The 57671-nt window shown below is 41.4% G+C and carries 51 protein-coding genes and 1 other annotated feature (1 of these 52 running past the window's edge); of the genes, 34 read left to right on the top strand and 17 right to left on the bottom strand.

Annotation, left to right across the window (positions count from 1 at the left end):
• Window positions 1-95: 95 nt before the first annotated feature.
• The 3 genes from JX304_RS01580 to JX304_RS01590 all read right to left on the bottom strand — a co-directional run bounded on the left by JX304_RS01580 (window position 96) and on the right by JX304_RS01590 (window position 2232).
• A complete protein-coding gene (locus JX304_RS01580; RefSeq protein ID WP_205010960.1) occupies window positions 96-719 on the bottom strand; it encodes a histidine phosphatase family protein in 624 nt (207 codons plus the stop codon).
• 22 nt (window positions 720-741) lie between these two features.
• The gene (locus JX304_RS01585) at window positions 742-1215 is read right to left on the bottom strand and encodes an aminoacyl-tRNA deacylase (protein WP_205010961.1); all 474 of its coding nucleotides are present in this window, start codon (window positions 1213-1215) and stop codon (window positions 742-744) included.
• 141 nt (window positions 1216-1356) lie between these two features.
• Window positions 1357-2232, bottom strand: a complete 876-nt coding sequence (locus JX304_RS01590) for a GH25 family lysozyme (protein WP_205010962.1) — start codon at window positions 2230-2232, stop codon at window positions 1357-1359.
• A 248-nt stretch (window positions 2233-2480) separates the two neighbouring features.
• Between JX304_RS01590 and ftsW the strand changes: the two genes are divergently transcribed.
• The 4 genes from ftsW (at window position 2481) to tpiA (ending at window position 8985) form a co-directional block, all read left to right on the top strand.
• Window positions 2481-3722 carry a cell division peptidoglycan polymerase FtsW gene (gene ftsW, locus JX304_RS01595; RefSeq protein WP_023918658.1) on the top strand — a complete coding sequence of 414 codons (1242 nt, stop codon included), beginning with the start codon at window positions 2481-2483 and terminating at the stop codon, window positions 3720-3722.
• Window positions 3723-3760: 38 nt separating this feature from the next.
• Window positions 3761-6586, top strand: a complete 2826-nt coding sequence (gene ppc, locus JX304_RS01600) for a phosphoenolpyruvate carboxylase (protein ID WP_205010963.1) — start codon at window positions 3761-3763, stop codon at window positions 6584-6586.
• Window positions 6587-6863: 277 nt separating this feature from the next.
• Window positions 6864-8060 carry an elongation factor Tu gene (gene tuf / locus JX304_RS01605; RefSeq protein ID WP_205010964.1) on the top strand — a complete coding sequence of 399 codons (1197 nt, stop codon included), beginning with the start codon at window positions 6864-6866 and terminating at the stop codon, window positions 8058-8060.
• A 166-nt stretch (window positions 8061-8226) separates the two neighbouring features.
• A complete protein-coding gene (tpiA, locus tag JX304_RS01610) occupies window positions 8227-8985 on the top strand; it encodes a triose-phosphate isomerase (protein WP_205010965.1) in 759 nt (252 codons plus the stop codon).
• A gap of 244 nt (window positions 8986-9229) precedes the next feature.
• On the opposite strand, the gene JX304_RS01615 is transcribed toward tpiA, so the two are convergent.
• From JX304_RS01615 to JX304_RS01630, 4 genes are read right to left on the bottom strand one after another with little or no spacing between them, the layout of a single operon-like run.
• The gene (locus JX304_RS01615; RefSeq protein ID WP_205010966.1) at window positions 9230-10465 is read right to left on the bottom strand and encodes an aminoacyltransferase; all 1236 of its coding nucleotides are present in this window, start codon (window positions 10463-10465) and stop codon (window positions 9230-9232) included.
• A 5-nt stretch (window positions 10466-10470) separates the two neighbouring features.
• On the bottom strand, window positions 10471-11682 hold the full coding sequence (locus JX304_RS01620; RefSeq protein WP_205010967.1) for an aminoacyltransferase: 1212 nt from the start codon (window positions 11680-11682) through the stop codon (window positions 10471-10473).
• 3 nt (window positions 11683-11685) lie between these two features.
• A complete protein-coding gene (yidA, locus tag JX304_RS01625) occupies window positions 11686-12492 on the bottom strand; it encodes a sugar-phosphatase (RefSeq protein WP_205010968.1) in 807 nt (268 codons plus the stop codon).
• A complete protein-coding gene (locus tag JX304_RS01630) occupies window positions 12482-13792 on the bottom strand; it encodes an HD domain-containing protein (protein WP_205010969.1) in 1311 nt (436 codons plus the stop codon). The genes yidA and JX304_RS01630 overlap by 11 nt, the downstream gene beginning before the upstream one ends.
• A gap of 115 nt (window positions 13793-13907) precedes the next feature.
• On the opposite strand from JX304_RS01630, the gene JX304_RS01635 reads away from it, so the two are divergent.
• From JX304_RS01635 to JX304_RS01645, 3 genes are all read left to right on the top strand, one after another.
• Entirely contained in the window at window positions 13908-14291 is a 384-nt protein-coding gene (locus JX304_RS01635; RefSeq protein ID WP_205010970.1) for a DUF1934 domain-containing protein, read from the top strand.
• Between the two features lie 212 nt (window positions 14292-14503).
• Entirely contained in the window at window positions 14504-17188 is a 2685-nt protein-coding gene (locus tag JX304_RS01640) for a cation-translocating P-type ATPase (protein ID WP_205010971.1), read from the top strand.
• A 120-nt stretch (window positions 17189-17308) separates the two neighbouring features.
• The gene (locus JX304_RS01645) at window positions 17309-17977 is read left to right on the top strand and encodes an MIP/aquaporin family protein (RefSeq protein ID WP_205010972.1); all 669 of its coding nucleotides are present in this window, start codon (window positions 17309-17311) and stop codon (window positions 17975-17977) included.
• A gap of 34 nt (window positions 17978-18011) precedes the next feature.
• Here JX304_RS01645 and JX304_RS01650 read toward each other — a convergent pair whose 3' ends face one another.
• Window positions 18012-18869 carry a metallophosphoesterase gene (locus JX304_RS01650; RefSeq protein WP_205010973.1) on the bottom strand — a complete coding sequence of 286 codons (858 nt, stop codon included), beginning with the start codon at window positions 18867-18869 and terminating at the stop codon, window positions 18012-18014.
• Window positions 18870-19043: 174 nt separating this feature from the next.
• Between JX304_RS01650 and prfB the strand changes: the two genes are divergently transcribed.
• The 3 genes from prfB (at window position 19044) to ftsX (ending at window position 21795) form a co-directional block, all read left to right on the top strand.
• Window positions 19044-20139 (top strand): peptide chain release factor 2 gene (prfB, locus tag JX304_RS01655; RefSeq protein ID WP_205010974.1). Its coding sequence is split into 2 segments (ribosomal slippage): window positions 19044-19115 and window positions 19117-20139, totalling 1095 coding nucleotides; the frame shifts between segments, so codons are not numbered across the junction.
• A 44-nt stretch (window positions 20140-20183) separates the two neighbouring features.
• Window positions 20184-20876 (top strand): cell division ATP-binding protein FtsE, encoded by a 693-nt coding sequence (ftsE, locus tag JX304_RS01660; protein ID WP_205010975.1) that lies wholly within the window; start codon window positions 20184-20186, stop codon window positions 20874-20876.
• The gene (gene ftsX, locus JX304_RS01665) at window positions 20869-21795 is read left to right on the top strand and encodes a permease-like cell division protein FtsX (RefSeq protein WP_205010976.1); all 927 of its coding nucleotides are present in this window, start codon (window positions 20869-20871) and stop codon (window positions 21793-21795) included. The genes ftsE and ftsX overlap by 8 nt, the downstream gene beginning before the upstream one ends.
• Before the next feature lie 70 nt (window positions 21796-21865).
• Here ftsX and JX304_RS01670 read toward each other — a convergent pair whose 3' ends face one another.
• A complete protein-coding gene (locus tag JX304_RS01670; protein ID WP_205010977.1) occupies window positions 21866-22507 on the bottom strand; it encodes an MBL fold metallo-hydrolase in 642 nt (213 codons plus the stop codon).
• 118 nt (window positions 22508-22625) lie between these two features.
• On the opposite strand from JX304_RS01670, the gene JX304_RS01675 reads away from it, so the two are divergent.
• From JX304_RS01675 to JX304_RS01715, 9 genes are all read left to right on the top strand, one after another.
• Entirely contained in the window at window positions 22626-25079 is a 2454-nt protein-coding gene (locus JX304_RS01675) for a bifunctional DnaQ family exonuclease/ATP-dependent helicase (protein WP_205010978.1), read from the top strand.
• Window positions 25080-25083: 4 nt separating this feature from the next.
• Entirely contained in the window at window positions 25084-26064 is a 981-nt protein-coding gene (locus JX304_RS01680; protein WP_205010979.1) for a YeiH family protein, read from the top strand.
• A 33-nt stretch (window positions 26065-26097) separates the two neighbouring features.
• Window positions 26098-27327 carry an FtsW/RodA/SpoVE family cell cycle protein gene (locus JX304_RS01685; RefSeq protein WP_205010980.1) on the top strand — a complete coding sequence of 410 codons (1230 nt, stop codon included), beginning with the start codon at window positions 26098-26100 and terminating at the stop codon, window positions 27325-27327.
• Window positions 27328-27346: 19 nt separating this feature from the next.
• Entirely contained in the window at window positions 27347-27898 is a 552-nt protein-coding gene (locus JX304_RS01690; RefSeq protein ID WP_205010981.1) for a DJ-1 family glyoxalase III, read from the top strand.
• 165 nt (window positions 27899-28063) lie between these two features.
• Entirely contained in the window at window positions 28064-28627 is a 564-nt protein-coding gene (locus tag JX304_RS01695) for an HAD-IA family hydrolase (RefSeq protein ID WP_205010982.1), read from the top strand.
• Between the two features lie 12 nt (window positions 28628-28639).
• Entirely contained in the window at window positions 28640-30589 is a 1950-nt protein-coding gene (gyrB, locus tag JX304_RS01700) for a DNA topoisomerase (ATP-hydrolyzing) subunit B (protein WP_205010983.1), read from the top strand.
• Window positions 30590-30675: 86 nt separating this feature from the next.
• Window positions 30676-32400, top strand: a complete 1725-nt coding sequence (ezrA, locus tag JX304_RS01705; protein WP_205010984.1) for a septation ring formation regulator EzrA — start codon at window positions 30676-30678, stop codon at window positions 32398-32400.
• Window positions 32401-32510: 110 nt separating this feature from the next.
• Window positions 32511-33179: a phosphoserine phosphatase SerB gene (gene serB / locus JX304_RS01710; protein WP_205010985.1), complete on the top strand. Its 669-nt coding sequence runs from the start codon at window positions 32511-32513 to the stop codon at window positions 33177-33179.
• Entirely contained in the window at window positions 33164-34270 is a 1107-nt protein-coding gene (locus JX304_RS01715; protein WP_205010986.1) for a glycerate kinase, read from the top strand. Before serB ends, JX304_RS01715 begins: the two co-directional genes overlap by 16 nt.
• A gap of 43 nt (window positions 34271-34313) precedes the next feature.
• Here the strand turns inward: JX304_RS01715 and JX304_RS01720 are convergent, their stop codons facing one another.
• The gene (locus JX304_RS01720) at window positions 34314-34766 is read right to left on the bottom strand and encodes a DUF1694 domain-containing protein (RefSeq protein ID WP_205010987.1); all 453 of its coding nucleotides are present in this window, start codon (window positions 34764-34766) and stop codon (window positions 34314-34316) included.
• Window positions 34767-34976: 210 nt separating this feature from the next.
• Between JX304_RS01720 and eno the strand changes: the two genes are divergently transcribed.
• The gene (gene eno, locus JX304_RS01725; RefSeq protein WP_205010988.1) at window positions 34977-36281 is read left to right on the top strand and encodes a surface-displayed alpha-enolase; all 1305 of its coding nucleotides are present in this window, start codon (window positions 34977-34979) and stop codon (window positions 36279-36281) included.
• Window positions 36282-36701: 420 nt separating this feature from the next.
• On the opposite strand, the gene gap is transcribed toward eno, so the two are convergent.
• From gap to JX304_RS01745, 4 genes are all read right to left on the bottom strand, one after another.
• A complete protein-coding gene (gap, locus tag JX304_RS01730) occupies window positions 36702-37718 on the bottom strand; it encodes a type I glyceraldehyde-3-phosphate dehydrogenase (RefSeq protein WP_205010989.1) in 1017 nt (338 codons plus the stop codon).
• Between the two features lie 62 nt (window positions 37719-37780).
• On the bottom strand, window positions 37781-38299 hold the full coding sequence (gene lacB / locus JX304_RS01735) for a galactose-6-phosphate isomerase subunit LacB (RefSeq protein ID WP_205010990.1): 519 nt from the start codon (window positions 38297-38299) through the stop codon (window positions 37781-37783).
• An 11-nt stretch (window positions 38300-38310) separates the two neighbouring features.
• On the bottom strand, window positions 38311-38739 hold the full coding sequence (gene lacA / locus JX304_RS01740) for a galactose-6-phosphate isomerase subunit LacA (protein ID WP_205010991.1): 429 nt from the start codon (window positions 38737-38739) through the stop codon (window positions 38311-38313).
• 155 nt (window positions 38740-38894) lie between these two features.
• The gene (locus JX304_RS01745) at window positions 38895-39371 is read right to left on the bottom strand and encodes an RrF2 family transcriptional regulator (RefSeq protein ID WP_205010992.1); all 477 of its coding nucleotides are present in this window, start codon (window positions 39369-39371) and stop codon (window positions 38895-38897) included.
• Window positions 39372-39556: 185 nt separating this feature from the next.
• On the opposite strand from JX304_RS01745, the gene JX304_RS01750 reads away from it, so the two are divergent.
• Window positions 39557-40459, top strand: a complete 903-nt coding sequence (locus tag JX304_RS01750; protein ID WP_205010993.1) for a DMT family transporter — start codon at window positions 39557-39559, stop codon at window positions 40457-40459.
• A gap of 105 nt (window positions 40460-40564) precedes the next feature.
• Here JX304_RS01750 and JX304_RS01755 read toward each other — a convergent pair whose 3' ends face one another.
• Window positions 40565-40750 (bottom strand): hypothetical protein, encoded by a 186-nt coding sequence (locus JX304_RS01755; RefSeq protein ID WP_205010994.1) that lies wholly within the window; start codon window positions 40748-40750, stop codon window positions 40565-40567.
• A gap of 95 nt (window positions 40751-40845) precedes the next feature.
• Entirely contained in the window at window positions 40846-41856 is a 1011-nt protein-coding gene (locus JX304_RS01760) for a lactonase family protein (RefSeq protein ID WP_205010995.1), read from the bottom strand.
• A gap of 174 nt (window positions 41857-42030) precedes the next feature.
• On the opposite strand from JX304_RS01760, the gene JX304_RS01765 reads away from it, so the two are divergent.
• The 3 genes from JX304_RS01765 to budA all read left to right on the top strand — a co-directional run bounded on the left by JX304_RS01765 (window position 42031) and on the right by budA (window position 45212).
• Window positions 42031-43206 (top strand): AI-2E family transporter, encoded by a 1176-nt coding sequence (locus JX304_RS01765; protein ID WP_205010996.1) that lies wholly within the window; start codon window positions 42031-42033, stop codon window positions 43204-43206.
• Window positions 43196-44425: a tetratricopeptide repeat protein gene (locus JX304_RS01770; RefSeq protein WP_205010997.1), complete on the top strand. Its 1230-nt coding sequence runs from the start codon at window positions 43196-43198 to the stop codon at window positions 44423-44425. The genes JX304_RS01765 and JX304_RS01770 overlap by 11 nt, the downstream gene beginning before the upstream one ends.
• Before the next feature lie 70 nt (window positions 44426-44495).
• A complete protein-coding gene (budA, locus tag JX304_RS01775) occupies window positions 44496-45212 on the top strand; it encodes an acetolactate decarboxylase (protein WP_205010998.1) in 717 nt (238 codons plus the stop codon).
• A 617-nt stretch (window positions 45213-45829) separates the two neighbouring features.
• On the opposite strand, the gene JX304_RS01780 is transcribed toward budA, so the two are convergent.
• The gene (locus JX304_RS01780) at window positions 45830-47491 is read right to left on the bottom strand and encodes an Rqc2 family fibronectin-binding protein (protein ID WP_205010999.1); all 1662 of its coding nucleotides are present in this window, start codon (window positions 47489-47491) and stop codon (window positions 45830-45832) included.
• Between the two features lie 158 nt (window positions 47492-47649).
• Window positions 47650-47883 (top strand) — a binding site (T-box leader).
• A 126-nt stretch (window positions 47884-48009) separates the two neighbouring features.
• Here JX304_RS01780 and trpX point away from each other — a divergent pair.
• From trpX to JX304_RS01830, 10 genes are all read left to right on the top strand, one after another.
• Window positions 48010-49011 (top strand): tryptophan ABC transporter substrate-binding protein, encoded by a 1002-nt coding sequence (gene trpX, locus JX304_RS01785; RefSeq protein ID WP_205011000.1) that lies wholly within the window; start codon window positions 48010-48012, stop codon window positions 49009-49011.
• A gap of 78 nt (window positions 49012-49089) precedes the next feature.
• Window positions 49090-49494, top strand: coding sequence for a chromosome partitioning protein ParB (locus JX304_RS01790; protein ID WP_205011001.1), 405 nt, complete (start codon window positions 49090-49092; stop codon window positions 49492-49494).
• 315 nt (window positions 49495-49809) lie between these two features.
• A complete protein-coding gene (gene pheS / locus JX304_RS01795) occupies window positions 49810-50856 on the top strand; it encodes a phenylalanine--tRNA ligase subunit alpha (protein WP_187540527.1) in 1047 nt (348 codons plus the stop codon).
• A 2-nt stretch (window positions 50857-50858) separates the two neighbouring features.
• Complete coding sequence (locus tag JX304_RS01800) at window positions 50859-51389, top strand: GNAT family N-acetyltransferase (RefSeq protein WP_205011002.1); 531 nt, start codon at window positions 50859-50861, stop codon at window positions 51387-51389.
• 67 nt (window positions 51390-51456) lie between these two features.
• Complete coding sequence (pheT, locus tag JX304_RS01805) at window positions 51457-53862, top strand: phenylalanine--tRNA ligase subunit beta (RefSeq protein WP_205011003.1); 2406 nt, start codon at window positions 51457-51459, stop codon at window positions 53860-53862.
• A gap of 637 nt (window positions 53863-54499) precedes the next feature.
• Window positions 54500-54808 carry a hypothetical protein gene (locus JX304_RS01810; RefSeq protein ID WP_205011015.1) on the top strand — a complete coding sequence of 103 codons (309 nt, stop codon included), beginning with the start codon at window positions 54500-54502 and terminating at the stop codon, window positions 54806-54808.
• A gap of 12 nt (window positions 54809-54820) precedes the next feature.
• Complete coding sequence (locus tag JX304_RS01815; RefSeq protein ID WP_003002675.1) at window positions 54821-55030, top strand: helix-turn-helix transcriptional regulator; 210 nt, start codon at window positions 54821-54823, stop codon at window positions 55028-55030.
• A 2-nt stretch (window positions 55031-55032) separates the two neighbouring features.
• Complete coding sequence (locus JX304_RS01820) at window positions 55033-55806, top strand: DUF3169 family protein (protein WP_205011004.1); 774 nt, start codon at window positions 55033-55035, stop codon at window positions 55804-55806.
• A gap of 11 nt (window positions 55807-55817) precedes the next feature.
• Window positions 55818-56711, top strand: coding sequence for an ABC transporter ATP-binding protein (locus JX304_RS01825; RefSeq protein ID WP_205011005.1), 894 nt, complete (start codon window positions 55818-55820; stop codon window positions 56709-56711).
• A protein-coding gene (locus JX304_RS01830; RefSeq protein WP_205011006.1) for an ABC transporter permease crosses the window boundary here: on the top strand, window positions 56708-57671 show its 5' portion. It continues 251 nt past the right edge of the window; the window shows 964 of its 1215 coding nt (coding positions 1-964); the start codon lies at window positions 56708-56710; the stop codon falls past the right edge of the window. Before JX304_RS01825 ends, JX304_RS01830 begins: the two co-directional genes overlap by 4 nt.

A 57671-nucleotide genomic window follows, 5' to 3' on the forward strand; every position in this document is an offset into this window, starting at 1 on the left:
AAAGGACTTAGTCCTGTGCAATACAGAACTAAATCCTTCACTTAAATTATTTGTCTAACTTTTTGGGGTCAGTACATCTTGCGATCAGTGTTTTTTTAGTCCTCTATATAAGAGGTATCATTCCATTTTTCTAAGTGATAGTGCTCAAAATCATCTGTTGTCAAAATCGTTACGCTGGCATTGTCTAGTCCACCATTTTTGCGGAGTTCTCCTGTTTCATAACCGAGCAAGGTTCGAATAGAAGCTGTCAAATTAGCTCCGTGTCCAACAATGAGAACGGTATCGAGATCTTTTCCTTTCAGACTTTTTACAAAATCACAGGTACGTTTGGTTGTTTCATAAACAGATTCTGCATCAAAGATTTCATTTTGAAAACGAGCTAGGTTATGTCGAAAGGCATCCATTTGTTGGGGATAGATGGCCGAAATGGTAGAAATTTTAGCTCCTTCTAATTTTCCCAAATTCCACTCACGAAGAGCAGGAGTTGCTTGCAATTTTAGAGGTGTCTCCAATTGATCGAGAATGATCTGTGCAGTATGGACTGTCCGTGGCAGATCACTTGCAAAAGCTGCATCAAAAGGGACAGTAGCTAGATGCTTTCCTAATTTTTCAAGCTGATGAATGGAGGCTGGTAACAGCGGAGAATCGCCATTTGATCCTTGAAAACGTCCTTCTTCATTCCATTCTGTTCGTCCGTGCCGAATAAAATATAGTTTCACAATCTTGTCTCCTTCTCTGTCTTTATTCCAAAATATCTGCAAAAGTCGCCTTGACGAAGTCTGCTAGAAGTTGTGGTTTGATTTGAATACTATGGCCAATTTCCCCAGCAGATACGATCATGGTTTCTAACTGAAGGGCTGATTTATCGATAAAAATAGGAAAAGAATGCTTTTGGCGAATGCCCACCGGATTATTGGCCCCATGAATATAACCCGTTGTTTTTTCAAGATCTTTTTGAGGAATCATAGCGATTTTCTTATTCCCTGATAATTTGGCTAACTTTTTCTCTGAAAGATGCTCTGTAATAGGAATGATCCCAATCACGGGCCCTGTTTTATCTCCTTTGAGAGCTAGGGTTTTGAAAATAGTAGAGCGATCAATTCCTTCTGGTAAGATCCCTTCTAAAGCGTTGATTTGTAAGCCTATGTGTTCAATTTTTGCTTTAGTCAAGATCTGCTCGACCAAGGTTTTCTTCACCTTATTTTTTTTTGCCATGGCTTTCTCCTTTTCTCTTTTTCTCTACAAAATCAGATTTCATTAGACCATTATAACATATAATAGCAGTGACATTGTTTAAGCCTCTAAACATAGAAAACAGCAGAAAAAGTGAAAACCACTTGATCTGCTGTTTTGAGGCTATGAGGAAGAGCCATCTTTTTGTACCTTGAATAGTTTCCGATAAATCGCTTCTTGGTCTTGCGTCGGAGCAATTTGGTTGAGATCCAAGTAGTGTGAGAATCCATTTAATTGCCCTTGAGAGGTATATTGATGCAAGTCGTATTCTGTATTGGTATCTGGTGCAGCATTATAGTAGCCATCATCAAATCCATAAGTAGGAATCCAAAGAGCCGAAAATTTATCTGTGGAGATACTATGTTCTTCCATGAAGTAGGTTCCGATATAGAGTCCAATATTTTTTGCACCCAAAGCTTGTAGTTTTGCTCGGAAAGCTTCAACACCTGCGTTCATATCCTTCATGGTTTTTTCCTCAACATCTAACCAATAGTAGGTCGGTTTGTAAGGAGAAGCAGCTTTGTAAAATTCTTCTGCTTCTTTTTCCATTTCTTTTTTATCCTTAGCAGCGACATAAGCATAGACTGCGACAGGGATATTTCGTTTTTGGAATTCTTGGATATGGGTTTTATAGGATTTATCCAGACCATTTAAGTGGGTTGCCGCATTTTCCTTTTTAGCTTGAGCCCCACTATGGACACGAACGATCACACCTCCCACATTTTGGGAGAGAACATCGTAGTCAATTTCACTAGGCAATTGCCAGCCAGAGATATCAATGATCGGGCGGCCAACCAGTTCTGGATTGATATCTTCTTCTTTTTTAGAAGAAGAGCTTGCAGTGGTTGTTTTTTTAGGTGTATTGGAGTTCGGAATGGTTTGGGTTGTTACTTGTCGCTCTCTTACTTGCAGATCGGCAATCGTTCGTGAAAGAACGAGAAAAGAAATGATACCGATAAAAAAGACCAAGAGAACAACGGGTTTTATCCTTTTTCTCATACAAAATCATTTTACCGTAAATAAGACGAAAAGGCAAAACTTAATGCTTAAAAGATCACGATTTCTGCCATTATTTTCAATAAAAAGGAATCTTTTCATCGAAAAAGGATAAAAATATATGAAAATAAGAAGAATGACTAGAATATTTCTCGAAAATTGGGAAGAAGCCGAATCTTTTCTGGCCTTTCCTTGGTTTTGCTTCTTAAAAATGATATAATGAAGGTTGAACATTAGGAATATGGTGAATTATGAAAATTGAAAAAAGACATCTTTTAAATTATTCCATCCTCATTCCCTATTTGATTTTATCCATCATTGGCTTGATTGTTGTTTATTCGACAACAAGTGCCTTGGCAATTCAAAGTGGAGTGAGTTCGATTCGGATGGTCCGGACACAAGGGCTCTTTTTTATCCTAAGTCTCCTAACCATCGCCTTGATTTATAAATTTAGCTTAAACTTTCTTCGAAATAAAAAAGTGCTGGCTTTTGTCATCTTTATTGAAGTGATTTTGTTGATTCTGTCCAGGTTTATCACAGATACGGTCAACGGTGCTCACGGTTGGTTGACGATCCCAGGAGGGTTTAGTATCCAGCCAGCGGAATACCTCAAGGTTATCTTAGTCTGGTATCTAGCTTTGATCTTTTCTAAACGACAAGACGAAATCCGTGATTATGATTACCAAGCCTTGACGCACAATGAATGGATTCCAAGAAATTTAAACGATTGGCGTTGGCTGACCTTGATTCTGATTGGAATCGTAGTGATTATGCCGGATTTGGGAAATGCGACGATCTTAGCCTTAACGGTCTTGATCATGATTACGGCTAGTGGAGTGGGCTACCGTTGGTTTACCTCTTTACTTGGTTTAGTTGTTGGAGCATCGTCCATTGTTCTTGGTTCCATTTGGATCATCGGTGTGGACCGTGTCGCTAAAATTCCTGTCTTTGGTTATGTAGCCAAACGGTTTAGTGCCTTCTTTAACCCCTTTAATGACTTGTCTGGTGCAGGTCACCAATTAGCCAATTCCTACTATGCCATGAGTAACGGTGGTTGGTTTGGCTTGGGGCTTGGAAATTCCATTGAAAAACAAGGTTACTTACCAGAAGCTCACACAGATTTTGTGTTTGCGATTGTGATTGAAGAATTAGGCTTTGTTGGAGCTAGCTTGATACTTGCTCTCTTATTCTTCTTAATTCTTCGGATCATTTTAGTCGGTATTCGAGCAAAGAATCCTTTTAATTCAATGATGGCCATTGGGATCGGTGGGATGATCTTAGTACAAACCTTCATTAATATCGGAGGTATTTCTGGATTGATTCCGTCTACAGGTGTGACTTTCCCCTTCTTATCCCAAGGGGGAAATAGTTTATGGGTCTTATCTGTAGCGATTGCTTTTGTCTTGAATATCGATGCTAGTGAAAAACGGGCCAAGATGGAACAAGAAGGCATGGTTTTTGAAGAAAAAGGTAAAATTAAACCATATTATTAAAAGGGTATTGTTTAATGGCTTTCCAAAAAGGAGAAAAAATGGTTTTAAAAAAATTAGAGAACTATAGGAATAAAGGCATTCTTACAGAAGAGGTCGAAATTCTAACAGATTTATTAGATGATATTACGAAAAATTTGGTTCGTCCGGAAACCTTTGATAAAATTACACAGTTGAAGGATTTATCAAAAACACAGAATTACCGCGACTTGAATCAACTAGTGGGACAACTGTCTAATGAAGAGATGACAGTGATTTCACGTTATTTTGCGATTTTACCACTCTTGATTAACATCTCAGAAGATGTTGATTTGGCCTATGAAATCAATCATTTGAATAATGTGGATGGCGAATACCTCGGAAAACTTTCTTCAACCATTAAAGAAGTTGCGAAGAATGAAGATGCACAAGAAATTCTTGAAAATCTCAATATTGTACCTGTTTTAACAGCCCACCCAACTCAAGTGCAAAGAAAAACCATGCTGGATCTGACTAATCATATCCATGCTCTTCTTCGTCAGCACCGGGATGTTAAAGCGGGATTGATTAATGAAAACAAGTGGTATAATAACCTTCGTTGTAATATTGAAATCATGATGCAAACGGATATGATCCGTGACAAAAAATTAAAGGTTACTAATGAGATCACCAATGTCATGGAATATTACAATAGCTCCTTCTTGCAAGCTGTTCCAAACTTGATGTTGGAGTACAAACGCTTGGCAAAAGAGCATGGATTGGAGCTTGAACAACCACGTCCAATCACAATGGGCATGTGGATTGGGGGAGACCGGGACGGAAATCCGTTTGTAACAGCTGAGACCTTGAAGCGTTCAGCAACCATTCAGAGTGAAGTCGTTTTGAATTATTATATCGAAAAGATTTCTAAATTATACCGTCATTTCTCCCTTTCAACTAGTCTATCTAAAACAAGTGAAGCGGTAGCTGAAATGGCGGCCCTATCAAGTGACACCTCCGTCTTTCGTGAAAAAGAGCCGTATCGTCGTGCATTCCATTATATCCAGTCAAAATTGATCCAAACTTTGGTTAATTTAAAAGAATGGACGATGGTGGGAGAAACTAGAGAAGATCGTTATGCTGTCGAGAGATTATTAGGAGCAAATGCTCATCAACAAGGGCCAGTTTCTGATTATATCGGCAATCGTATTTCTGGAGCCTTAAAGGAGATTTCTGCTAAAGAAGCTCCAGCTTATGCTTCTGCTCAAGAATTTAAAGAAGACCTTAAAAAGATCAAAGATTCCTTGTTAGAAAACAAGTCAGAGTATTTAATTTCAGGGGAGTTTGCAGAACTTCTAGAAGCCATCGATGTTTTTGGATTCTATCTGGCCTCTATTGATATGCGTCAGGATTCTAGTGTACACGAAGCCTGTGTGGCGGAATTATTGAAATCAGCAGGGATTAATGACCATTATTCTGATTTATCAGAGGATGAAAAGTGTCAAGTTCTCTTGAAAGAACTTTTAGAAGACCCACGGATTTTATCAGCAACCCATGTTGAAAAATCGGAGCTACTTGAAAAAGAATTAGCGATTTTCCAAACAGCTCGTGAATTGAAAGACCGGTTGGGTGAAGAAGTCATTCGCCAAAATATTATCTCGCACGCAACAAGTGTATCAGATATGCTGGAATTGGCTGTGATGTTAAAAGAAGTGGGCTTGATCGATACTGAAAAAGCGCGCGTGCAAATTGTACCTTTGTTTGAAACAATCGAAGACTTGGATCACTCTGAGGAAACGATGCGGAGCTATTTGTCACTTCCAATTGCAAAACGTTGGATTGCATCGAAAAACAATTACCAAGAAATTATGTTAGGTTACTCAGATTCTAACAAAGATGGTGGTTATTTGTCTTCTTGCTGGACCCTCTTTAAAGCCCAACAACTATTGACCGCTATCGGAGATGAGTTTGGAGTGAAGATTACCTTCTTCCATGGTCGTGGTGGTACGGTTGGACGTGGTGGAGGTCCTACTTATGAAGCCATCACTTCTCAACCCTTGAAATCCATTAATGACCGTATCCGCTTAACCGAGCAAGGGGAAGTGATCGGCAATAAATATGGAAACAAAGATGCAGCCTACTACAACTTAGAGATGCTGGTGTCTGCAACTATTAACCGCATGATTTCAGAACAAAAGAGTCCATTTTCTATGTTTGATCGGTTCGGAGAAGTCATGGATAAAGTTGTCGATCGTAGCTACAACATCTATCGAGAACTTGTATTTGGAAATGAACATTTCTATGATTATTTCTTTGAATCAAGTCCGATTAAAGCAATCTCTAGCTTTAACATTGGCTCCCGTCCAGCGGCTCGTAAAACCATTACAGAAATCGGTGGTTTGCGTGCCATTCCATGGGTCTTCTCTTGGTCACAAAGTCGGGTGATGTTCCCTGGTTGGTATGGAGTAGGTTCTAGCTTTAAGGAATTTATCGATGAGGATCCTGAGAATATTGAAACCCTTCGCTATATGTATAAGAACTGGCCTTTCTTCCAATCTCTCTTGTCAAATGTGGACATGGTCTTATCCAAAGCCAACATGGATATTGCCTTTGAGTATGCGCAATTGTGTGAGGAAGAAGAAGTCCGCAATATCTATCAGATTATCTTACATGAATGGCAATTGACCAAGGATATCATCTTGATGATTGAGGAGCATGATGAATTGCTCGCGGAAAACCCTTATCTGAAAGAAAGTTTGGATTATCGGATGCCGTACTTTAACGTCTTGAACTATATTCAGTTAGAATTGATTCGACGTCAACGGACTGGACAACTATCAGCCGATCAAGACAAGCTGATCCATATTACTATCAATGGAGTGGCTACAGGATTACGAAATTCAGGTTAAAAAAATCGGAACATTGTTCCGATTTTTTTAACCTGATTTTAAAGGAGCAAAAGGAATGTAATAAGCTTGAATAGAAGATTTTAAATGGGAATTTTCAAAGCTAGATCAGGATCTTTCAACAAGATGACAAAATAAAAGAAAAGAAGAGGAATAATTAAGAAAATATAGGTAAAAGGCTTGCAATTTCATCTGAAATTCGATAGAATAGTAAGGAAAGTTAGACTGTATTGCCTACTGTCTATCTATAAAATATATTTTATTGGAGGCTTTTACTCAAATGGCAAAAGAAAAATACGATCGTAGTAAACCGCACGTTAACATCGGTACAATTGGACACGTTGACCACGGTAAAACTACCCTAACTGCAGCTATCACAACTGTTTTGGCACGTCGCTTGCCTTCAGCAGTTAACCAACCAAAAGACTATGCGTCTATCGATGCTGCTCCAGAAGAACGCGAACGCGGTATCACCATCAACACTGCACACGTTGAGTACGAAACTGCAAAACGTCACTACGCTCACATCGACGCGCCAGGACACGCGGACTACGTTAAAAACATGATCACTGGTGCCGCTCAAATGGACGGAGCTATCCTTGTAGTAGCTTCTACTGACGGACCAATGCCACAAACACGTGAACACATCCTTCTTTCACGTCAGGTTGGTGTTAAACACTTGATCGTCTTCATGAACAAAGTTGACTTGGTTGACGATGAAGAATTGCTTGAATTGGTTGAAATGGAAATCCGTGACCTTCTTTCAGAATATGATTTCCCAGGTGACGATCTTCCAGTTATCCAAGGTTCAGCTCTTAAAGCTCTTGAAGGTGACACTAAGTACGAAGATATCATCATGGAATTGATGGATACTGTTGACGAATACATTCCAGAACCAGAACGTGATACTGACAAACCATTGCTTCTTCCAGTCGAAGACGTATTCTCAATCACTGGACGTGGTACTGTTGCTTCAGGACGTATCGACCGTGGTACTGTTAAAGTCAACGACGAAATCGAAATCGTTGGTATCAAAGAAGAAATTCAAAAAGCAGTTGTTACTGGTGTTGAAATGTTCCGTAAACAACTTGATGAAGGTCTTGCAGGGGATAACGTTGGTGTGCTTCTTCGTGGTATCCAACGTGATGAAATCGAACGTGGACAAGTTATCGCTAAACCAGGTTCAATCCACCCACACACTAAATTCAAAGGTGAAGTTTACATCCTTACTAAAGAAGAAGGTGGACGTCATACTCCATTCTTCAACAACTACCGTCCACAGTTCTACTTCCGTACAACTGACGTAACTGGATCTATCGAACTTCCAGCTGGAACTGAAATGGTAATGCCTGGTGATAACGTGACTATCGACGTTGAGTTGATCCACCCAATCGCCGTTGAACAAGGTACTACATTCTCTATCCGTGAAGGTGGACGTACTGTTGGTTCAGGTATGGTTACTGAAATCGAAGCTTAATTCGATCTAGTTCCCAGATTAACAATTATATAGACAGACAGAAAAAGCCCCGTGAAAACGGGGTTTTTTTCTTTTGTAAAAGGAAATGAGCTTGTACGCCCTTTTATTATGACGAAAAATATGGTAAAATAGATGATATAAAAAATAGAAAAACGAGGTATGTGAAATGTCACGTAAACCATTTATCGCTGGTAACTGGAAAATGAACAAAAATCCAGAAGAAGCAAAAGCATTTGTTGAAGCTGTAGCATCAAAACTTCCTTCAGCTGACCTTGTTGAAGCTGGTATCGCAGCTCCTGCAGTTGACTTGACAGCAGTACTTGCTGCTGCTAAAGGTTCAAACCTTAAAGTTGCTGCACAAAACTGCTACTTCAAAAATTCAGGTGCTTTCACTGGTGAAACTAGCCCAGAAGTTTTGAAAGAAATCGGTACTGACTATGTTGTTATCGGTCACTCAGAACGCCGTGACTACTTCCATGAAACAAACGAAGATATCAACAAGAAAGCAAAAGCCATCTTTGAAAATGGTATGCTTCCAATCATCTGTTGCGGTGAAAGTCTTGAAACTTACGAAGCTGGTAAAGCAGCAGAATTCGTAGGTGCACAAGTTTCTGCAGCTTTGGCTGGTTTGACTGCTGAACAAGTATCTTCAACAGTCATTGCCTACGAACCAATCTGGGCTATCGGTACTGGTAAATCAGCTTCACAAGACGATGCACAAAAAATGTGTAAAGTTGTTCGTGACGTTGTAGCTGCTGACTTCGGTCAAGAAGTAGCTGACAAAGTACGTGTACAATACGGTGGTTCAGTGAAACCTGAAAACGTTGCTTCATACATGGCTTGTCCAGACGTTGACGGAGCTCTTGTTGGTGGCGCATCACTTGATCCAGAAAGCTTCTTGGCATTGCTTGACTTCGTTAAATAATGACATCTTAAAGGCGAGATCTTTCTCGTCTTTTTTATAGAAGAAAGAGGCTGGGCAAAAACTGTCCAGCCTTTGATGTTTGATAGGAATAAGTGCAAGACGCAGTGGTTGATTGGCTTCTTTGTTCACCTTTTAAGCTCCAAAGATGACCTAATCTACTGTGCGGGGGTGGGAAGATTGAAAAGGTTTGGGGAACCTTTTCAACTTTTTTTATTTTACGGAGTTCTTTCTCACTCCCTTTGAGTTAGGAACGTCCTAATAGTCGTTTTATAAGTGAGATGAGCTTGTGTTTTAAAGGACGGGGATAATAACGGAAGGTTCCCATCTTACGAACGATGTAGCCATTGAAGTTCTGTTTGAAACGAAGCACACCATCTGAACCGTCAAAGATTCCTTGAATGCCTAGGAAGTTGTATCTTGGGATACCACGTTTGATGGTTTCAAGCATCATATATTCCTGGAGAACAGCAGGAGCATAGAATTTATTAAATTCTGTATAAGAGCCACTGAATAAATAGGTGGATTCTTGTGGCATATAAACGAAGAGGCTACCTGCAAGAATGACGTCTTGGTCTCCATATTTTTCAATATATTCTTTTGCTTCCTTCTTTCTCACTTCAAAGGTATCAAACTGGCTAGAGAATTCACGAAGTTGATTTTGTTTTTTCTCTGAATTGGGGTTGACTTCTAGATCCTTCTGTAATTTCTCAATCTTCTGAGCTAGTTTTCCTTGGTCTTTTTCAAGATTCGTGTAGTAATGGTGGAAGTTCAGTGTTGCAATCATGAAATCCGCTTTGTCCCCAAAGCTATCATAGAAGGTTTGGTAATAATCCAAGGTCTTGTCTTGATAGTCTCGACGATCACTGGTAGAAGAAGTAATATCCTTAAAGAGTTGTAGTTCATCCCGGTTTAATCGTTTCAGTTCAATACCGAAAGATTTTGCTTTCTTGACAAGTGGCTTTCCTTTTTTACTGAAGCTCTTGAGAAGATTTTTTTCGGTGATGTCCTCCATATCTTTCACATAGTGCCAATCACCTTCTCCTCCTGGATAACCTGTTGTTAAACCATCATGCTGATAGCCCAAGTTTTTAAGGGTATCCATAAAATGGGTTTGTTCTTCACTGGTTGGATTGCCGTCACTGTCAAAGGTTTGATAGGTATCATAGGGCTTAATAACGAGTTCAATAGCTCCATTCTCTTTCGCAAAGTCTTTTAAAGCTGCATAGAAGGGTTCTAGCATAGCCTCCTCTTGGTAAAGAGGCCCTGAATTGATTTCCATATGGAGACCACCTGTCATGGGAAGACTATACAAGATCGCAGCCACTTGGACTTGATCATCTTCCTTCCAAGCGATAAATTGAACGGTGTTCCCTCGCTCTACAAGCAGATCTGCCATTTCAGAGGACTGGATGAAGGAACGATGGGAGACGGTATCTGCAAATGAGGTAAATTCTTCTTTTGAAATTGTCGTGAGAGTCATGTAACTTATTTACTCCTTAATTTTTTCCGAATCTTGTAGACTTTGTTTACAAGTGGATAGAGTGGACTGGTTGGGAGGTTGAATTCCCCAACAAATTCTTCAATGACAGGATTAAATTTAGATTTGAAATGATAGAGACCACCATCGAGTGAATTTTCAATCCCCCCCATATTTTGCCAAGAAGCACCGCGGTCGAAAGCGTGTTGGGCGGTTTCATACCAGGTGAGGATGGCAGGTTGGTAACGGCGGAATTTTTCATCCATCCCTGCATAAACATTTTCAGATGTCCCACCGAATTCAAGGCTTAAGGTACCAGATAAAGGAACGATTTGTCTATCTGCTTGGAGATGCTGGTCAAGAAATTGCAGTTCTTCCTCTATACGTTCTTTTTCTTTTTGGTTATTCTCAACCTTACCAGGCTTTGTTTTTTCTGTGAATTTTTCAGCTTCAGCCTTGTTTTTTTCAAGATCTTTTATAAGGTAAATTTTCCGTTCTGTGAGATCTAGAGTAGACAAAGTAATGTAGGATTGTCCTTGGTAGGTTGTGAGTAGTTTTTCGTAGTAGTCTTTTCCACGTAAATGAATGCTTTTACGAGCTTCGGTTTTTTTCATAAGAGAAGCAAAGTCTTCTAACAATTCAGTTCCGCCAAATTGCACCTGAATCCCTTTGTTTCGGGCAGTTCGGATGGCTTGTCGAGTAGATTTTGAAAGATTTTGTTCAGTGAAAAACTCTTTGTGGATATTCGCTTGAAAGCGTGGTTGGATATTTTCAGCCATATCACTTGTTCGGCCAGTCCATTCAACCCCTTCTTTAGTTAAGGTGTCGATCACCGCTTGCACAGCAGGAGCTTCTGTTTTTTCTTGTCCAATCAAGTGTTTACTCAAGAAAAGACTTGGATCAAATTTCACAAACAAGGCCTTGTATTGTTTGGCTATCTTTTTAAGGGACTGGATCACAAATGAAACCAGCTCCTTGTTTTGGTAATCCATGATCGGGCCTCGAGGAATGTAGAGCATGGAAAAGCCAAGTGGCAGGGGTTGAATCAAGATGCTTGCAACAGCGACTAATTGGTCTTCTTGATAAAAACCAACCCGTTCATTTCCCCAATTATCTTTGATTTTTGCCCATGAGCTGCTTTGTAAGAGATTGGTTTGGTCACTCTGAATAACAAAGGCATCATGCTCTGTAGCAGAAATTCCTAGCTGGTAATGGTACATTTCTTATAATACCCACTTTCTAATGGCGTATGCAACGCCAGATTCATCATTTGATTTGGTGATACTTGTAGCAATTTTTTTGAGAGCTGGATTGCCATTTTCCATAACAACGGCATGTCCTACAACTTCTAACATGGAGCGGTCATTTTCCTCATCTCCGATAGCCATGGTTTCTTCTTGCTGGATTCCAAGTCGTTCAGCTAGATGAAGAACAGCGGCTCCTTTATTGGTTGTTTTCCCGAGAATTTCTAAATAAAAAGGGGCTGATTTGACCATAGTGAAGCGGTCCTTGAATTCTTTAGGGATTTTTGCAATCGCAGCATCTAGAATATCTGGTTCATCGATATACATGGCCTTGACAAATTCTTTCTCACGAACTTCTTCAGGAGTCCGATAATAAACGGGCATATTGACCAGTTGAGATTCATGAATGGTGTAGCGTCCAATATCTCGATTGCTGGTATAGATGCCGTCTTTAGTAATCGCATGAGAGTGGATTTGGAGTTTGTTGGCGAGAGACTCGATATCGAGATAATCCTCATAGTCTAAGAGGTCCTTGATGAGTTCTTTTCCAGTAGCGGTTTCTTGAACCAGACCCCCATTAAAGGTAATAACATAGTCTCCGGGATCCATCAAATGGAGTTCTTTTAAAAGTTTTGAGACTCCTGCGATGGGACGACCTGTTGTGATCACAATTTTGACACCTGCGGCTTTTGCATCTTGAATAGCTTGAAAAACATCTGGTGTGATCTCTTTTTTTGAATTGAGGAGTGTACCATCGATATCGATCGCAACTAATTTAATGGACATCCGTCTCTCCTGTAAAATAATCATTGGTAATGTAGGAAGTGAATTCCTCTACTTGCTTACTGAAAAGTCCGTTAGCTTCCAACATTTCTTTTGGAAAATAGAAGCGGTTGTCTCCATAGCGTGTTCCTGCAAGGGCAGCGACAAGTGGAGATAACTGAGACAACTCGGCCAAACTGCCATCTTTTCTTATCATCTCAATCTGAGTCCGCGGTTTTTCAAGCTCTGGCCGATAAATATCGTAGGGCAAATCGAAATTTTGGTGGATGGCTGTGTAATAAGTAGGATTAAACCCAACCTCTTTAATCAGTTTTTCAAGGATTATTAAGTCTTTTCGCTTATCTTCTGTAAATAGAATCGATTTAAAGACTTTCCGATTAATATAGCGCTGAGCAAGATCAGACAAGATGGTATCCGGACTATCCATCCAGACTTGGAAATAGGTATTCATCACACCGTCATCTAGATTTAAGTAGTCTTGGATGGTGACCTCTTCTTCAAAAAATGGAATTAGGCGAGGTGAAGTCAGTTGAAAATATTCTTTCTGATCTGGATAAATGGTTCTAGCGCGTTTGAGTAGATTTTGAAGGAGGACTTCCATGGCACGAGTAGCTGGGTGGAAGTAAACCTGCATATACATTTGGTAACGGCTGACCACGTAATCCTCGACAGCGTGCATGCCATTTTGTTGGAAGGCAATACCGTTTTCGATGGGGCGAATAACGCGCAAAATACGGGTCAAGTCAAATTTCCCATAGGATGCACCCGTAAAGTAAGCATCCCGAAGTAAATAATCCATTCGGTCCACATCAATTTGACTGGAAATCAACTGCACCACTTGCTTATTGGGATAGGTGTGGTCAATGACGCTGGCCACGCGATTTGGAAAATCCGGTGCCACTTGTATGAGGATCTGATTGACCTCTGTCTCCGGACTGGTGATGATGAGCTGGGTCATTTTTTCATGATCCGTTCCAAATAGTCCCTCGAAGGTATGGGAATAGGCCCCGTGCCCGATGTCATGGAGGAGGGCAGCTACCATGGTCAATAAATTTTCATCAGAATTCCATTGATCCGCATACTTTTCCTCAAAAATAGACAGAATCCGTCTTGAAATTTCATAGGCGCCAAGACAGTGAGAAAAACGACTATGCTCCCCACCGTGGAAGGTAAAACCAGATGTCCCCAGTTGTTTGATGCGGCGTAGTCGTTGAAATTCTTTACTATTAATCAATTGATAAATGATGGGATGATCCACATGAACGTAATCATGCACGGGATCGCGAAAGACTTTTTCATTCATGGGTCTATTATAGCAAAAAAAAGCCTATTTTGCGATCTTGAGACGAATAGAAGCAGTCAAAATGAGTAAAATTTGATAGAATAGGAAAGCAAGGAAAGATGAGAAGGAGAGAAAGATGCAGATTCGCATTCAAAATACCATTCGATTTGGAGAAGAAATGGAGATCGTTGATCAGTACTATCAAGGCGAATGGAAGGAAAAAGCAGGGTTTCAATACCTCTTGTATACCAATGAAGAAGATGAAAAGGTTGCTTTGAAATTTTCCAACGATGAATTGGTCATGACACGATTTTCAACTCCTAAATCCATCATGCGTTTCTACAAAAATGAAGATGGTGGAGCGATCATCCCAACTCCTATGGGGATTCAGCAGTTTTTGATTACAACAGACCTCTTTCAATTAGAACTAGGTCGTTTGCAAGTGACTTATCGGTTGTTAACGCTTGATGGGGAGCAGGAATTTGCCAATTACCAATTGTTAGTAGAATGGGCAGAATAAACCCTAGGAAATTTGTAAAGATCCTGCTTGCTTTATTCCGTAAAAATGGTATAATAAAACCACTCAAGGGAGTAGCTGGCGGTTTTCCGCGATAGTGTCGTCATTACGAAATTATTTCCGGCACTATATTAAACGGCGAGACTTGTTTTTTCAAACAGGTCTCTTTTTTGTGCAAAAGAGATCTGGAAGAAAGTTATAAGGAGGAAGTTATTTTGTCCAAAGAACAAAATAAAGCTTTGTTTTATACACAAAGTGAAGAGGAAGTCTTAAAAACACTAGACTCTTCGATCGAAGGTTTGTCTTCAGCGCAAGCCCAAGAACGCTTGGCGGCTTATGGCCACAATGAACTAGATGAAGGTGAAAAACGTAGTATCTTATCTAAGTTTATTGACCAGTTTAAAGATTTGATGATTATCATCTTGTTAGTAGCCGCAACTCTCTCTGTGCTCACAGAAGGAATGGATGGTCTGACAGATGCCATGATCATCTTAGCCGTTGTTGTTTTGAATGCCGCTTTTGGTGTCTATCAAGAAGGACAAGCCGAAGCAGCCATCGAAGCACTGAAAAATATGTCTAGCCCATTAGCGCGTGTTCGTCGAGACGGTCACGTGATTGAAATCGATTCCAAAGAATTGGTCCCAGGTGATATCGTTCTTCTAGAAGCTGGAGATGTGGTTCCAGCCGATATGCGCTTGTTGGAAGCAGCTTCTCTTAAGATCGAAGAAGCAGCTCTTACAGGGGAATCGGTTCCAGTTGAAAAAGATGTAACTGGCCTTGTTGAGGCAGATGCTGGTATCGGAGACCGTGTCAATATGGGTTACCAAAACTCGAACGTAACCTATGGTCGTGGTACAGGGGTCGTGACCAACACGGGTATGTATACAGAAGTCGGTAAGATTGCCGATATGTTGGCCAATGCCGATGAAACGGAAACACCGTTGAAGCAAAGTTTGGAACAATTGTCTAAAGCCTTGACTTACTTGATTGTTGTGATTGCGATTATCACCTTCTTAGTTGGTGTCTTCGTTCGTGGTGAACATCCGTTAGAAGGCTTGATGGTGGCAGTTGCTCTTGCAGTTGCTGCGATTCCAGAAGGACTTCCTGCTATTGTAACTATTGTTCTATCTTTAGGAACTACAACCCTTGCTAAACGCAATTCAATCGTTCGTAAATTGCCAGCCGTTGAAACACTTGGTTCTACAGAAATCATCGCATCTGATAAAACAGGTACCTTGACCATGAACCAAATGACGGTTGAAAAAGTCTATACCAACGGTCAATTGCAAAGTGCAGCAACAGAAATTGGAGCTAGCAACAATACCCTTCGTATCATGAACTTTGCTAATGATACCAAGGTGGATCCATCTGGCAAGTTGATTGGGGACCCAACAGAGACTGCTTTGGTACAGTTTGGTTTGGATCACAACTTTGATGTTCGTGAAGTCTTGAAGAGCCAGCCACGTGTGGCGGAATTGCCATTTGATTCGGATCGTAAGCTCATGTCTACTATCCATAAGGAAGCAGATGGTACCTATTTTGTAGCCGTTAAAGGTGCACCTGACCAATTGCTCAAACGCGTGACGCGTATTGAAGTCAATGGGGAAGTTCGCCCAATCACCGATGAAGATAAGAAAGCTATCCTTGCTACCAACAAAGACTTGGCCAAACAAGCCCTTCGTGTCTTGATGATGGCTTACAAGACAAGTAACGAAATTCCAACCTTGGAATCTGAAATTTTGGAGTCTGACCTGATCTTCTCTGGTTTGGTCGGAATGATTGACCCTGAGCGTCCAGAGGCTGCAGAAGCAGTTCGTGTCGCTAAGGAAGCAGGAATCCGTCCTATTATGATTACGGGTGACCACCAAGATACAGCAGAAGCGATTGCTAAACGTCTTGGTATTATCGATCCAAATGATACAGAAGACCATGTCTTCACAGGGGCTGAGTTGAACGAACTCTCTGATGAAGAATTCCAAAAAGTCTTCAAGCAATACTCTGTCTATGCGCGTGTATCACCTGAACACAAGGTTCGTATCGTGAAAGCATGGCAAAATGAAGGTAAGGTTGTTGCCATGACAGGTGACGGAGTCAACGACGCGCCATCACTTAAGACAGCTGATATCGGTATCGGTATGGGGATTACAGGTACAGAAGTTTCTAAAGGAGCTTCAGACATGGTCCTTGCCGATGATAATTTCGCAACCATTATCGTAGCGGTAGAAGAAGGACGTAAGGTCTTCTCGAATATCCAAAAATCTATCCAATATCTCTTGTCTGCTAATATGGCTGAGGTCTTCACCATCTTCTTTGCGACCCTCTTTGGATGGGATGTGTTGCAACCAGTACATCTCCTCTGGATTAACTTGGTAACAGATACGCTTCCAGCCATTGCTCTTGGTGTAGAACCAGCTGAGCCAGGCGTTATGACCCACAAACCTCGTGGACGTAAGTCAAACTTCTTTGATGGTGGTGTCTTCGGTGCCATTCTTTATCAAGGTGTCTTCCAAACCATGCTGGTTCTTGGTGTTTATGGCTGGGCCTTGCTCTCTCCAGAACATGCGACTCGTGCCGAAATCCATGCAGACGCTTTGACTATGGCCTTTGCAACTCTTGGTTTGATCCAATTACTCCATGCCTTTAACGTTAAATCGGTTTACCAATCCATCTTTAAAGTGGGACTCTTCAAGAATAAGACCTTTAACTGGTCGATCCCAGTTGCCTTTGTTCTCTTGATGGCGACCATCATTGTCCCTAGATTTAACAAACTCTTCCATGTGTCTCATTTAAGCTTTACACAATGGTTAGCTGTTATGATTGGTTCACTCTTGATTGTTGTTCTCGTTGAAATTGTGAAAGCTATTCAACGTGCACTTGGAAAAGATAAAAATGCCATTTAGGCATAAAAAAGTCATCTTCGGATGGCTTTTTTTGCTAGCGGAAATGTCCGGGCAAATTTCTTGAGGTACGTGTGGATTTTTGATAAACTAGTCAACAGTTTGAAGAAAGGAAACTATATTATGAAAAAGTTTTTTGCTGAAGTAATCGGCACATTTATGCTTGTCTTTATCGGGACAGGCGCAGTTGTTTTTGGGAACGGGACAGAAGGTCTCGGACATTTGGGAATTGCCTTAGCATTTGGTTTGTCCATAGTTGCAGCAGCTTACTCGATTGGGACTGTATCTGGTGCTCACTTGAACCCAGCTGTTTCGATTGCCATGTTTGTCAACAAACGCTTGTCTTCAAAGGATTTGGTTAATTATATTGTAGCGCAAGTTGTGGGAGCTGTTCTTGCATCTGCTACAGTATTCTTCCTCTTGTCTAATTCAGGTATGTCAACAGCTAGTCTTGGTGAAAATGCCTTGGCTAAGGGTGTGACTCCATTTGGAGGATTCTTGTTTGAAGTGATTGCCTCCTTTATCTTTATCTTGGTCATTATGACCGTGACATCAGCTTCTAAAGGAAATGGAAAAATCGCTGGGCTTGTAATTGGTTTGAGCTTGACCCTGATCATTCTTGTTGGTTTGAACATTACAGGTCTTTCTGTTAACCCAGCTCGTAGTTTGGCGCCTGCCCTCTTTGTAGGTGGTGCAGCCCTTCAACAACTTTGGATCTTTATCTTGGCTCCAATTGTGGGAGGAATTCTCGCAGCACTCGTTGCGAAACAACTCTTAGGTACAGAAGAGTAATAAAAAATTGGTTCCTCAGGGACCAATTTTTTTATTATAGTTCAAGAATCGTCATGGCTTGTGAGAATTCATGAGCGAGTTGTTTTTTCTTGTAGGCTTGAAATTCGGGGAGGTCTTTGATTCTGCGATAGCGCTTGTAGGGATCATAGCGTTTTGGAAAATCAAATTCTGGAAAAACATCAAAGAATTGTTTACAAAGCTCCCATTCTCGGATATAGCCTAAAGGTCTGGCATGATAGGTGATCGTGTCAATCGTTGTCGCTGGTATTCGGTGGTGGCTATGGCCAAAAATCACCTCTCTAACAGGAAATTGTCTAAAAAGTTCATGAAAGGCTTGGCTTCCTAGGAAAGCATTGAAGCGTTCAAAATAAGGGTGGCGCAGGAGAAACTGACCATGGGGAACAAAGTGCATGGCGATGACAAGCGGTTGATGTATTTCCTGTAGTTCTTGTTCAAGCTCCTGTAAAAGCTTTTGGGTGATTGCTGGATCAGATCCTATTCGTTTGAGGCGTCTATCAAACCAAAACAGATTCTTGGTTTGGAGATGTTTTTGGTGAGAGATAGCGGGAACAAAGCTGTAGTCATACCAGCCTGAAAAAGCAAGAAGCATATGATTGGAGAAGGGAATCTTTTGAAATTCAAAAGGTCTTATGGCTTTTTCTGATAGTCCCAGCATATCATGATTCCCCAAACTAAAGGTCACAGGAAGATGATGTTGAAGTTGGTCTAAAAATTCCTGTGACGTCTTTTCAAAGCCGTTGGCAATATCTCCTGCAATATGGAGATGTTGAATGTTTTGTTGCTGGAAAAGAGTGATAAGAGTCTCTAATTCATCTTTTCCAAAGTTGTTTGAATCAATATGTAAATCGGACATAAAAGCTACTCTTGTCATGCTACCAGTCTAGCATAAGAGGATCTTTTTTTCTAACAAATAGGTTACAAATGAGTGGAAAAATGTTGAAAACCAGCTGGATAGGCAATGGGCAATCAGCTGATTCAATATTGGAAGGTGGGCAAATAGTGAAGGTTATGATATAATAGACTAGATACATAGAAAGAGGTACTTATGGACATTTCAGAAATTCGTCAAAAAATTGACGCAAATCGTGAAAAATTAGCTTCTTTCAGGGGGTCTCTTTGACTTAGAGGCATTGGAAGAAGACATTGCCATTTTAGAAAATAAAATGACAGAACCTGATTTTTGGGATGATAATATTGCGGCGCAAAAGACATCTCAGGAATTAAATGAACTCAAGCAAACCTATGAAAATTTCCATCAGATGCAAGATCTATTTGATGAGTCAGAAATTTTACTAGACTTTTTGGCTGAAGATGATTCGGTCAAGGATGAGTTGATCGAAAAGTTGGATGAGTTGGACAAACGGATGACCAGCTATGAGATGACCTTGCTATTGTCTGAGCCTTATGACAATAATAATGCCATTTTAGAAATCCATCCGGGTTCAGGAGGAACCGAAGCTCAGGACTGGGGCGACATGCTTCTTCGGATGTATACGCGTTTTGGAAATGCTCACGGTTTCAAGGTTGAAGTCTTGGATTACCAGGCTGGAGATGAGGCTGGGATCAAATCTGTGACCTTATCCTTTGAAGGGCCTCATGCCTATGGTCTTCTCAAATCTGAGATGGGCGTCCATCGCTTGGTTCGCATCTCCCCATTTGACTCTGCAAAACGGCGTCATACTTCCTTCACTTCCGTTGAAGTCATGCCAGAATTGGATGATACGATTGAAATTGAGATTCGGGACGACGATATTAAGATGGATACCTTCCGCTCAGGTGGTGCTGGTGGACAAAACGTCAACAAGGTCTCTACAGGGGTGCGTTTGACCCACATTCCTACAGGAATTGTCGTGGCATCAACAGTGGATCGGACCCAATATGGAAACCGCGATCGAGCTATGAAGATGTTGCAAGCTAAACTCTACCAATTAGAGCAAGAGAAAAAAGCAGCAGAAGTGGATTCTCTAAAAGGAGATAAAAAAGAAATCACCTGGGGAAGTCAAATCCGCTCTTATGTCTTTACCCCTTACACCATGGTCAAGGATCACCGAACCAACTATGAAGTTGCTCAAGTAGATAAGGTGATGGATGGAGATATCGATGGTTTTATCGATGCCTACCTCAAATGGCGTCTCCAATAAGCGATAGGGGATGACCCAAAAACGAATGAAAGGAATTTCATTACATGTCAATGATTGAAATGAATGATGTTGTCAAAAAATATGACAACGGGACAACAGCCCTTCGTGGGGTATCTGTCCGAATTGAGCCAGGAGAATTTGCCTATATTGTAGGTCCTTCTGGAGCTGGGAAGTCGACCTTTATTCGACTTTTATACCGTGAAGTAAAACATGATAAAGGAAAATTGAAAGTAGCTGGTTTTGATTTAGATAAAATCAAAAAACGTGATGTTCCGATGTTGCGACGCAATGTAGGTGTGGTTTTCCAAGACTATAAATTGCTTCCAAAGAAGACCGTTTATGAAAATATTGCTTATGCGATGCAAGTTATCGGTGAACGTCGCCGAAACATTAAAAAACGTGTGATGGAAGTCTTGGATCTGGTTGGGTTGAAACACAAGGTTCGTTCATTCCCAAATGAATTGTCAGGTGGGGAACAACAACGGATTGCCATTGCACGGGCCATCGTCAACAATCCAAAGGTCTTGATTGCGGACGAGCCAACAGGAAACTTGGACCCAGATAATTCTTGGGAAATCATGAACCTTTTGGAGCGAATCAATCTGCAAGGAACTACAGTATTGATGGCAACCCATAATAGCCAGATTGTAAATACCTTACGTCACCGGGTCATTGCAATTGAAAATGGTCGTGTAGTGCGTGATGAAGCGGAAGGAGAGTACGGATACGATGATTAGAAGATTTTTCCGACACTTAATCGAATCGCTTAAAAGCTTGAAACGAAATGGCTGGATGACAATCGCAGCGGTCAGCTCGGTTATGATTACCCTTAGCTTGGTTGCTATTTTCGCCTCAGTTATTGCCAATACCATCAAGCTTTCAGATGATATTCAAAACAGTGTGCGGGTTGTAGTATACATGCGCAAGGATATTCAAGATCAGAGCGAGCAGATTGAAAAAGACGGTCAAACCGTGACCAATGAAAACTACCATAAGGTTTACGATGCTCTGACAGCCATGAAACATGTTGATAAAGCTGATTTTTCTAGCAAGGAAGATCAGTACAACAAATTGATTAAAACAGCTGGGAACAACTGGAAGATTTTTGATGGAGATGCCAATCCTCTCTACGATGCCTATTATGTAGAGACGACTGCTCCAAAATATGTGAAGCAAGTCTCAGCAGACGCTAAAAAAATTGAAGGGGTCTCTGAGGTGAAAGATGGTGGGGTCGATACCCAACGCTTGTTCGCTCTTGGAACCTTCATCCGAAACTGGGGCTTGATCGGTGTAGCTTTATTGATCTTCATTGCTGTCTTCTTGATTTCAAATACCATTCGAATTACCATCATTTCACGTAGTCGTGAGATTAAGATTATGCGACTGGTAGGAGCAAAAAATGGCTATATTCGTGCACCATTCCTTTTAGAAGGTGCTTGGATTGGTCTTTTGGGGGCCTTGGTTCCCTCAGCTTTGGTCTTCTATGTTTATAACGTTGTCTATACGTCAATGAACAATAACTTGGCAGATCAAAACTTGTATCTCTATAGTCCCCATCTTTTGGTACCGATCATGGTCGGTGGGCTCTTTGGATTAGGAATTTTGATTGGGGCGATTGGTTCTTCAATTTCCATGAGACGTTTTCTTAAGATATAATAAAAAAGCAAGTTCGCGCTTGCTTTTTTTGTCTATATTTAGGAGGACAGCTAGGATGATATAGGACTCTTTAGGATTGTCTAAAGAAGGGATTGAACATCTTCTCGTGACCAATAGAAGTTTCAGGGCCATGACCGGGATAGACGGTGTAAGAAGATGGAAGGGTAAAGAGTTCTTCTCTGATACTGCTAAGCAACTGTGCCGCGTTCCCTGTTGGAAGATCGGTCCGTCCAATGGTTTCGCGAAAAAGGGCATCACCAGATAGAACCAGGTGATCCTCAGGAAAGACGATGGAAACCCCTCCAGCAGAGTGTCCCGGTGTCTCTAGAACATAAAAGTGAAAATCGGCTATTTGGTAATCGGAGCGAATTTCATAAAGAAAGTCGGCATCCTTACATACAACATTTTCTAAATCCGCATGCCGATCCAAACCAGATAAATTATCGACAGGAGAAGACAACCAACCGGCTTCTGCCGAATGGACATAGACTGGTGGGAAATGATAATTCTGACGGGCCTTTTCAAGACTCATAATGTGATCGTAGTGCGTATGGGTTAAAAGAATCGCTACAATTGGTTTTCCTACGCGATCAATTTGTTTTTGAATAGTTGCCCAGTCGCTACCTGGATCAACAAGAATGAGGGAGTGTTCATTTTCAAGGTAGTAGGTGTTTTCATAAGCTACAGGATTAACAGTACGATAGATTTTCATAAGGACTCCTTTCTATAATAGTGTATCAAATTGCGAAGAAAATAACTGGATTGAAGTCAGCCTCAAAGGAGAAAAAAATCTGCAGAGCTTGCTCAAACGTGATATAATTTAAAGTATTATGACAAGACAGAAACGGAAATATGCCATTGTGGACCTGGAAGCGACCAGTGCTGGAAGCAATGCTAAGATCATTCAGGTTGGGATTGTCATCATCGAAGATGGAAGGATTACACAATCCTATGAGACGGATGTGAATCCCCATGAACGATTGGATGAGCATATCAAACAACTGACTGGCCTGACAGATGCTCGCTTGCGGAAAGCACCAGAGTTTGCACAAGTGGCAAAAGAAATTTTTGAATTAATAGAAGATGCCGTCTTTGTGGCTCATAATGTCAAATTTGATGCGAATTTATTGGCAGAAGCTCTCTTTTGGGAAGGATTCGAACTAACGACTCCTCGAATTGATACGGTTGAATTGTCTCAAATTTTCTATCCGACTTTAGAACGCTACAATTTAGGAGCGCTTGCGACTGAACTGGAAATTGAGTTACACCATGCTCACTCCGCTCTAGCGGATGCTATGGCAACAGCCCAGCTCTTGTTGAAATTGAGAGAGAAAATTGCGAGCTTACCAAGAGGATTGATCGAAAAACTTCTTTCGATGGCAGATTGTTTGATATATGAATCACGACTCTTAATAGAAGATGCGCTTGAAGACAGTAGTCTTTTTTTACCAGCTCATTTAGTAGAAATCCATGGACTCTACCTGCGAAAGCCACAGCAGTTTTTAGAAAGTCGTCATTTGTCTGAACAGTTTGAACTCAATATGCAGCTGTTGGGAATGGAGGCTTATCCGGAGCAAAGAGAATTTGTTGCCTATATCGAGGACAGTTTGCACCAGCCACTTCCAAGTTTTATCGAGGCGCCAACGGGAATTGGGAAGACCTACGCTTATCTGTTAACGCTTTTGGCTAAAACCTCCAAGCGCATTCTTGTGAGTGTTCCAACTAAAATTCTTCAGGATCAAATTATGAGGAAAGAAGGAAGGACCATCCAGGATCTTTTCCAAATTCCCTTTCATAGCCTTAAAAGTCCCAAGGATTACATCCAACTCGATAAATTTTATGAGACCTTACAGAGTGAGTCAGATAATGGGATGATTCGACGTTTTAAAATGCAACTGTTGGTTTGGCTGACTATGACTGAAACAGGAGAGTTCAGTGAAATTGGCCAACTCTATCGTCATGTCCATTTTGTAGCTGACATTTGCCACGATGGTCAATTGTCGAAACGTTCGCTATTTTATCAGGAAGATTTTTGGCGTCTTGGTCAGGAAAAAGTGAAAACCAGCCGGGTGATTCTGACCAATCATGCTTATCTGCTAACCCGTCTTGAGGATGATAAGAGTCTACTTCAAGAGTCTGTTCTGGTCGTGGACGAAGCGCAAAAACTCTTCTTTGCTTTAGAGAAATTTTCACAGAGAGAAGAAACCTTGCAATCTCTTCTTTTAAACTTGCAACACGCTATTGAAGAGGAAAAAGATCTTCTACAACGACGTTTGTTGGAGAGTATTCAATTTGAGTTAAATGCCTGCTCCAAAGAAGTCGTGCAAGGAAAAACTGCAGTCTTATCAGATCAAACGGTGGCAAAAATTCGGCAGGATGTATCGGAGTTGAAAACCGAATCTCTAGAGAATCTAAAGGAATTGTTCGATGAGCGATACCAAACTTTTTGGATAGACAAAGAAGTGGTTGAAAGCCATCAGATTCTTCGTCTTCATGGTGGAGTGGAGGACTTACTATCCTTTAAGGAGTTTGTGCCTGAAGAAGTGACCGTGCTCTTTGTATCTGCGACAATCGCTATCAGTAAAAAGGTGCATTTACCTGCTCTTTTAGGATACCAAGAACAGCAAATCTACCGGGTACCAATAACAGTCAAACAACACCAGGAATTGCTGGTGCCGATTGATTTTCCAGATGTTGTTTCTTTATCTTCAGTGGAGTACGCAGGGGAGATTTGTCAGCTCGTCGGTGAACTCCTTCCTTTACGAAAGCCAATTTTTCTTTTGTTTACTTCAAAAGAATTGTTACTGGAGACGTCAAATGCATTGAAGTTTCCTCACTTGGCCCAGTATCGAAATGGGGATGCAGCCAATATTAAGCGGCGATTTGACCGAGGAGAAAGCTCCATTTTATTGGGAACTGGAAGTTTTTGGGAGGGAGTCGATTTCTCCCAACAAAAAGAAGTGATTCAAATCATCACGCGCATTCCTTTTGACAATCCTAAAGATTATATGGTTCAAAAGCTGAATACAAAACTCAGAGAACAGGGGAAAAATCCCTTTTACGACTATAGTCTTCCGGTTGCGATTTTAAGGCTAAAACAGGCTATTGGGAGAACCAGCCGTTTTCAAGATCAGGAATCTCTGGTCCTCTTATTGGATCAGCGGGTGGTAACCAAGCGATATGGAAAACAAATTTTGGACGGGTTGCAACAGGTGTTGCCCCTTCACACGACAGTGAGAGAGCGGCTTATTGAGCAAGCAGCTGACTTTTTTGAAAGGAATTGAGAGAATGAAAAATAAAGGATTTGGACTTGCAATTGCATTTGTACTGGCACTTTGTGCTATGTTGTTGGGAAATTTCTTTCCCATCATTGGATCAAGTGTTTTTGCCTTGATCTTAGGAATTTTACTTAATGAATTGATTGACTTACCTGAGAATTCTCGCCCAGGCTTGAACTGGTCCGGTAAGAAATTGTTGCAGTATTCGATTATTTTTATGGGATTTAGCTTGCCCATTGCAACAGTTGCCTCTACAGGCTTGTCTTCTTTAAAGATTAGTCTGCCAACGATAACAGTTGCCTTTCTTGCAGCTATTATTTTTGGGAGAGTCTTCCACCTGAAATCTCATCTACGGACCCTCATTGGGTTTGGTACAGCTATTTGTGGTGGATCTGCTATTGCAGCAGCAGCGCCGATCATTGAAGCAGACGAAGAGGAGATTGCCCTATCTATGTCAACTATCTTCTTCTTCAACATTTTGGCTGTCTTTATCTTTCCAGTATTAGGGCATTTATGGCATATGTCTAATTTCCAATTTGGCCTCTGGTCAGGAACAGCCATTAACGATACGTCATCTGTTGTAGCAGCAGCATTTTCTTACAGTAAAGCAGCGGGGCAAATGGCTACAATTGTTAAGTTAACACGCGCCCTGATGATTGTACCAGTTTGTTTGGGCTTGATCGGTTTGAAATTGTATCGTACGAAACAACAAGGAAGAAACAAAGGAATGTTAAAGAAAATTATTCCTTGGTTTATTATCTGGTTTATTGTGGCTTCCATTCTTTCTTCTATTGGCCTGGTACCTAAAGTGGTCCTACCTTACCTAAATGACCTTTCTCACCTCTTTATGGCCATGGCCTTGGTTGGAATCGGAAGCAAGGTTTCTTGGAAACAGTTCCGTTCTGCAGGAGCAGCCCCTCTATTGGTGGGCTTAATTGCCTGGTTCTGTGTAGCGGGTTCTAGTTTGATTCTGCAAATGTTACTCTACTAATCCATCATTGAATCATTATAGAAAGGAACGTGAATGAAGAAACATCATTTTTGGACGATCCACCTGGATTATTCGATCATTGGAATTGTCTTCACCCTACTTATGATTGGGATCTTATCCGTTTATGTGGCAGTTTCTCATGATTATCCCCAAATGGTGTGGCCTTTTTTGGGGCAGCAATTGGCCTGGATTGGTGTGGGATGTATCATTTGCCTGATTGTGACGATTTTTAGTACGAAATTTCTTTGGAAAATCACTCCCTTTCTTTACCTACTAGGCTTGGCCTTGATGGTTCTTCCTCTTGTTTTTTATAATCCCAACTTGGTGGCTTCAACAGGAGCAAAAAACTGGGTAGCTTATGGAAACATCACCTTATTTCAGCCTTCAGAATTTATGAAGATTCCCTTCATCCTGATGTTGTCACGTTCTATTGTTCGATTTTTACAAAGAAATAAGGGTCGTGAGCGATTGTTACGACAAGATTGGTTTTTAATTCTAGAGTTGACTATCTATACAATTCCGGTCTTTGCCTTATTGGCCCTCCAGCAGGACTTGGGAACGGCCTTAGTATTCTTGGCCATCTTTGCGGGCTTAGTGCTTGTTTCAGGAGTTTCCTGGAAAATTATCTTGCCGGTCATCTTGCTTCTAGCAGGTGGGTTAGCAGGCTTTCTCTTTCTCTTTCTATCAGAAGGGGGTCGGGCTTTTCTGCACCAGCAAGTAGGTATGCCAACCTACCAGATGAACCGTATTTTAGCCTGGTTAAATCCTTTTGACTATGCACAAACAACCACCTACCAGCAGGCGCAAGGACAGCTAGCCATTGCCAGTGGTGGACTCTTTGGTCAAGGATTTAATGTATCTAATTTATTGGTTCCAGTAAGGGAAAGTGATATGATTTTTACAGTAGTAGCAGAAGACTTTGGTTTTGTTGGAGCTCTTGTGCTGTTGATTTTATATGTGACCCTGATTTACCGTATTTTAAAAATCACCCTCCAGTCCAACAACCAATTTTATACCTATATTTCCATCGGATTTATTATGATGCTGGTCTTTCATATTTTTGAAAATGTCGGAGCGGTAACGGGCCTTCTCCCTTTGACGGGGATTCCCCTTCCCTTTATCTCACAAGGAGGCTCCTCTATTATTAGTAATCTGATTGGGATTGGTCTAGTACTCTCAATATATAATCATAGTAGCAAAAAGAAAGGACCAGAAAAAGAGGTTCCAATCCGTAAAAAAGTAGTCCTTAAAAAGGCGCAATAGTTAGAAAGAAGGAATGAAAATGAAAAAAGTAGCAACGATTTTAGCAAACGGTTTTGAAGAAATTGAAGCCTTGACCATTGTCGATGTTTTGAGACGTGCTGGGATTGACTGCGACCTCATTGGCATGGAAGAAACAGTCACAGGTTCTCACCAGATCACCGTGGAAGTCGACCGTCTCTGGAATGGAGACCTGTCAGATTATGATGGAATTTTTTTACCAGGTGGGATGCCAGGAGCCGCGAATTTGCGGGACAATGCAGAATTAATCACAGCTCTTCAAGAAGAAAGTAGCAAAGGAAAAACTATTTCTGCAATTTGCGCGGCTCCCATTGTTTTGGCGCGTGCTGGTCTCTTAAAAGATAAACACTATACGTGTTACGATGGTTTTGAAGAAGAGATTCAAGATGGACACTATCAAAAAGAAACAGTGGTGAAAGACGGTAATCTCTTGACCAGTCGAGGTCCTTCAACGGCTCTTGCCCTAGCCTATGCCTTGGTAGACCATTTTGAAGGAGATGCCCAAAGTCTTCGTCAAGGAATGCTCTATCAAGACGTCTTTGGAGATGCTTAAGAGAGATCTTTTGGACACCATTTTTTCTGGAGAAAGATCACATTCTATGACAGAAAATGACTTCTATTTGATTTAAAATGAAATGACCTTAAAAAATGGCTAAAATCCCCCCTAAATGAGGGTTTTAGCTTATTTTTTTTGTCCATTTGTGGTATAATATTGACTATGAATTATCATGATTTTATATGGGATCTTGGTGGGACGCTATTGGATAATTACGAAACGTCCACAAATGCCTTTGTAGCGACATTGAAGGACTTTCACATCCAAGCCGATCATGATTCTGTTTATGCAGCATTAAAAATCTCAACACAGGATGCAATTCAGACCTTTGCGCCTTATATTCCTAATTTTCGTACGGAATACAAGAAAAAAGAAGCCTTGGGCTTGCAAGAGCCGGTCTTATTTGAGGGGGCAAAAGAGTTACTAGAAGAGATTCAGGCACATGGAGGACGTCATTTTTTGGTATCACATCGAGATCGCCAAGTTTTGACCCTCCTTGATCAGACAGGTATTGCTCCCTTCTTTACAGAGATTGTAACAGCAGACGAGGGCTTTCCACGAAAACCAGATCCAGTCTCTATGCTTTATTTGAAGGAAAAATATGGCATTCAAGACGGTCTGGTCATCGGAGATCGTCCGATCGATATAGAAGCTGGGAAGGCTGCAGGGCTTTCAACCTATTTATTTGATTCCATGCCACACTTACAGCAGTTTATATTTGAATAGAAAAGGGAAATTATGACAGAGGATAAACAGCAAGAAAATCAAGCACAAGAATATGATGCCAGTCAGATTCAGGTCTTGGAAGGACTAGAGGCCGTTCGGATGCGTCCGGGGATGTATATTGGATCTACCTCAAAAGAAGGTCTTCATCACCTGGTCTGGGAAATCGTAGATAACTCGATTGACGAAGCCTTGGCCGGTTTTGCTAGCCATATTGAAGTTTTCATTGAAGCAGATAATTCGATCACAGTGGTCGATGATGGTCGTGGGATCCCAGTAGATATCCAAGAAAAGACTGGTCGACCTGCCGTTGAAACTGTCTTTACGGTACTTCACGCGGGAGGAAAATTCGGCGGAGGTGGCTACAAGGTTTCTGGTGGTCTTCACGGGGTAGGCTCTTCCGTTGTTAATGCCCTCTCCACAACCCTCGATGTTCGCGTCTATAAAAATGGCAGTATCTATTACCAAGAGTATCGACGTGGACACGTTGTGGATGATTTGAAAGTCATCGGAGAGACGGATCGGACTGGGACAACCGTCCACTTTATTCCGGATCCAGAAATCTTCACGGAAACGACCGAGTATGATTTTGAAAAATTAAATAAACGGATTCAAGAATTAGCCTTTTTGAATCGTGGCTTGCGTATTTCTCTGACGGATAAGCGGGAAGGATTAGAGCAAGAAAAGCATTACCACTACGAAGGTGGGATCTCTAGTTACGTCGAATACATCAATGAAAACAAAGATGTCATCTTTGAAAAACCAATCTACACAGATGGTGAAATGGATGATATAACAGTTGAAGTAGCTATGCAATATACCACAGGCTACCATGAGACGGTCATGAGTTTTGCTAATAACATCCATACCCATGAAGGTGGAACGCATGAACAGGGCTTCCGTACAGCTCTCACTCGTGTCATCAATGATTACGCTAAGAAAAATAAACTCTTAAAAGAAAACGAAGACAATCTAACTGGGGAAGACGTTCGAGAAGGATTAACAGCAGTTATCTCAGTTAAACATCCAAATCCACAGTTTGAAGGACAAACCAAGACAAAACTTGGAAATTCAGAAGTTGTTAAAATTACCAATCGACTCTTTAGTGATGCCTTTTCTGATTTCCTTTTGGAAAATCCACAAATTGCTAAGAAAATCGTTGAAAAAGGGATTTTAGCAGCCAAAGCTCGCGTAGCGGCCAAGCGGGCACGGGAAGTGACCCGTAAGAAATCAGGCCTTGAAATTTCCAATCTGCCTGGTAAATTGGCAGACTGTTCGTCAAACAATTCGCAAGAAACAGAACTCTTTATCGTCGAAGGGGATTCAGCAGGAGGTTCTGCTAAATCAGGACGTAATCGGGAATTCCAAGCGATTTTACCAATTCGTGGAAAGATCTTAAACGTTGAAAAAGCAAGTATGGACAAAATTCTAGCTAATGAAGAGATTCGTAGTTTATTTACAGCTATGGGAACTGGATTTGGTGCAGAATTTGATGTTACAAAAGCGCGTTATCAAAAATTAGTGATCATGACCGATGCCGATGTCGATGGCGCTCATATCCGAACCCTTCTGTTGACTTTGATCTATCGCTATATGAAACCAGTCTTGGAAGCGGGATATGTTTATATTGCGCAACCACCCATCTATGGGGTCAAAGTCGGTAGTGAAATCAAAGAATATATCCAACCTAGTGCGAACCAAGAAGCCGAATTAGCTGCAGCTTTGGAACGTTATTCAGAAGGTCGCTCAAAACCAACCATCCAACGCTATAAAGGTCTTGGAGAAATGGATGATCACCAATTATGGGAAACAACCATGAATCCAGAACACCGTTTGATGGCACGAGTATCAGTAGATGATGCTGCGGAAGCAGATAAGATCTTTGATATGTTGATGGGGGACCGAGTGGAACCACGTCGTGAATTTATCGAAGAAAACGCTGAATATAGTACACTCGATGTATAAAATTCACCGAACGCTTCCCATTAATGGATATTTTATGGTATAATTACTAGGATTACGTTCAAGTAATACGATGAAGGAGTTTTTATATGTCTAGTGGACTAATTGTTCTCATCTTTATTGTCGCCCTTATCTTGATTGTAGGATATGTGGTTGCAGTTATTTTGAGAAAACGAAATGAAGCCTTACTGGCAGCACTGGAAGAACGAAAAGAAAAGTTATACAACCTTCCGGTCAACGATGAAGTAGAGGCCGTAAAAAACATGCATTTGATTGGTCAAAGTCAAATTGCATTTCGTGAATGGAATCAAAAATGGGTAGATTTATCCTTAAATTCATTTGCTGATATTGAAAACAATCTGTTTGAAGCAGAAGGTTATAATAATTCTTTCCGTTTCATGAAGGCTAAACAAGCCATTGACAATATCGAAAGTCAGATCCAATTGATTGACGAAGATATCAAGGCGATTCGCAAAGCCCTTTCTGATCTTGAAGAGCAGGAACAAAAAAATAGCGGTCGTGTGGTTCATGCCTTGGATATGTTTGAAGAACTTCAAAAAGAAGTCACTTCAGAACCAGATCGTTATGGCAGCGCGCTTCCTGAAATTGAAAAACAAATTGGAAATATTCAATCTGAGTTCTCACAATTTGTAACCTTGAATTCTTCAGGTGACCCTGTTGAAGCGGCTGAAATCCTTGATACAGCTGAGAATCATATTGTGGCCTTGAAACAAATTGTTGAGCGAGTGCCAGAAATTGTCACTGCCCTTCAGGCAAAACTTCCGGACCAATTAGAGGATTTGGAAAGTGGCTACCGCAAGCTTTTGGAATCTGGCTACCACTTCACTGAAACAGATATCGAATCTCGTTTCCAACAGTTGCATGCTTCCTTGAAGAACAATATGGCAAATGTATCTGCCCTTGAATTGGACAATGCCATTTACGAAAATGAACAAATTCAAGAAGAAATTGATGCATTGTATCACATCTTTACCCGTGAAATTGAATCACAAAAAGTTGTGAAGAAGTTAGTGAAACAACTGCCTGGCTATTTGAAACATGCAAAAGAGAACAATAGCAACCTTGCGGCAGAAGTGGAACGTCTCGGTAAAACATTCGTCTTGAATGAAGCCTTTAGCCAACAGTTAAAAGAGTTGGAAGCTGAGTTATCTTCACAAGAAAATGTGGTAGAAGATGCCTTGAAAGATTCATCTGAAACACAAAAGGCCTATTCTATCGTAGAAGAAGAATTAGAAGCTATTGAAGCTCGATTGAAAGAAATCGAAAATGAGCAAATTGGTTTAAGTGATTCCCTTTCAAAAATTGAAAAAGACGATGCCAATGCTCGCCAAAAAGTTAACATCTATGCCAACCGTTTGCATGCCATTAAACGCTATATGGACAAACGAAACTTGCCAGGAATTCCTCAAGAATTCTTAGAAATTTTCTTTACAGCAAGTAACAATACAGAAGCTTTGATGGATGAGTTGGAAGGGGATAAAATCAACATCGAATCAACCAATCGTTTGTTGGAAATCTTGACCAATGATATGAATGAATTGGAAGAAGCCGCTTATCGAATTGTTCAAAATGCGACTTTGACAGAGCAATTGTTGCAATACTCGAACCGTTACCGTTCATTTGATGATCATGTACAGGCAGCCTTTGATGAGTCCCTTTATATTTTCGAAAGAGAATATGACTATGCGGCTTCCTTCAAAGTTATCTCAGATGCTTTGGAAATGGTAGAAGCTGGCGTAACTGATCGCTTTGTTACTTCATATGAAAAAACCCGGGAGCAGATTCGCTTCTAATAACAGAAAAATGACCTTTTAGAAGGTCATTTTTTATTTCAAATGATCATTGAAACTTGAATTTTACTACCTATTTTTGTATAGTAAGGGAGAAATAAGAAAGGAAAGCGATGAAAAAAGTAACAGGTCTTCTCGTTATGGATGTAGATGGAAATTTGATCCGACAGGAAGGGATTGATCTACTAGCTCAAGAAGCTGGCGCGGGAGAAAAAGTGGCAGAGATTACAGCACAAGCAATGAATGGGGAGCTGGATTTTTCAGCATCTTTAGAGGCGCGTGTCGCTTTACTGAAGGGGTTGGAGATCTCTGCCTTTCAAAAGATTTTGAAACAAATTGAAATCACACAGGGAGCTGAAGGCTTAATCACGGAACTTCATCAAAGAGGTTACAAGGTTGGTCTTGTTTCGGGGGGATTTCATGAAGTCATCGACCCCATCGCGAGGTCTTTAGGAATTGATCTGGTTCGTGCTAATCGTTTGCAGACTTTTGATGGTCGTCTGACAGGGAAAGTGCTCGGAGAGATTGTGACACCTGAAAGAAAAAAAGACTCCCTCCTGACATGGGCGAAAGAAAATCATGTCCCACGAAGTCAGACGATCGCGATGGGTGATGGTGCTAATGACCTTCCCATGATTGAAACAGCCGGTATTGGGATTGCCTTTATGGCAAAGCCAATCGTAGCCGAGCGTGCCCCATACCGTATCCAGACGAGGGATCTAAGCCTTGTTCTTGAAATTTTAGACCAGCATAGAAAGGAAACAGCATGCATATCCTACTAGCACCGGATTCATTTAAAGAATCCTTATCTGCCAAACAAGTAGCAGAAGCCTTAAAAAAAGGCTTTAAAGAAGCCCTGCCGGAAGCAACTTTTGATCTGCTTCCTATTGGGGATGGTGGCGAAGGTACCATGGATACCCTAGCTGGCATTCTGAATTTAACCAAGAAGCATACTCAGGTAACAGGACCATTTGGACAGCCTGTTTCAATGTCTTACTATCAAAAAGATGAGATAGCTTTTTTTGAGATGGCCTCTCTTGTCGGTTTAGGGTCAATTCCCGCTGAGAAACGAAATCCTCTTGAACTGGAAACACGAGGAATTGGTGAACTGATATTGCACCTAGTCGATCAAGGTGTGCAAACAATTTGTGTCGGAATCGGTGGATCTGCGACGAATGATGGTGGGATTGGAATGGCAGCTGGACTTGGGGTAGCCTTCTATGATGATCAAGGCCATCTGCTTCGTCCTGTGGGGGCTTCGCTCGGTCGTGTGGCTAGAATAGATACCAATGCGGTTCCAAAAACTTTACAAAACATCGAGCTCCAAATCTTAACGGATGTAACCAATCCTCTCTGTGGCAGTCAAGGAGCGACCTATATCTTTGGCGGGCAAAAGGGATTGAATCCCCTTCTGTTTCCAGCTGTCGACCAGGCTATGCAGGATTTTTACCAGCTAGCAGATGCCCGAATTTTATCCATGGCTGGCGCCGGAGCTGGAGGTGGCATGGCAGCAGGCTTGGTCGCTTTTGCGGGAGGTCACATTTCCTCTGGAATTGAAAAAAGTCTTGATTTAATTGATTTTGACCGCAAGGTTCAAAGGGCTGATGTAGTGGTAGTCGGTGAAGGAAGAATGGATCAGCAATCCCTTTCAGGGAAGGCTCCAGTTGGTGTAGCGAAACGAACGCCAGCCGGCATTCCGGTCATTGCTATCTGTGGTAGCTTAGGGGATGATTTACCTAGCTTTCCAAGTCACAATATAAGTGCTGCTTTTTCTATTGTACCAGGACCTTGCCAGGTTTCTGAAGCCCTAGAAAATGCAGAAAAAAATCTGATATCTTGTGCACGAAATATTGGCCAATTACTAAAGATTTAGTAAAAAGAAACCCAATGGATAGGATCATTCCATTGGGTTCTCTTTAGCCAAAGAGCCGTTTCCAAAAGGAGGCTTTTTTACTTGTAGGAGCTTGATTTCCCTCTTCAAATAACTGTGAATATTGAAGTCTCATATCAGTTGGATCAATTCCAGACGGGTGGTCTGTATGGATGATGAGGCCAAAAGGAGAGTTCTTGCAATCATCCGAAACAATACTTGCAACAATCCCTTGTTCTTTTGTCATTTTTAAATACTGAAGTTGATAGGATTCATCCAAGGAGGGTGAAATCTTGACAAAGACAGGTTGGAAATGATCAGAACTATCCGTCAGGATGGTTGTAAAGTTTTGGAGAAGGGCCTTCTCGCGTGCGTCAGCTAGACTACAAGAAGCGATTACCCGCTCGCTATAAGTCTCTAAAAAACGACGCTGCTCATCGGGATGAAGTCGACTAGGCCCAGCAGCTTTTTCTAAAATAGTTTTATTGATATCTGTCATACCTTTAGTATAGCATAAAGGAGGGAAGAAAAGGAGAAAGAGAACGAAAAAAATGGAAAGGATCAAAATTCCATTTGGATCCATCGATGAAACCGTTTTTATGTTAAAAAGTTCTCAAATTTCAAAGATTTCCTTGTTTTTTCTTGAAAAAATAAGCTAATTAAGGTATGATAGAGTTGTAAAAAATATAACTCATAAGGAGAGTAGAAAATGTCAATTATTACTGATGTTTACGCTCGCGAAGTCCTAGACTCACGCGGTAACCCAACACTTGAAGTAGAAGTTTATACTGAATCAGGTGCTCATGGACGTGGTATGGTTCCATCAGGAGCTTCTACTGGTGAACACGAAGCAGTTGAACTTCGTGACGGTGACAAATCTCGTTACGGTGGTCTTGGTACTCAAAAAGCTGTTGACAATGTAAACAACATTATAGCTGAAGCTATCATCGGCTATGATGTACGTGATCAACAAGCTATCGACCGTGCTATGATCGCTCTTGACGGTACTCCTAACAAAGGTAATTTGGGAGCTAACGCTATCCTTGGTGTGTCTATCGCCGTAGCTCGTGCAGCTGCTGACTACCTTGAAATCCCACTTTACAGCTACCTTGGTGGATTCAACACTAAAGTTCTTCCAACTCCAATGATGAACATCATCAACGGTGGTTCTCACTCAGATGCTCCAATCGCTTTCCAAGAATTTATGATCGTACCTGCTGGTGCACCTACATTCAAAGAAGCTCTTCGTTGGGGTGCTGAAATCTTCCACGCACTTAAGAAAATCCTTAAAGGTCGTGGTCTTGAAACAGCCGTTGGTGACGAAGGTGGATTCGCTCCTCGTTTCGACGGAACTGAAGATGGTGTAGAAACTATCATCGCTGCTATCGAAGCTGCTGGTTATGTTCCAGGTAAAGACGTATTTATCGGATTTGACTGTGCATCATCAGAATTCTACGATAAAGAACGTAAAGTATACGATTACACTAAATTCGAAGGTGAAGGCGCTGCTGTTCGTACTGCTGAAGAACAAATCGCTTACCTTGAAGGATTGGTTGACAAATACCCTATCATCACTATCGAAGATGGTATGGATGAAAACGACTGGGAAGGTTGGAAAGCTCTTACTGAACGTCTTGGTAAGAAAGTTCAATTGGTTGGTGACGACTTCTTCGTAACAAATACTGACTACCTTTCACGTGGTATCAAAGAAAAATGTGCTAACTCAATCCTTATCAAAGTTAACCAAATCGGTACTCTTACTGAAACATTCGATGCTATCGAAATGGCTAAAGAAGCTGGTTACACTGCCGTTGTATCACACCGTTCAGGTGAAACTGAAGATTCAACAATCGCTGACATCGCAGTTGCAACAAACGCAGGACAAATCAAGACAGGTTCACTTTCACGTACAGACCGTATCGCTAAATACAACCAATTGCTTCGTATCGAAGATCAACTTGGTGAAGTTGCTGAATACCGTGGATTGGAATCATTCTACAATTTGAAAAAATAATCTAGTTTACTAGCTAGACTAAAAAGAGGCTGGGACAAAAGTCCTAGCCTCTTCTTGTTTTTGGATTGTCGAGCAAGACGCAGTGGTTGAGTGGGCTCTACTACGCTGATTTCATCAGCTTTTACAGACCTACTCAACTGTGTAGAGGTGGGACGACGAAATCGAATTCTAACGAATGACCGATTTCTGTCCCACTCTCTTTTTTTAAAAATTTAGCCAAACAAAAACTCCCCAACACATGGTTGAGGAGTTGTTCTATTCTTAGAACAAACCTTTCAGTTTGTCCAAGGCACCGCTGACCATTTCGTTTCCTGAAACCAGCCCTTTTGCTTGTTCAAGGTAGTCACCGAGGTTGTCTTAAACAATTTACGTGATTTGTTTTATAGCTATTTACAAGTTGAAGCATATAATAGATAGATTTTATGACTTAGAGATATTAGAAAAATATTCTAGAGTGCGGATTAATTGAGCTGTGAAACTCATTTCATTATCATACCAAGCCACCGTCTTCACAAGATAGTTTTGTCCATCTGTAGTAACTTCTGTTTGTGTTGCATCGAAGATTGAACCATGGGTATCACCGATAATATCACTAGAGACAATGAAATCTTCATTATAGGCAAAACTTTCATTTTGTGCAGCTTTCATGGCAGCATTTACCTCTTCAACAGTGACGGGTGTTTTTACGAGACTAACCAGTTCTGTAAGAGAGCCAGTAGGAGTTGCTACACGTTGTGCATGACCTTTCAGCAAACCATCTAGTTCTGGAATGACAAGACCAATAGCTTTGGCAGCACCAGATGATGTTGGAACTGTATTCACTGCGGCAGCTCGAGCACGTCGTAAATCCCCTTTACGATGAGGTGCATCAAGCGTCATTTGATCTCCAGTATAGCTATGAATTGTTGTCATAGTCCCAACTAGAATTCCGAATTTCTTATTTAAAGTGTCAGCCATAGGAGCCAGGCAATTTGTTGTACATGAACCTGGTGAAATGACTGTTTCTTCACCAGTCAAGGTTTTATGATTGACATTAAATACAACAGTTTTTACATCATTTCCACCTGGAGCCGTGATGATTACCTTCTTTGCCCCACCATTTTTATGGAGATGTTTTTCGGCTTTTTCTTTTGTTGCAAAGAAACCTGTTGCTTCCAATACAATGTCAACTTCTGAAGAAGCCCAATCAATTTTTTCAGGATCAGGCTCACTCGTGACCTTGATAAACTTGTTGTTAATGACGAAACCATCTTCTTTAACATCAATTGTTCCCTTAAATTTTCCTTGGGTACTATCGTATTTTAAAAGATGAGCTAACATTTTTGAATCAGTTAAGTCATTAACATGTGTTACTTCAATATTTTTAAGTGTTTGAATACGACGTAAGGCTAAACGACCAATACGCCCGAATCCATTTATTCCAACTTTAACAACCATTTTATTCTCCTCCTTAATCCTATTTCAACATCTAAGTAAATTGTTGAAAATGGTTGAGAAAACTAATCGTGATATTCCCCACGGGCCCATTTTGCATTTTCTTCGTCAAAGATATGATCATTAGCAGCTACATCTGGAGTCACTTCGGAAAGCTGATCAATTTTGGCAATCAACTTTTCTTTTTCAGGATTTGGATTATATTTAGTATTGATAAATTCATCTACAATGTTATTAATAAAATTAATACCAAGAATGGCTCCACCAAAGGCTACAATGTTTGCATTAAGATTTTCACGTGCAGCACGAGCTGTTACTACGTCTCCAACAAGGGTTACTCGAGTACCAGGAACTTTATCAGCAGCAACTGCAATCCCAACACCTGTACCACAAAGGGCAACACCGAAGTCGGCATTTCCCTTCACAACTTCTTCAGCAATCAAGCGGCCGTAAATAGGGTAGTGGGTACGGACAAAGTCGTAAGTACCGACGTCAATAACTTCATGTCCTTGTTCTTTGAGGTGTTTCGAAATCTTCATTTTTACATCTGTTACAATGTGGTCACAACCGAGTGCAATTTTCATAGTATTCCCTCCTAGCAGAATTTGTTTAGCATATCAATGCGAACTTGGTGACGTCCAGCGTCATAATCATGTTCCAAAAAAGTTTTTACAATTTCAACCGCAAGAATATCTCCAGTAATTCCAGAACCGAGATTAATAATTGGAGTGGAATTGTGTCGAATGGTCATCATGGCTGAGTGTTCATCGGAAACAGCTGCACAGATAATCCCCTTAAACTTATTGGCAGGCATAAAGGAATGACCATACTTATCGAAAAGAATTGCACGAGCGTGTTCATGTTTGCGAAATTCTTGAACGGCATTGACAGTAGAGTCTACAAAATCCTCCGAACCGTGTGTAGAGTTGAGATCAATAACTTCATAACCGGAATGAAGCAAAAAGTTTTTGACAGTTTCTTTTAATTGGAAACCATCTCGGTCAGTAGCTAAAATGACTTTCATAAGAACCTTCTTTCTTTACTTTAGCTATAGGAAAGGATGCGATAAGCATCTTTTTAACGATATAGAAGATAAACTTTATCTTCAATTAAAGTATAGACCCTATGAAAATATTTGTCAAGAAATTATATAAAAAAGTTGAGGAAAAAAATCCCCAACTATTTTTTATGATGATTGATCCAGTTTCGGACATCAGTTAAATCATAGTTCATTTCAGCCTGAAAAGCAACCTGACTGAGCGTGATGGAAGTGAGAGTAGAGACCAGCGTATTTTCAATCATATCCAGTGAATTGGTGACAACGCATCTTTTGGCTTTTTTTCCTTCTTCCTCTCCCAAGAATCTTTTTAAAAGATTTTGACTTTCAAAAATACGATTTTTCCCTTCTATAGCAACAAAGACATCATAAAAACTAATCTGGCTCAGAGGTCTTGAAAGAGCAATGCCTCCATTTTTTCCTCGAACGGATTTTACTAGTCCCTCATTATCTAGCAGTTTAATAATTTTTTTTAAATAGGAATCTGAAACCCCTAATCGTTCACTCAAGAAAATCGAATTGATATATTCTCCTTCTGGTAGTTGATCAAGCATGAGTAGAACGTAGATAGACTGTTCCCATCCAGATGATAAATGCATCTGTGCACCTCCGTATATAAAGATAATTCATATCCATACTACCAGTATAGACTTTTTTTAATGATTTCTCAATATACAGGAGGATAAAAGATTTTTGCAATTGTTTGGAAATCTATTGACATTTAGTTTAAAACGAGTAAAATAAAAGACAAAAACTATCTTTAATATCTCATAAAGGAGCAGTCATGAAAAATAAATCGAATCTTATCTTTTTGTCAGCCATATTATTGACAACGATTTTTATGGGATCCTCTTTTCCAACGGGGAAGTACTTAATCGCCGTTGAACAGACACCCCCTCTATTAATTGGAGGTGTGCGGTTCATGATTGCGGGAGCATTGATGTTAGCTTTAAAGTGTTTACATGGGAATTGGTCATCCATTATTCCTAAGAGTGGAGCAAGAAAAGGTAAGGGTTTTGTTCTTGTAATGATGATTGGTCTCTTGCAAACAGCTGGAACGATGGGGTTTTTGAATCTTGCTTTAGCTTATGGCCTGTCGTCCTCTATGTCATCGATTATCCTCTTTACCAATCCGCTTTGGTTAGCCTTGTTAGCTCATTTTCTTCTAAAGGATCAACTGACCTTCAAAAAAATTAGTGCGCTACTATTAGGAGTTGCAGGAGTTGTGACATGCATTGGATGGGATGGTTCTGCTTTTAGTTTAGGAGCCTTGTTTGCCTTACTCGGTTCTTTTTGTTGGTCTATTAATACGATTATCACTAAAAAAGTCCCATTTGATAATGGACCTTGGGTTTTTACAGGTTGGCAATTATTGCTAGGAGGTATTTTCCTCTATCTATTTTCATTGCCCCTACATGAAAGTTATGATTTTGCGCATCTAGGATTTTGGGGCTGGATTTGGTTTGTTTGGTTAATTATACCTGCTTCTGTAGGCTCTTTTGGATTGTGGTTCTTTAGTTTAGGTCAAAAAGGAGCAACGACAGCTAGTAGTTTCTTATTCTTAGTTCCGATATTTTCTACACTCTTTTCAATTGTAGGTTTGCATGAAGCCTTTACGTTAAACTTGTTAATTGGTGGAGCAATGGTAGTATTTGCTTTAGTTTTGGTAAATTGGAAGCAGCAGTGAAATTAAGTATACAATAAAAAATGTTGGGCAATTTTACCCAACATTTTTTGATCAGAGAATTCTTCCTTAAAATGGAATGATTGTGAGTTTCATAAAAATAATTTCTTAGAACAAACCTTTCAGTTTGTCCAAGGCACCGCTGACCATTTCGTTTCCTGAAACCAGCCCTTTTGCTTGTTCAAGATAGTCACCGAGGTTGTCTTTGTTGTCTTCTACAAATTTCTTTGCGGCATCGAAATCTTTCTTTTCGATCATTTCTTTTACTTGATTAAATAAGTTCATTGGATTCATGCTTGGATCTCCTAAAATATAATGTATGAAGTCGGGCGTCTGCCGTTTTCTCATCTATTTAATCATTTTTTGAAAGGTTTGACAACTGAATCGACTTAATGAAAAACGGTACAAACGGCTTCTGGAACGTAAAAGTCATGGGATAATGAAGATAACCGTCCAGTCGCCGGATCACGTTTGAAAACAGTGGCATTTGGGGAATCCTGGTGGGCAGCAATGAGGTAGTGTTGATCGGGACTGAGGGTGAAATCACGAGGATTGAGGCCATCTGTTGGGACAATCTCGATGAGTTTTAAGCTTCCGTCAGCGATCACTTCAAATACAGCAATGGAATTGTGTGCACGATTAGAGGCATAGAGGAATTTTCCGTCAGCTGAGAGCTTAATGGCGGAAGCCCATTTTTGGCCGTCATAATCTTCAGGGAGGGTTGAAACGGTTTGGAAGTGTTCAAATTCGCCCATGCCATCATAGAAGAGCACATCAATGGTAGCATTTAATTCATTGATCAGATAAGCGATCTTATGATGGGGATGAAAGACAAGGTGTCGAGGTCCTGCCCCTGGTGCTGTTTGGTAGTGATGGAGAAGGGTTAGTTTTCCTTGATCGCTAACCTCATAAGTATGCAGGCTATCGGTACCCAAATCACAGGTAATCAAGTACTGATCTGGTGTTAGATCAGAGAAGTGAACATGGGGACTGGCTTGATTTTCGTGTGGTCCCTTGCCTTCGTGAGTGTCTTGGTCGATGAGGCTCAGCTGGCCATCGGCTTCTATATTGTAGACGAGGACTTGGCCTTTATGGTAGTTGGCCCCGTAGACGAGTTCGCGTTTGTCATCTACTGAGACGTAACAAAGAGGAGCCCCCTCTTCAACAACGTGATTGAGCGGTTGAAAATCTGCTGTGAAACTAGCAATACCACCTTTTCCGTCTTGGGCACCGACACTGTAGAGATTCCCTTTTTCTGAAAATGCGATAAAGGTTGGATTAGGCTCAGCTGCCACTAGTTCAAGATCACTCAAGCTCCCTGTTTCAGGGTCAAATTGTGCCTTGTAGATCCCTTTGGATTCTTTTTTGGTATAGGTTCCGAAATAAATTGATTGAGACATAGGTCACCTCGCTTGATTTGTTAGCTTTATTATATCAAAGCTCCTATGGGAAGGCAATGACTAGTTGGATGGCGGTAAAATGGCTTCCTTCTTTCTTATTTTGCTAGTTTTTTCGTAACTTCGAGCTCAAAAAATGCTAAAATAGAAGCATATTGAAATGAAAAGGAGTTTTCTGTGGAAAATAAAGAGAAACAGTTTAGTCTATCCTGGTTTTTTAGATGGTTTTTAGATAACAAGGCTATTACGGTATTTTTAGTCACTTTACTCTTGGGCTTGAACCTCTTGGTCTTGAGTAAAATTACTTTTATCTTTATTCCGATTTTTGAGTTTGCAGGAGCAGTCATGTTGCCTGTCATTATTTCTGGTTTGCTTTATTACCTGCTCAACCCGATCGTTGATTTTCTTGAAAAGAAGGGGCTCAAGCGAATTTTTGCGATTTCCCTTGTCTTTTTCTTGATCGCTGTGCTCTTGGTTTGGGGGCTTGCAGTGGTGATTCCAGCTGTTCAAAGACAGGTGGTTAGTTTCTTTCATAACTTACCAACTTATTTGGAAAAAGCGAATGCCACCATTGATGATTTTCTAGCCAACCGTGTTTCTTCGGATATTAAGCCTCAGTTGGATGAGATGGCTACTCAAATTTCTAAAAATATTACAGCTTGGGCGAGCACAATTTCGGGCCGTGCGGTCAATTGGGTCAGCAACTTGATCGGAGTTGCTTCACAAGTGATTGTGGCCTTGATCATTATGCCTTTTATTGTCTTTTATCTTCTACGAGATGGGAAAAATTTAAAGGGTCACATTGTTCGTTTCTTACCAACCAAGATTCGCAAACCTGCTGAACAAGTTCTCTCAGATGTCAATACGCAACTTTCCAACTATGTTCGGGGGCAAATCACGGTGGCTATTGTCGTGGCCATTATGTTTATCATCTTCTTTAAGATCATTGACTTGCGCTATGCCGTGACACTGGGGATCTCTGCGGGGATTTTGAATTTGATCCCTTACTTGGGTAGTTTTCTAGCCATGTTGCCAGCTCTAGTGTTGGGCTTGGTGGCAGGACCGGAAATGTTTATTAAGGTCTTGATTGTATTTGCCGTGGAGCAAACCATTGAAGGACGTTTTGTATCACCTTTGGTTTTGGGAAGCCAGTTGAATATCCATCCAATCACCATTTTATTTGTCTTATTGACATCAGGTTCGATGTTTGGGATCTGGGGCGTTTTCCTTGGGATTCCAGTCTATGCGTCTGCCAAGGTGGTGATCGGAGCCATTTTTGAATGGTACAAGGAAGTCAGTGGTTTGTACGAAGAAGAGCATGAAATAGTAGAGGAAAAACACAGTGAGTCATAGTCAACAAATGGTAGAGGCTCTTGAAAAGCAAGAGCTAAATGAAGCTGAAGAACAATTTCAAAAAGCCTTGTTAGAGGATGATCAGGAAGAGCTATTAGATTTGGGGCAATACCTTGAAAGCATTGGATTTTATCCTCAAGCGAGAGAAGTCTATGAACAAATTGCAGAAACTTATCCAGAAGTGTATCTGAGTTTGGCGACTATTCTGGCAGAGGATGGTCAGACGGATCAGGCTTTTGCTTATTTGGAAGAAATTGGTCCGGAATCGAACTGGTATGTGGCCAGTCTCTTGGTGAAGGCCGATCTCTATCAGCTGGAAGGTTTAGCGGACGTTGCGCGTGAAAAATTGGTCGAGGCAGCCAGCCTCTCGGATGATCCCATTATTCAATTAGGGCTTGCAGAGATCGATCTGGAATTGGAACATTACCAAGAAGCTATTCAAGAATATGCCCAGTTGGACAATCGGGAAATCTTGGAAGCGACAGGAATTTCTACTTATCAAAGGATTGGGTTTGCCTATGCCAATCTTGGTAAGTTCGAAGCGGCTGTGCCCTTCTTAGAGAAAGCTTTAGAAATTGAGTTTGATGACCAGATTGCTTATGAATTAGCGACTTTATTGTCCGACCAAGAAGAATACCAAAAAGCCCTGATCTACTTCAAACAAATTGACACTTTGTCGCCTGATTTTGAAGGCTATGAGTACGGGTATGCCTTGGCCTTGCAGGCAGAAAATGATCGCGAAAAAGCGTTTGAGATTGCCAAACAAGGAATTGAGAAGAATCCCTTTGATGCACAGTTGAAGCTCTTGGCTTCTCAGCTTTCATATGAATTGCACCAGCCAGAGCAAGCAGAGGCTTATCTCTTAGAAGCCAAAGAAGTGGCGGAGGATCTAGAAGAAATTGCTCTACGTCTGACTACCCTGTATCTGGAGCAGGAACGTTTTGACGAAGTCTTAGATTGGCAACATGAAGAAATTGAAACGGTTGTCACTCGTTGGAATATTGCCCGTGCCTTGGCTGCTTTAGAGAAAACAGAGGAGGCGGTCTCTGCCTACCAAGAGCTTTATGAAGACTTGAAGGACAATCCAGAATTCCTCGAAGCGTATGTTTATCTGTTGCGTGAGGCTGGAGATCTGGTAAGGGCGCGTGAAGTAGCAAATCAGTATTTGGCGATTGTGCCAGACGATGTGCAGATGCAGTCCATCTATGATGGTTTATAAGAAAAACTAACTAGTGAAGTTTTGGGACAGTTTGTGGTATACTGGTAGAAGATAGAATGAGGAGAGAAACATGGAACCAGTGAAACTTTTTCAATACAATACCTTGGGGGCCCTGATGGCTGGCCTTTACGGGGGATCCTTTACCATCGGAGAACTTTTAGAACATGGAGATCTGGGAGTAGGAACGCTTGATTCTATTGATGGTGAGTTGATCGTGCTAGATGGCAAGGCTTATCAGGCCAAGGGATCGGGCGACCATCCTGAAATTGTCGAAGTTTCTCAGGATGCTAAAGTTCCTTATGCAGCAGTCGTTCCCCACCAAGCTGAGGTGATTTTCCGCCAACGCTTTGAAATGACAGATGAGGAATTAGAAGCCCGTATTGAGTCTTATTATGATGGCGAAAATCTTTTCCGCTCCATTAAGATTCATGGTGACTTTGCCAAGATGCATGTCCGCATGATTCCAAAATCCACACCAGAGATGAAGTTTGCAGAGGTTGCAACCCATCAGCCAGAGTATACACGCGAAAACGTGACGGGAACCATCGTCGGTTTTTGGACACCTGAGATTTTCCATGGCGTGAGTGTGGCTGGTTATCATTTGCACTTTATTTCGGATGACCATACCTTTGGTGGCCATGTGATGGATTTTGTGATTACAGAAGGGATCGTAGAAGTAGGAGCGATTGATCAGCTGGATCAACGATTCCCAGTTCAAGATCGTCAGTACCTCTTTGCCAAATTCAATGTCGATGAGGTCAAAGAAGACATCAATAAAGCAGAATAAAAGGTTGAGCGTCGCTCAACCTTTCGTATTGAAGATAATGTTATTTAAGAAACTTTCCTTAGGTGAGAACGGACGTCAGCGAACTTCAAAGAAGTTCCATGACAAATTAAGATACAGAGGGCGTTTGCGGATAAAGTCAAAATAGGAAGTTTGACGCAGAATCTTTCTATTCTAGGAGAACTTATCTTTTTGACAAAATCCGCAGCCCGAGTTCAATTAGTTTTGGACCCCTTCGCTTTTATATTTCTAGGCTTAGGCTAAAACAGTTCCCCGAACTGTTTTACTCCCAAAACTCCCGAGTGCTAGAATCAAGATTGTTTCTAGCACTTTTCTCACGGCGGAAAGTTTCAATATATATTGAATGAGCCTAAAAGTAGACCTCATTTTATTTTTTCAACATACTTAGAACAGTTTGTATACATTCTAAAGAGGCTGGGACAAAAGTCCTAGCCTCTCAATTTTCTTTGGATTTTCAAGCAAGACGCAGTGGTTGAGTGGGCTCTACTACGCTAATTTCATCAGCTTTTACAGCCCTACTCAACTGTGCGGAGGTGGGACGACGAAATCGAATTCTAACGAATTACCGATTTCTGTCCCACTCTCTTTTATTTTTGAAATCAGTCTGTTAGTTTCATGGCTTTGATTTTTTCTTCTTCTGGGGTAACCCGCAGAGTTTTCTGGCCGGTATAGGTCACAAAGCCTGGTTTTCCGCCGGTTGGTTTATTGAGTTTCTTGGCTTCGATCATATCTACTTGGACTAGGTTTGACAGCCGGGCCTTGGAGTAGTAGGCGGCCAATTCTGCAGCGTCGGTCTTCACTTCATCCGTCGGATCGAGATTTCCTGTAATGACGACGTGGCTGCCTGGGATATCTTTGGCATGGAACCAGAGTTCGTCTTTTTTAGCGATCTTAAAGGTCAGTTCATCGTTTTGGAGATTGTTGCGCCCAACTAAAATAATGGTTTTGCCATCACTAGCCAGGTATTTTTCTGGTTTTTTCCGTTTGTGAATTTTTTCTCGGTGGCGCCGTTTGATAAAGCCAGTCTGGATCAACTCTTCACGAATCTCGGCAACTTCAGCTAGGCTCGCTTGAGAAAGGGCTGTTTCAACCGTTTCCAGATAGGAAATGGTTTCCTTGGTTTCTTGAATGAGGATGGTCAAATGTTTGACGGCTTCCTTTAATTTCTGGTAGCGTTTGAAGTAGCGTTGGGCATTTTGGTTGGGCGTTAGAGCCTTGTTGAGTTGGATGGTGATCGGTTCGTTGGTATAGTAGTTATCCAAAACCACCTGGTCTTGGTCGTTTGGCACTTGGTGGAGGAAGGTTGTCAGCAATTCCCCTTTTTGGCGAAACTCTTCGGCATTGTCGGTCGCTGCCAACTCCGCTTCTTGTTTGGCTAATTTTTTTCGGTTCTTTTCAAGATCGTTTTCGACCTTCCGGATCAATTCGCTGGCCTGTTGTTGCACCCGATCGCGCTCAGCCTTGTCTCGGTAATAGTCATCTAGCAGATCTGAAAGTGTCTCAAACGTTTGACTGGTCGCATCTGCAAAGGGGATAGCAGAGAAGGATTTGGTCGTTAGGCGAGGCTCAGAAGGTGTTTTGAAAAAGGTACGGAAGGTCTTTAATTTTTCATCGGATTCAAGTCTCTTGGCTAATTCTTGGGCAGTATCTCGACCAAGACCTTGAAAGCATTTTTGAAGGTTTTTAGGGCTCAACTCTTCCTTGTGAAGAAGGGCAAAAAGGGCTTCATTCTTGATTGTAAAAGGATTGACCGCGTTAGTTTTTGGAGGTGCAATATAGGTAGAGCCGGGGAGAATGGTCCGATAACTATTTTGTGAGAAGCCGACATGTTTGATGGCTTCGATGATTTTATTGCTGGTCCGGTCTAGGAGAATAATATTACTGTGCTTTCCCATGATTTCGATCATGAGGCTGACAGAGATGGCATCTCCAATTTCGTTTTTATTGGAAACACGGATTTCGAGAATCCGGTCGTTCTCTAATTGCTCGATCCCTTCAATGACGGCGCCCTGAAGATACTTGCGCATGACCATGATAAAGGTGTTGGGAAAGGCAGGATTTTCAAAGTTGGTCTGGGTCAGTTGGATCCGCCCGAAAACAGAATGGGCAGAGAGCAAGAGTTTTTGGTTTTTCCGATTGCCTCGGACTTGGAGTACCAATTCCTGCTCGAAGGGTTGATTAATTTTTTGAATGCGTCCACTTAGGAGTTGAACCTTCAATTCTTGCACCATATGGTGTAAAAAAAATCCATCAAAAGACATGGGATTCCTCATCATTCTAGCGTTTATTTTAGTAAATTATATCAAAATTAGAGCGGAAAGCCCAGAGAGAAGATGGGGACTAGTAAGAAAATGAATCAGAAAATGCGAACGTTTTCAAAAAAATGCAGAAAAAGTATTGACATTTTTGAAAGAAAACTTTAAAATGTAAGAAATTAGAAAAGTAGTAAATGAAAGTTTCAAGAGAGCCCACGGTTGCTGAGAGTGGGTAACGGCAGTTTATGAAATTGGACTAATGATAAGATGAATTTGAAACAATAAAAATTCGGTTGGCACACCTTATCGTGCAACTTGTTGTTAGACAAGACTGAGATATGGGAGGAGACTATCTTTTTCCCATAAGTGAGGTGGCACCGCGATGACACGTCCTCACATAGCTTTTGCTATGTGTGGGCGTGTTTTTTGTTTTAGATGAGAAGGGAGAAAAGATATGAAGAAACGATGGCGTCGCAGCCTTTAGAAAACTGTAAAGAAGAATAAAAAAAGTAGAGGTAGAAAACATGAAAAATAAACGCTTAATGGGAATTATTGGTTTGATTGCAGTAGCAGTCATTGGGACAGCGATCTATTCTGCGACAGCAGGTAAAGACAACAAGGCAGCAACTAGCAATGAAAAGGCCAAAGTTGGGGTCTTGCAGTTGGTCAGCCACCCTTCTCTTGATTTGATCTACAAGGGGATTCAAGATGGCTTAGCTGAAGAAGGTTATGACAAAGACAAAGTGGACATTGATTTCCTCAATGCAGAAGGCGACCAAAACAAGGTTGCAACCATGAGTAAACAATTGGTAGACAAGGATAACCAAGTCTTGATTGGGATTGCAACCCCATCTGCTCAAGGTTTGGCTAGTGCTACAAAAGACAAACCAATCGTTATGGGAGCTGTCACCGATCCGGTCGGCGCGAACTTGGTCAAAGATTTGAAGAAACCAGGTGGCAATATCACAGGGGTATCTGACCATAATCCAACGGAGCAACAGTTGAAATTGATCAAAGAGTTGACTCCAAACGTAAAAACAATCGGGGTTCTCTACTCAACCAGTGAAGACAATTCCAAATCTCAAGTTGAAGAATTTACAAAATTAGCAGAAAAAGCAGGCTACAAGGTCGTTCCATATTCAGTCCCTTCAACAAATGAAATTGCTTCTACCGTATCTGTTATGTCAGGCAAAGTCGATGCCATTTGGGTTCCAATCGACAATACCATTGCTTCAGCCTTCTCTACGGTTGTCGAAGCAAACAAAACAGCTAAAAAACCAATCTTCCCAAGTGCGACAGCTATGGTGGAAGCAGGTGGTCTTGGTTCAGTCGTTGTTGATCAACACGATCTTGGAGTGGCAACTGGTAAAATGGCTGCCAAGATCTTAAAAGGTCAAAAACCAGCAGATACACCTGTTGAAATCTTCTCAAACGGTAAGTCTGTCATCAACAAAAGGGTCGCAGATGAATTGGGCATTACTATTCCAGAATCTGTCTTGAAAGATGCTGGACAAGTCATTAAATAAAAACCAAATGAATAAGAAGAATGGAAGGGGAATTTGGCTTTGGCAGGTCTTTCAATCGGGACCTTTGAGGAGAAAGAAATGAACGTCAAAATAACAGATCTTCATCCGACCCAACTATACTTATCAGAAAAGAAGTTACAAGATATCCAGATGCTGTATCAGTCGGAAGAAAACATTAATGTCGATCCAATTAGTATTCTTGCAGTTGGCAATCGCTTGCTGATTACAGACGGGCATCACAGGGCTTATCAGGCTTTATTGGCAGGTCGGGATACGATTTCTGCTGAGTTTGATCAAGATGGTGGCGATGCCTTGTATGCTCTCTATGCGCAAGCTTGCGAGGAAAGAAAGATAGACTCTGTTTTGGATTTAAAAGATCGTATCTTACCTCAAAATGAGTATGAAGCGAAGTGGTATAACTGGTGTGATGGTTTTAACCAAGCAGCAACTCTTCTGTTGAAAAGGAAAGCAGATGAGGAATAGAGAATACACTGCGTCTTGTTCCCTTTTCTATTGAAATTAGTCTCATCTAACTTGTTTTTTAACTAAAATTCTGCTAAACTAGATAGTAATCGAATAGAAATCTGCAAGACCAGTAGCTCAAGGGAAGTGCATCAGGGAGAAGGGCCGTGACTGAAAGCCCTTTGCATGAAAGCTGAGTGAATTCACTTGCGTAAAGGATTTAGAATTAAGGTCTGGTTTACAGATAAAAACGGATGGTACCGCGTGGCAACGCTCCGATCAGGAGCTTGCGCGCGGTTTTTTCTATGTCTGTAGAGGGACTGTGATGGAGGAACTATGTCAACGATTGAAGAACAATTAAAAGCGCTTCGCGAAGAAACGCTGGCAGCTTTGAAGCAGATCTCTGCTGAAAATGAAAAAGAGATGCAAGACCTACGGGTCTCAGTCCTTGGGAAAAAAGGATCTCTGACTGAGATTCTCAAAGGAATGAAGGATGTCTCAGCTGAGATGCGTCCGGTTATCGGGAAACACGTTAATGAAGCCCGCGATGTTTTGACTGCTGCTTTTGAAGAAACAGCCAAACTCTTGGAAGAAAAGAAAGTCCAAGCTAAACTAGCGAGCGAAAGCATTGATGTGACCCTTCCAGGTCGTCCGGTTGCTAGTGGTTACCGGCATGTTTTGACTCAAACCAGTGAAGAAATCGAAGATATCTTTATCGGGATGGGCTACCAAGTCGTGGATGGCTTTGAAGTGGAGCAAGACTATTATAACTTTGAACGCATGAATCTGCCTAAAGATCACCCTGCGCGGGATATGCAGGATACTTTCTACATCACAGAAGAAATCTTGCTTCGGACCCATACTTCACCAGTACAGGCGCGTGCCATGGATGCGCATGACTTTAGTAAGGGACCATTGAAGATGATCTCTCCAGGGCGGGTTTTCCGTCGGGATACGGATGATGCGACTCACAGTCACCAATTCCATCAAATCGAAGGTTTGGTTGTTGGGAAAAATATCTCTATGGCCGACCTTCAAGGAACGCTTCAATTGATCGTGCAAAAGATGTTTGGTGCAGAACGTCAAATCCGTCTGCGTCCATCTTACTTCCCATTTACCGAGCCATCGGTTGAAGTGGACGTTTCTTGCTTCAAATGTTGTAGAGCGGGATGTAATGTCTGTAAGAAGACTGGTTGGATTGAAATCATGGGAGCCGGTATGGTACACCCACGTGTCCTTGAGATGAGTGGCATTGATTCAACTGTTTATTCAGGATTTGCCTTTGGTCTTGGTCAAGAACGTGTTGCCATGCTCCGTTATGGAATCAATGATATCCGTGGCTTCTACCAAGGCGATGTCCGTTTTTCAGAACAGTTTAAATAATCATGTTAGTTAGAGTAAAAATCGATCAATTAGAGACCTTACGTGACCTAGAGGTGGAAACCTATCGAGATACCTTTGGTCCCTATATTGTTGAGGAAGATTTGGAAGACTATTATCAAACGGTCTTGTCACCAGAGCAGGTCCAGAAGGACTTGGAGAATCCGGAATCTGAAGCCTATTTTGTTCTTGATCATGACCAAGAAGTTTGTGGTTTTCTCAAGTTTAATTGGGGAAAGGCGCAAACAGAGTCTGTTGAAATGAACAATGCCTTTGAAATTCAGCGAATCTATGTCAAAAATGAACACCATGGCAAGGGATACGGCAAGGAAATGTTACTCTTTGCCTTGCAAGAAGCTCAGAAACGTGGATTCGACTGGGCTTGGCTTGGTGTTTGGGAACGAAATTTTAAGGCCCAAAACTTTTACAAACAATTTGGATTTGAACAGTTTAGTGAGCACCACTTTATTACGGGGGAAACCGTTGATACAGACTGGTTGCTTCGGAAACATTTGAAGGAGGATCCACAAGCTTGATTGTGGATTCACATTGAGAGAAAGGAATTGAGAAGATCTCGCTTGCTGAGGTCTTACGATCAGAATTATGTTAGTATCATACAAATGGTTAAAAGAATTGGTGGACGTAGATGTGCCATCACAAGAGTTGGCTGAAAAAATGTCAACCACAGGGATCGAAGTAGAAGGTGTGGAATCACCAGCTGCTGGCCTCTCAAAAATCGTCGTCGGAGAAGTCTTGTCTTGTGAAGATGTGCCGGAAACTCACCTCCATGTCTGCCAAGTCAATGTGGGCGAAGAAGAAGCCCGCCAAATCGTCTGTGGAGCACCAAATGTGCGTGCAGGCATCAAGGTGATGGTGGCTCTTCCGGGTGCTCGCATCGCGGATAATTACAAAATCAAAAAAGGGAAAATCCGTGGTTTGGAATCCCTTGGGATGATCTGTTCACTTGGTGAGTTGGGTATTTCTGACTCCGTTGTACCAAAAGAATTTGCAGATGGCATCCAAATCTTGCCAGATGATGCTGTTCCAGGTGACGAGGTATTCTCTTACCTAGACTTGGATGATGAAATCATTGAGCTTTCCATCACTCCAAACCGGGCAGACGCCCTTTCTATGCGTGGAGTAGCGCACGAAGTGGCAGCCATCTACGACAAGGCAGTCAACTTTAAAGAATTTGCTCTTTCAGAAACTGACCAAATTGCAGCCGATGCTCTTTCTGTCAGCATCGACACAGACAAGGCACCTTACTATGCAGCCCGTATCTTGGACAATGTGACCATCGCACCAAGTCCACAATGGTTGCAAAACCTTCTCATGAACGAAGGCATTCGTCCGATTAACAATGTAGTTGACGTAACCAACTATATCTTGCTCTACTTTGGTCAACCAATGCATGCCTTTGACTTGGATACCTTTGAAGGAAGCGAGATCCGTGTGCGTGAAGCACGTGCTGGGGAAAAATTGGTGACCTTGGATGGTGAAGAACGTGACTTGGAAACAAATGACCTCGTGATTACGGTCGCTGACAAACCAGTTGCCCTTGCAGGTGTCATGGGTGGAGAGGCTACAGAAATCTCAGAAAAATCCACTCGTGTTGTCCTTGAAGCCGCCGTCTTTGATGGAACTTCAATCCGTAAGACCAGTGGTCGACTTAACCTTCGTTCTGAATCGTCTTCTCGTTTTGAAAAAGGCATTAACGTGGCTACTGTCAATGAAGCCTTAGATGCGGCAGCGAGCTTGATTGCAGAGCTTGCAGGTGCAACTGTGCGGAAGGGCATCGTTTCAGCAGGCCAGTTGGATACTTCGGATGTAGAAGTTTCTTCCACTCTTGCAGACGTTAACCGTGTCCTTGGAACAGAGCTTTCCTACGCAGACGTAGAAGATGTCTTCCGTCGTCTTGGATTTGGCCTTTCTGGAAATGCAGAAAGCTTTACAGTGAGCGTACCTCGTCGTCGGTGGGATATTTCGATCGAAGCAGACCTCTTCGAAGAAATCGCTCGGATCTACGGTTATGATCGCTTGCCAGCTAGTCTTCCAGTTTCTGATGGAACAGCTGGTGCCTTGACAGCGACTCAAAAACTCCGTCGCCAAGTTCGTACTATTGCTGAAGGGGCTGGATTGACAGAAATCATTACTTATGCTTTAACAACGCCTGAAAAAGCCGTTGAATTTGCGACTGCGCCAAGCAATTTAACAGAACTCATGTGGCCAATGACTGTGGATCGTTCAGTCCTCCGTCAAAATATGATCTCAGGAATCTTGGATACAGTTGCCTACAACGTAGCGCGTAAGAACAAAGATTTGGCTCTCTATGAGATCGGAAAAGTCTTTGAACAAAAAGGCAATCCAAAAGAAGACTTGCCAAATGAAATCAATAGCTTTGCCTTTGCTTTGACTGGCTTAGTTGCTGAAAAAGACTTCCAAACTCCAGCTGTTCCAGTTGGCTTCTTCTATGCCAAGGGAATCTTGGAAGCCCTCTTTGCTCGCTTGGGTCTTGAAGTGACTTATACAGCAACACAAGAAATCAAGAGTCTCCACCCTGGCCGGACAGCCTTACTCTCACTTGGTAACCAAGTAATTGGGGTCTTGGGACAAGTCCATCCTGTAACAGCTAAGGCCTATGATATTCCAGAAACCTATGTGGCTGAAGTGAATTTGTCTGCTATTGAAGCAGCTCTTCAACCAGCTGCTCCATTTGTGGAAATTACCAAGTTCCCAGCAGTGAGCCGTGATATCGCCCTTCTCCTCAAAGCAGAAGTGACTCACCAAGAGGTAGTCGATGCCATCCAAGCTGCTGGCGTGAAACGCTTAACAGACATCAAACTCTTTGACGTCTACTCAGGTGAAAAATTGGGAGTTGGCATGAAGTCGATGGCTTATAGCCTGACCTTCCAAAATCCAGAAGATAGCTTGACGGATGAAGAAGTCGCTCGCTACATGGAAAAAATTCAAGCATCCCTTGAAGAAAAAGTCAATGCAGAAGTGCGTTAATATGTAGTTCAAAACATCTTAGAAACTTTCCTTAGGTGAGTACGGACGTCAGCGAACTTCGAAGAAGTTCCATGACTAATTAAGATACAAAGGGCGTTTGCGGATAAAGTCAAAATAGGAAGTTTGACGCAGAATCTTTAGATTCTAGGAGAACTTATCTTTTTGACACAATCCGCAGCCCGTGTTCAATTAGTTTTGAACCCCCTCGCTATTTAATTTCCGGGCTCAGGCTAAAACAGTTTCCCAAACTGTTTTACTCCCAAAACTCCCGAGTGCTAGAAACAATCGTGTTTCTAGCACTTTTCTCACGGTGGAAAGTTTCAATTTATTATTACATTAGTCTGATAATATAAAATCATTCAAATTTTTTCAGCCTTACTTCGGCCATTTTATGTAAAAAAGTTTGTTTACACTCTAAACAGTTGAGACATTCTCAGCTGTTTTTTTCTTCCAGAAATTGTATGTTATAGTGCTTAAAACCCTATATAAATAAAGAAATTGTTTTAAGTGCTCAAAATATCTATGTCAACTATCTTGCTATTTTTGACAACTATTTTTATTTTTTTGACAAATATACTTGTCAAAAAGAAAAAGAAGTGTTACAATGATTTTAGTTGAAAGAAGGGAAGGTTTTCTTATGGGAGCCATATGGATTCTGTTTATCCCTTTTCTGTTTATCATTTATGCAAGCTCAGAAAAGAAGATAAAAAGATTGAACAAACGCATTAGACGATTAGAAAAACAAGTGAAAGGAAATCAAGATATGTCTAGACGTTTAGAAGAATTGAAAGGCCAAACGGTCACTGTCACAGTAAATGGTTTTGGAACCGAATATGAAATTGTGGATATTGATGAAGATTGGGTCAAACTGACTCGTGTGAATAATAAACAACAAAGCGAAACAAAATTAGTTCGCATCGAAGATATTCAAGGTGTTCAGCTATAGGAGGCGAAAGCCATGATCTTAAAAAATCGATTGAAAGAGCTGAGGGCGCGTGATGGGCTCAACCAATCCGAGCTAGCCAAGCTAGCAGGAGTCTCGCGCCAGTCCATCAGTCTCTTGGAGCGGGGGGAATACACCCCCTCGGTTATCATTGCGATCACTATCGCACAGATTTTCAAGGAACCGGTGGAAAATGTATTTAGTCTAGTAGAGGGAGAGGAATAACAATGAAAAAGAAATATAAAGAAAGGTCAGCCCGTTACCGTTTTTGGAGAAACATGGTCATGGTCCTATCAGGATTAATCGTTGGTTTTTTGATCGGATTTGTTGGGTCAGACCATCCTATTGAATTCCAAAAGTTATTTGATCGAGATATGCTCTACATAGGCTCTATCATTTTATATCTGATGGTTTTCGGGGTTGCGTCTACCTACCTCATCTCATCGTGCCAGTCGTACCATTTGATGGAGGCGATCGAGGATGAAGACGAGGCCTACCGTTATGAAAGCCAAACGAGAAGGATTTATGACTTGGCTACGATTTTCAAAGGCGTCATGATTGTTCCCTATCTGCTAGTGATTTACTTCTCTTGCCAAAAATTAGTCTATGAAGAAAAACTGACAGGTACCCTTGGGAAATACACCATCCCGTTTGTTTTCCTTGCTTTGCTCCTCCTTACTTTTGGATTGGAACATCAGTTTCGAAAAACCTTTAAACAGATTTATGGAAAAGCGATCCCACGCAATTCTAGCGGTGCAGAAGTCCGTGAATTAATGATGAGTATGATGGATGAAGCAGAAAAACAAATTTGCTATGAGGAGAACTTCGATATTGTTTTCAAGTTAAGCAATTATGTCTTACCGATTTCCTTGATGGTGATAATCTTAGTTGGCATTACTTTCCAGACCGATATCTTGTTAGCATTAGTAGTGGTATCACTGATTTATATCTATATCTTAGTCTCACAGTACAAGATTACCAAACGTTATTATAAAGAGTAGAGGAGTTATCTATGTTAGAAATTAGACATTTAGAAAAGAGTTTTGGGGATAAGCAGGTCCTCTTTGGAGTGGATCTAACAGCTCAACAAGGGCATATCCTTGGCTTAGTTGGGAAAAATGGGGCTGGGAAAACAACTATTTTCCACAGCATCCTGCGTTTTTTGGACTACAGCGGTGAGATCCACTTAGATGGCAAAGCGATTACGCAAGAAACTTACAAAGAAATTGGTTATTTGCCGGAAGAGCGTAGTCTCATGCCAAAACTCACGATTTTTGAGCAGGTCCGCTATTTGGCTGCCTTAAAAGGAATGAGCACTGTCGAGGTCAAGGAAAAATTACCGACCTGGATGGAAAAACTCCAAGTAAAAGGGAAATTGACTGATAAAATCAAGAGTCTCTCAAAAGGGAACCAACAGAAGGTGCAACTGATCATCACCTTGATTCATGAGCCTAAATTGATCATTTTAGATGAACCCTTTAGTGGCCTGGATCCGGTCAACACAGAAGTGCTCAAGCAGGTCATCTTTGAAGAAAAAGAGCGTGGGGCCACCATTATCTTTTCTGACCACGTTATGACCAATGTGGAAGAGTTGTGTGATGATATCCTAATGATCCGTGATGGTTCGGTGGTCCTTTCAGGGCCTGTCCAAGAGGTCCGGAATAGCTATGGCAAGACACGCCTCTTTGTCTCTAACGACTTTAGTAAAGAGGAGCTAGAAGCTCTGCCACACGTGACCAAGGTCAGCATGACCAAGCAAGGGACTTGGAAGCTGATCTTGGATGACGCGTCAGCGGGTCCAGAATTATTTGACCGCTTGACCAAGGGCCACTACCTTGCGACCTTTGACCACCAAGCCCCAACTATTGATGAGATCTTTAAACTTGAATCAGGAGTAGAAGTATGAAACAGATGTTTGTCGTAATGAAAGAAACCTATATCAGACAAGTGAAATCATGGAGTTTTCTCTTCATGGTCTTGGGCCCTTTCCTCTTTTTAGGATTGGGTGTCGGAATCGGTTATTTGACGGATTCTTCTACAGATACGAAGAATCAGGTGGCCTTGGTGACAGAAGTGCCAGCTGTCAAAGAAAGTCTCAAAGGAACCGATGGCTTGACATTAGACTACAAAGATGAAGCTGCAGCTAAAAAAGCCATCAAGGATGAGAAAGCAGCTGCTTACCTGACAGTCGATGAAAAAGATGGCCAATTAGAAGCCACTTATGTGGGCGACCAAGCCATGAAAACGGAATTGAAAAACCTTGTCTCTGCGAAGTTAAGCCAGGTCCAACAAGGGATCAATCTAGCGCGTGCCAATCTAAGCAAAGAGCAAGTCACAGCCTTGTCTCAACAGGTTTCTCTCAAAGAAAAAATTGATGAGAAAAAAGAAGGCTTGAAAACGGTGCAAACCATGGTTGCAGGTGGTCTAGGAATGCTGCTTTATATGATTTTGATCTTCTACTCGAGTATCACAGCCCAAGAAGTGGCTAGTGAAAAGGGAACTAAGATCATGGAAGTGGTCTTCTCTAGTATCAAAGCAACCGACTATTTCTTCGCACGCATGCTCGGACTCTTCGGAGTGATCTTTACCCACATTTTTGTCTATGTGATTGGTTTGGTAGGCGTTTGGATCTTTAGAGCAGATATCCCTGTGGTCAAGGATATTCTCGCTCCAAACTCTCCAATTACCCAGCACCTAGCAGAGTCGATCTCGCTTAATACCGTCTTCTTCATTATCCTTGGGATCTTTATGTATGTGGTGCTCTCTGCCTTCTTAGGCTCCACAGTTGCACGACCTGAAGATTCAGGAAAAGCGATTTCGCCACTAATGATGTTAGTTATCTTTAGCTTCCTTGGTGTAACCACCT

This window comes from Streptococcus parasanguinis (assembly GCF_901875555.1).
Classification (GTDB): Bacteria; Bacillota; Bacilli; order Lactobacillales; family Streptococcaceae; genus Streptococcus; species Streptococcus parasanguinis_H.

Coding starts and splice junctions, on each gene's coding strand:
- JX304_RS01585 (WP_205010961.1), bottom strand. CDS start 1,215: ATGGCAAAAAAAAATAAGGTGAAGAAAACCTTGGTCGAGCAGATCTTG.
- JX304_RS01590 (WP_205010962.1), bottom strand. CDS start 2,232: ATGAGAAAAAGGATAAAACCCGTTGTTCTCTTGGTCTTTTTTATCGGT.
- ftsW (WP_023918658.1), top strand. CDS start 2,481: ATGAAAATTGAAAAAAGACATCTTTTAAATTATTCCATCCTCATTCCC.
- ppc (WP_205010963.1), top strand. CDS start 3,761: ATGGTTTTAAAAAAATTAGAGAACTATAGGAATAAAGGCATTCTTACA.
- tuf (WP_205010964.1), top strand. CDS start 6,864: ATGGCAAAAGAAAAATACGATCGTAGTAAACCGCACGTTAACATCGGT.
- tpiA (WP_205010965.1), top strand. CDS start 8,227: ATGTCACGTAAACCATTTATCGCTGGTAACTGGAAAATGAACAAAAAT.
- JX304_RS01615 (WP_205010966.1), bottom strand. CDS start 10,465: ATGACTCTCACGACAATTTCAAAAGAAGAATTTACCTCATTTGCAGAT.
- JX304_RS01620 (WP_205010967.1), bottom strand. CDS start 11,682: ATGTACCATTACCAGCTAGGAATTTCTGCTACAGAGCATGATGCCTTT.
- yidA (WP_205010968.1), bottom strand. CDS start 12,492: ATGTCCATTAAATTAGTTGCGATCGATATCGATGGTACACTCCTCAAT.
- JX304_RS01630 (WP_205010969.1), bottom strand. CDS start 13,792: ATGAATGAAAAAGTCTTTCGCGATCCCGTGCATGATTACGTTCATGTG.
- JX304_RS01635 (WP_205010970.1), top strand. CDS start 13,908: ATGCAGATTCGCATTCAAAATACCATTCGATTTGGAGAAGAAATGGAG.
- JX304_RS01645 (WP_205010972.1), top strand. CDS start 17,309: ATGAAAAAGTTTTTTGCTGAAGTAATCGGCACATTTATGCTTGTCTTT.
- JX304_RS01650 (WP_205010973.1), bottom strand. CDS start 18,869: ATGACAAGAGTAGCTTTTATGTCCGATTTACATATTGATTCAAACAAC.
- ftsE (WP_205010975.1), top strand. CDS start 20,184: ATGTCAATGATTGAAATGAATGATGTTGTCAAAAAATATGACAACGGG.
- ftsX (WP_205010976.1), top strand. CDS start 20,869: ATGATTAGAAGATTTTTCCGACACTTAATCGAATCGCTTAAAAGCTTG.
- JX304_RS01670 (WP_205010977.1), bottom strand. CDS start 22,507: ATGAAAATCTATCGTACTGTTAATCCTGTAGCTTATGAAAACACCTAC.
- JX304_RS01675 (WP_205010978.1), top strand. CDS start 22,626: ATGACAAGACAGAAACGGAAATATGCCATTGTGGACCTGGAAGCGACC.
- JX304_RS01680 (WP_205010979.1), top strand. CDS start 25,084: ATGAAAAATAAAGGATTTGGACTTGCAATTGCATTTGTACTGGCACTT.
- JX304_RS01685 (WP_205010980.1), top strand. CDS start 26,098: ATGAAGAAACATCATTTTTGGACGATCCACCTGGATTATTCGATCATT.
- JX304_RS01690 (WP_205010981.1), top strand. CDS start 27,347: ATGAAAAAAGTAGCAACGATTTTAGCAAACGGTTTTGAAGAAATTGAA.
- JX304_RS01695 (WP_205010982.1), top strand. CDS start 28,064: ATGAATTATCATGATTTTATATGGGATCTTGGTGGGACGCTATTGGAT.
- gyrB (WP_205010983.1), top strand. CDS start 28,640: ATGACAGAGGATAAACAGCAAGAAAATCAAGCACAAGAATATGATGCC.
- ezrA (WP_205010984.1), top strand. CDS start 30,676: ATGTCTAGTGGACTAATTGTTCTCATCTTTATTGTCGCCCTTATCTTG.
- serB (WP_205010985.1), top strand. CDS start 32,511: ATGAAAAAAGTAACAGGTCTTCTCGTTATGGATGTAGATGGAAATTTG.
- JX304_RS01715 (WP_205010986.1), top strand. CDS start 33,164: ATGCATATCCTACTAGCACCGGATTCATTTAAAGAATCCTTATCTGCC.
- JX304_RS01720 (WP_205010987.1), bottom strand. CDS start 34,766: ATGACAGATATCAATAAAACTATTTTAGAAAAAGCTGCTGGGCCTAGT.
- eno (WP_205010988.1), top strand. CDS start 34,977: ATGTCAATTATTACTGATGTTTACGCTCGCGAAGTCCTAGACTCACGC.
- gap (WP_205010989.1), bottom strand. CDS start 37,718: ATGGTTGTTAAAGTTGGAATAAATGGATTCGGGCGTATTGGTCGTTTA.
- lacB (WP_205010990.1), bottom strand. CDS start 38,299: ATGAAAATTGCACTCGGTTGTGACCACATTGTAACAGATGTAAAAATG.
- lacA (WP_205010991.1), bottom strand. CDS start 38,739: ATGAAAGTCATTTTAGCTACTGACCGAGATGGTTTCCAATTAAAAGAA.
- JX304_RS01745 (WP_205010992.1), bottom strand. CDS start 39,371: ATGCATTTATCATCTGGATGGGAACAGTCTATCTACGTTCTACTCATG.
- JX304_RS01750 (WP_205010993.1), top strand. CDS start 39,557: ATGAAAAATAAATCGAATCTTATCTTTTTGTCAGCCATATTATTGACA.
- JX304_RS01755 (WP_205010994.1), bottom strand. CDS start 40,750: ATGAATCCAATGAACTTATTTAATCAAGTAAAAGAAATGATCGAAAAG.
- JX304_RS01760 (WP_205010995.1), bottom strand. CDS start 41,856: ATGTCTCAATCAATTTATTTCGGAACCTATACCAAAAAAGAATCCAAA.
- budA (WP_205010998.1), top strand. CDS start 44,496: ATGGAACCAGTGAAACTTTTTCAATACAATACCTTGGGGGCCCTGATG.
- JX304_RS01780 (WP_205010999.1), bottom strand. CDS start 47,491: ATGTCTTTTGATGGATTTTTTTTACACCATATGGTGCAAGAATTGAAG.
- trpX (WP_205011000.1), top strand. CDS start 48,010: ATGAAAAATAAACGCTTAATGGGAATTATTGGTTTGATTGCAGTAGCA.
- JX304_RS01790 (WP_205011001.1), top strand. CDS start 49,090: ATGAACGTCAAAATAACAGATCTTCATCCGACCCAACTATACTTATCA.
- pheS (WP_187540527.1), top strand. CDS start 49,810: ATGTCAACGATTGAAGAACAATTAAAAGCGCTTCGCGAAGAAACGCTG.
- JX304_RS01800 (WP_205011002.1), top strand. CDS start 50,859: ATGTTAGTTAGAGTAAAAATCGATCAATTAGAGACCTTACGTGACCTA.
- pheT (WP_205011003.1), top strand. CDS start 51,457: ATGTTAGTATCATACAAATGGTTAAAAGAATTGGTGGACGTAGATGTG.
- JX304_RS01810 (WP_205011015.1), top strand. CDS start 54,500: ATGGGAGCCATATGGATTCTGTTTATCCCTTTTCTGTTTATCATTTAT.
- JX304_RS01815 (WP_003002675.1), top strand. CDS start 54,821: ATGATCTTAAAAAATCGATTGAAAGAGCTGAGGGCGCGTGATGGGCTC.
- JX304_RS01820 (WP_205011004.1), top strand. CDS start 55,033: ATGAAAAAGAAATATAAAGAAAGGTCAGCCCGTTACCGTTTTTGGAGA.
- JX304_RS01825 (WP_205011005.1), top strand. CDS start 55,818: ATGTTAGAAATTAGACATTTAGAAAAGAGTTTTGGGGATAAGCAGGTC.